This is a genomic window from Collinsella aerofaciens (genome assembly GCF_040910185.1).
In the GTDB taxonomy this organism is placed as follows: domain Bacteria; phylum Actinomycetota; class Coriobacteriia; order Coriobacteriales; family Coriobacteriaceae; genus Collinsella; species Collinsella aerofaciens_BF.
The window spans coordinates 57,672-115,342 of the sequence record NZ_JBDGBA010000004.1 but is presented as its reverse complement, the minus strand read 5'-3'; the positions used below and the strand labels follow the sequence as shown (position 1 = coordinate 115,342).

Below are 57,671 nucleotides of genomic sequence, written 5' to 3'. Positions count from 1 at the left end.
CAATGCGAATGCCGTGAATGGCGCAGAACGTGGTGAACTGAATGTCCTCGGTCAGCGTGTGGAACTGCCAACCGTGCATGCCCTCGATAACGCTGGCGGAGATGAGGTAGCCCGAACCCGAAACAGCGCAGGACGTCTTGCAGATATTACGCGCGTTGTTGAGGAAGCGCGCCTCGCGTAGATACCACGTGGCATTAGCAGCCGAGATCCACGAGCTGCCGAAGTTCTTGGAATTGCGATAGCTCGTGACCACATGGAAGCCCTGGTCAAAGGCATCATTCATCTTGGAAACGTAATCGCGGGAGATAACGTTATCGGCATCGAAGATAAAGTAGCCCTCAAACGTGTCGGGATACTCGTTGAGAATGCGGTCGAAGCCAAAGTCCATGACCCAGCTCTTGCCCTTGCGGGCCAGGTCATTGCGCTCGTAAACAATGGCACCGGCCTCGCGCGCGAGCTGCGCCGTGTTGTCGGTGCAGGCATCGGCGACCACGAAAACCTCGATGAGCTCGGACGGATAATCCTGGTCCTTGATGGAGCGAACGAGGTTGGCGATCACGGCCTCCTCATTATGCGCCGCGATAAAAAAGGCATAGCGATGGAGTTTTTTGGCCTTGGGAGGCGCGACCTCGCCACGAAGAGCGCCAATGACAAAGAAGACCACCTGGTACAGAAAGCAGACCGTGAGCAGCGTAACCACAATCTGGTTAAAGATCACGATGGGCGTGTTAGTTTGTAAAAAGGCGAGCATGCAGGCTCCCGAGAACGCGTTACGTAAACAACCGTATATCTTACCGCAGGCTTACCGAGTTCAAGAAACCACCTAATACCGGCTAGGCTTCGAGAAGGCCAAGCTGCGGGACGATGTCGTCGCCGGCGGCGGTGCGGCCAAGCGAGCGCGGAGCCAGATCGTCGAGAACCGCAGCGAGATCCCACGGCAACTCGTCGCGGCACTCAATGCGCTCCCCCGTCACGGGATGGTCGAACGCCACGCGCCAGGAATGAAGGAACTGCCTGGTCAGGCCCTGGTCGGCGCGCGCATCGCACTTGCCGTAGAGTGGATCGCCCACGCAGGCGTGGTTGATATGACGCATATGCACGCGAATCTGGTGCGTGCGACCGGTAAACAGATGGCACTCAACGAGCGTATAACCATCGTCAAAGCGCGTGGAATCAAAGCGCTCGAGGACTTTAAAGGTCGTAATGGCCTGACGGGCAAAGGGGTCGCCCGAAACCGCCATCTTGACGCGGTCGCGCGTAGAACGGGCGATACCGGTATTGATGGTGCCCTCGTCCATGGCGATGTGCCCGTGGACAAGCGTGATATAGCGGCGGTCGAGCGTACGCGTGCGAATGAGATTTTGAAGCGCGCGCTGGGTGTCGTCGTCTTTTGCCGCGAGCATAAGGCCCGAGGTATCGCGATCCAGGCGATGCACGATGCCGGGGCGGTCCTCACCCTGCACGGTACCAAGATGATCGATACCGCAGTGGTAGACCAAGGCGTTCGCAAGCGTGCCGCTCTCGTGGCCGCGGGCGGGATGGCACACCAGGCCACGCTGCTTGGAGAGCACAATGAGATAGTCGTCCTCATAGCGAATGTCGAGCGGGATGGCCTCGGGAATCACATCGGTGGGATCGTGCGGCTCGGGCAAATCGACCGAAATACGGTCGCCGGCTCGCACGGCGTGCTTTTTAGACAGGCAGGTCTCGCCATTGACACATACGGCACCGCCCTCAATCAGATGCGCGCAGGCAGAGCGCGTGGGGCAGCCGTCATTGGAGCCCAGATAGGCGTCAAGACGCTGACCAGCGGCATCGTCGGCAACAAGGATATGGATGTCGGCCATTAGCGCTCATTCCTTTCGCGAATCTTGCGGGCACGCTCCCCACGCTGCTGGGCCTTGCGCTTAGCGCGGGCCTCGTCACGGGCGTTAAGCTCGGCGGTCGCATCGACCTCACGGGCAGCGGGGCTCAAGAACATGTAACCGAAGAGGGCGAGCACGACGCCCAAGGTAATGCCGATATCGGCCACATTAAAGACGGGGAAGTCGACGAAGGTGGTGGCAATAAAATCGGTCACGAAGCCAAAGGCCAAACGATCGATAGCGTTGCCGATAGCACCGCCCGCAACCATCGCCATGCCCACAACCTCAAGATGGCCAAGCTGGGGTGCACGAACGAGGTACACGGCAATAGCGATAATGACCGCCAACGCCAGCACGGCAAACGCGATGCCATGCCCCTCGCCCATACTAAAGGCAGCACCGATATTGCGGACAAACATAAAGTCGATGACACCGGGGATGACAGTCACATGCAAAGCTTCGCCCACGGCACGAACCGCAAGCTTGGTCAGCTGGTCAACAAGCAGCACAACGAGCGCCACCCCACCAGCAACACCCAACCGCCAACGCAAAGGCGGCGTCATTTCCCCAGCACGACCCAAACCAATCCCCTACCCTCAAGAACATCGAATTACGTTTAATACAAAGAACTATCTTATATTGCCATACGCAGAACGCACGACATATCCACCAACGCAAGCGAAATAACCAGCTAAAAACGAAAGCGACATTCCGAATAACGGAATGTCGCTTAATAGCTTTCGACTAAAAACGCAAGTCGAAAGAAAGCCTCTAGCTCCAGCAATGGAAACGCCGCGTTATCGTCACCAACAGCGAAAACGTCCCTAAGCGAGCAAGGTGACGTGAAAGAGGAGGGAAGCGTACTTTGGTACGCGACCGACGATTGAACGTCAGATTGCCGCTTAGGGGCGTTTGCAGCGTAGGTAGGTTACGGCGTTCTACGAACGCCGTAACCTACAAAGCATCGGCGCAGCGCTTGCAAATATGAGCGTGGCCGTTGTACTCGCCGACGGTGGTGCGGTAGTTCCAGCAACGGTCGCAGCACTCGCCCTCGGCAGCATCAATGCAGACGGAAAGCTCTTCGCCCTGGGTCAGCTCAACATCGGAGACGATGTAGAACTCGGCCAGGTCGACCGCTTTGTCACCAGTCAGCAGCGCGTACATCTCGGCGGGAACGACCGCCTTGACGCGAACCTGCTGGCTCTTGGTGAAGGTGCCGGCAGAACGGGCATCCTCAAGGGCCTTGGTCACGGCGCTACGGAGCTCAAGAGAAGCCTCGAGCACGCCCTCGAACTCATTGGCCTCGTCGACCGTGATGGGCGACTTGTACCAATCGAGCAGCGCGGCGTACTTCTGGTGATCGACGCAGCCAGCGGGCGCATATGCCATGGCCTCGTCAACCGTGTAGGACAGGATCGGCTGCAGGTCGCGCATGAGCATCGAGAAGAGCTCGGCCAGCACGGTCTGGGCGCTGCGACGCTCGAGCGAGCCGGGCTTGTCGCAGTACAGACGGTCCTTCAGGGCGTCGAGGTACACGTTGGAGAGCTCGGTAACCACGAAGTCATAAAGCGCACGGTAGGCGCGCGGGAACTCGTAGCTGGCGTAGGCGTCGTCGACCTCGGCCTGAACCTGAGTCAGGCGGGCAACCATGAGCTTGTCGAGCGGCAGCAGGTCGGCAAAGGCGACGCCGTCGGTCTCGGGCTCAAACTGACCCTCGAGCTCGGAGAGCAGGAAGCGCAGCGTGTTGCGGAAACGACGGTAGGCATCGGACGTACGAGCAAGGATCTCGTGGTCGATGGACACGTCGGAGCTGGTATCGACGGATGCAACCCACAGACGGATGATGTCAGCGCCCATCTCGTCGCAGACCTTATTGGGGTCGATGACGTTGCCGAGCGACTTGGACATCTTACGGCCCTGGCCGTCGAGGGTGAAGCCCTGCGAGACAACCGCCTTGTACGGAGCGTGGCCGTTGGCGCCCACCGAGGTGAGCAGCGAGCTTTGGAACCAACCGCGGTGCTGGTCGGAGCCCTCGAGGTACACATCAGCCGGATACTCCAGCTCGGGACGGTACTCGCAGACGGCCTTCCAAGAGACGCCGGAATCCCACCACACGTCGAGGATGTCCTTATCGGCCTTGAGGTGATGGCCGCCGCACTTGGGGCAGACGCAGGCCTCGCCCAGGTAGCTCTCGGGAGCGTCGGTGAACCAGGCGTCGGAGCCCTTCTCGTGGAAGAGCTTGATGACGGCGTCGAGCGTGGCGTCGTTCATGACCTTCTCACCGCAGTCGGCGCAAGTGTAGCTGGGGATAGGCACGCCCCAGTTGCGCTGACGGCTGATGCACCAGTCGGGACGCTGCTCGACCATGGCGCGGATGCGGTTGGCCGCGTGGGCCGGATACCACTTAACGTTCTCGCGGACCTCTTTGCCAGCCTGCTCGCGCAAGCCGGTCTTGTCCATCGAGACAAACCACTGGTCGGTAGCACGGAAGAGCACCGGGTGCTTGCAGCGCCAGCAGTGCGGATAGCTGTGCGTGATCTTCTTCTCGAGGACCAGGGTGCCGCGCTCGCGCAGGAACTCGATGATGTGCGGGTTGGCCTCGTCGGTATCCATGCCGCTGAAGGGGCCGCCGGTGCCAAACTCCTCGCCGGTGTAGAACTTGCCGTCGTCATCGACCGGCATGCAAATGTCGGTGATGCCCTCCTTGAGGCAGGCGAAGTAGTCGTCGACGCCGTGACCGGGCGAGTTGTGGACGATACCGGTACCGTCATCGACACCGACGTAATCGGCCAACAGTGCCACGCCCTCAACACCGTCAAAGATCGGCTGCTTATAGTGAATGTGATGGAAGGTCTCGGCGGGAACCACATAGGGCTTGCCGTCGACCACAACCGGGGTGTACTCCCAGCCAAACTCCTCGCAGCACTTGGGAGCCAGGTCCTCGAGCATGACCTCGGCGCGGCCGTCGTGCTCAACGGCGACGTAGGCGGCACCGGGCTTGAGAGAAACTGCCTGGTCGGAGGGGATGGTCCACGGCGTGGTCGTCCAGATGATAAAGTCAACCGGGCCGTCGAAGTTCTCGAGGCCGACGGGCTTGGAGGTCATCTCAAAGCGCACGAAGATGGACGGGCTCGTCTCGTCGGAGTACTCAATCTCGGCCTCAGCAAGTGCGGTATGGCAGTGCTTGCACCAGTGGACGGGCTTGTGACCGCGATAGATCATGCCCTTGTCGAACATGGCCTTGAAAACCTCGATGTCGGCGGCGTCATGCTGGTGATAGAGCGTCAGATAGGGGTTGTCCCAATCGCCGAGCACGCCCAGGCGACGGAAGCCGGCCTTCTGCAGCTCGATGTTCTCGACAGCGAACTTATTGCAAAGCTCACGGATCTTAGCCGTGGAGGTCTGGTTGAACTTCTCGGTGCCGAGCTTCTCCTCGACCTTATGCTCGATCGGCTGGCCATGGCAGTCCCAACCGGGAACATAGGGAACCTCATAGCCCTGCATCATCCAGTAGCGGTTGATCATGTCCTTGGAGATCTTGTTCATGGCGTGGCCGATGTGGATCGGGCCGTTGGCGTACGGAGGGCCGTCGTGCAGCACGAACTTCTTGTGACCCTCGTTCTTCTTCAGAACCTGCTCGTAGACCTTGTTGTCCTGCCAGTCCTTGAGTCGCTTGGGCTCGAACTTGGAAAGACCGGCACGCATGGGAAAACCGGTTTTGGGCAGATTCATCGTCTGCTTGTACTCGTTTGCCACGGTACCCCTTTCATGTCGTGGGCGCGCACGCCCGTTGGGCACCAAAAAAGCGCCCGTCCCTACAAGCTGGGACGAAGCGCCACAAAACGAGCTGTACGCCCGCAAAAGCTCTTCGCTTAACCACCCAGCTTAGATGCCCTCGCCCGCGTAATCGCGCGCTCGCATCCGTTACTCGGCTGGCCTGTATCGACGACCATCTCGGCGATATCTACTAAGATGTGCCTGTGCGGCACATCCGTTGGGACCGCAGCTCCGGGGTGATTTTCATCGGTCGCATGCACGGGTTCTCAGCGCTCCCCGCTCTCTGTGGCATGCGGACGGCCGACTACTCGTCCCCATCAACGCTTATGCGGAGTATGCTAGCACGTTCCGCGCCGGCGAAAAACCCTCAACACTGGTTTCATACGTAAGAAATTTCTCGTGGTCGTTAGCCTTCTCTAGGAGCAAAATACCTGAAAGCACTTTAACTAACGAAAGAAGGCTGCCATGCGCACAATCGGAATGAGCGACTACACCGTCGGCGAGGATTGCTTTACCGAGCTGCCCGCCGCACTGGCGGAGTACGGCGCGAAGAAAGTCGCCATCATTGGTGGCAAGCGAGCCCTAGCTGCGGCGCTGCCGGGCATCGAGGCGGCGCTTGAAGGTACCGACGTCGAGATTCTGGAGACGCGCGTCTACGGCACCAACAGTACGCGCGCCAATATCGCCAAGGTCGTGAACTCCCCCGCTTGCCAGCAGGCAGACGTGCTTATCGCCTGTGGCGGCGGCAAGGCACTCGACACCGTCAAGACAGCGGCAATCGAGCTCAAGAAGATTGTCTTTACGGTGCCGACGATTTGCTCTAACTGTTCCGCCGCGACCGCCATTGCCGTCGTCTACAACGACGATGGATCGCTCGAGGGCTATTCGTACCCCAACCGACCGGCGCACATCTTCATCAATCCCAAGATCATCGCCGAGGCTCCGGCGGAGTACTTCTGGGCCGGCGTGGGCGACGCCCTGTCCAAGCAGCCCGAAGTCGAGTACGCCACGAGCGCCGGCGACCTGGAGCACACCGCCGGCCTTGGCCTGGCTCTTGCCCACACCTGTTCCGAGCCGCTGTTTACCTACGGTGTTCAGGGTCTTGAGGACGTTCGTCAGAATCTGTCGAGCGAGGCCGTCAAGCAGATTGCGCTCGACATCGTGGTCAACACGGGCTATGTCTCGAACCTGACCAACCAGAACGATTACTACTACAACTCGAGCGTGGCGCACGCGTTCTACAACGCCACCTGCAGCATTCCGCGTGAGGGCACCTACCTGCACGGCGAAGTCGTAAGCCTGGGCGTGCTGGTGTTGTTCGCCTACACGGGCGACACCGAGAACCTTAAGCGCTATGCTGACTTCAACAAGCAGATGGGGCTGCCCGTAACGCTTGAGCAGGTCGGGCTTTCCGAGACCGATATCCCTGCCCTGTGCGAGCACGCGCACGCCACCAACGAGTGGAAGCAAGGCAACCCGGAGCCCTTCACCGACGAAAAATTCGCCGCCGCCATCAAGGCCGCCAACGCCTACGGCCACACGCTCTAGACCCAGGCCAAAACCACCACAAGGGAGCAGCACCTTTGTGGTGGTTTTTTATTGCTCCAGCATGCTGGGGTCGAACTCGCTAGCCGGGATCACGCGATAACCGTGGCGGAGCAGTAAATCAACGAAGACGCCGTTGCCCGCCGTGAGGGTGCCACTGAATGTTCCGTCGTAGATGAGGCTCGCGCCGCACGAGGGACTACGGTCCTGCAGGATGCACGCGGCGATCTCTTCCGGCCCACCCGCCTGCTCGCACATGTCGAGCGCACGTTGGGCGCCTAGGCGAAATTCCAGGTCAACGGACACGCCCTCGCAGGTACAGACCTCGCCGTTCACAATCTCGGACGGCTTGCGCGGCGTGGGCAGGCCCCCAAAGACCTCAGGGCACACCAAGAGGACCTCGGTCCCTGTACGCTCGCAGGCCTCGACCAACTCGCGATGATAGTTGTCGAGCCCATTATACTTGCAGCTCTCGCCCATCAAGCAGGCGCTCACCACGATCTTCATTTCCATCCCTCTCAAGCAAAACGCCCCATTTGAGAAAGCTGCTCAAATGGGGCGTCGGCGTTTACTGGCTCGGCCGCGGCTTTACTGCTGCTTGGGCATCAGCGGATTCTCGCGCGTGAGGAGGTTCATGAACTCCTCGCCCGTGATGGTCTCCTTCTTATACAGATAACGAGCCAGCTCGTGGAGCTTAAACTTGTTCTCCTTCAGAATCTGCAAAGCGCGGTCGTGCGCATCCTCGATCAGCTTGGCGACAATCGCGTCCACGCGCTCGGCCGTACCGGGGGCGCAGGTGAGCGACGTGTCCTGATTGAGATACGCGTTCTGCACGGTACCGAGCGCCATCATGCCAAACTCGTCGGACATACCAAAGCGCGTCACCATATTACGGGCGAGCTTGGTGGCCTGCTCGATGTCGTTGGCGGCGCCGGTCGTCATCTCTCCAAAGATGAGCTCCTCGGCTGCGCGGCCACCGCAATAGACAGCGAGCTTGTCCAAGACCTCCTGGCGCGTCGTCAGGAAGCGCTCGTCCTCCTCGACCTGCATGGTATAACCAAGAGCACCGCTCGTGCGCGGCACGATGGTGATCTTCGTGACCGGCGCAGAGCCCTTCTGGCGAGCGGCAACGATGGCATGGCCGATCTCGTGATAAGAAACGACCTGCTTCTCGTGGTCGGACAGCACCGTGGACTTACGCTGTTGGCCGGCAATGACGACCTCCACCGACTCCTCGAAGTCGTCCTGGGTTGCACGCTTGCGACCCTCGCGAACGGCGCGCAGGGCGCCCTCGTTGATGATATTGGCCAGGTCGGCGCCCGAGGCACCGGGCGTGGCGCGGGCAATCGCGGTCAGGTCGATCGGCGGCTCGGTCTTCACGCTCTTAGCATGCAGCTCGAGGATGTTCTTGCGGCCGGTCAGATCGGGCAGCTCGACGGGGATGCGGCGGTCAAAACGACCGGGGCGCAGTAGAGCGGGATCGAGACTGTCGGGGCGGTTGGTTGCGGCAAGGACAACGATACCCTTGTGGTTATCGAAGCCATCCATCTCGGTCAGCAACTGATTGAGCGTCTGCTCGCGCTCGTCGTTGCCGCTAAAGCCGCCGCCATCGCGCTTCTTACCGATGGTATCGATCTCATCGATAAAGACGATACACGGTGCCTTTTCCTTGGCCTGCTTAAACAGGTCACGAACCTTAGCAGCGCCGCGACCGACAAACATCTCAACGAACTCAGAGCCCGAAATGCTAAAGAACGGAACACCGGCCTCGCCGGCAACAGCCTTGGCAAGCAGGGTCTTACCGGTACCCGGAGGGCCAACAAGGAGAGCACCACGCGGCAGCTTGGCGCCGATCTCCTCGTAGCGCTGCGGCTTCTCCAGAAAGTCGACGACCTCCTTGAGAGACTCCTTGGCCTCTTCCTGACCGGCGACGTCCTTAAAGGTCACGCCCACGTCCTTGGAGGCGATCACGCGCGCGCCGGACTTACCCAGTCCGCCGCCGCCAAAACCGCCGCCGCCAAAGTTCATCGACGGGCCGTCATCGCCCATAGCCTTCTTCATGCGGCGGTTGAGCCACCAGCCGATCAGGAAGAAAATCGCCATGGGAAGGATAAGGGTGAGCAGGTAGTAGGTCATCAAACCCGAGTTTTTATCGGGAACGACCGACTCCAGCGAAGCGCCAGACTCAAGCACGCGATCGGTAAAGCCCGCGTCATTCGGCACACCGGTCGTCTTGTAGGCGATGTTCTCGTCCTCGCCCTTCTTGGTGTAATAAATCGAGTAATCGTCCGTGTTGTACTCGACCTTGTCGACGCTCTTCTTATCGAGCGCTTTGACAAACGTCGAGTAATCGGTCTTCGTAATCTGCTGCGTGTGACCGATGTTGGGGAACAGAACGGTCGAGAGCACGAGGTAGACGACGAAGGCGATGAGCACGTAGAGAATCATATTCCGTCTACGTTTGTTGTCATCCATCTCCATCTGCTTGAACTCCATCTACTGGGGTTGATAATGCTTTCTAGAATACCCAACCCGGACGGCGATAAACCGACGCCGGGCACGAAAGGACAGAGATGGCATCACTGGAAGTCGGCAAGGTTCAGATCTATACGGGCGACGGCAAGGGCAAGACGAAGGCTGCTTTGGGGCGCGAGAGGATGTCGAGGAACTGATTGCGATAAAGCCCGCCACCACGGAACTCGTGCTCACCGGCCGCGGGCTGCTGCCGTTGGCCGACCTCGCGGACTTAGTCACCGAAATGCGTCCCATCAAACACTACTTCGACGAAGGCCTCCTAGCCCGCCAAGGCATCGAATACTAATTGATTCGTTTTCCGCCAACACCTACAGCTCATAAGGAAGTTGCGGTGGAATAGTACTTGTTTGACGGTCCGCAAGGGCTTTTCAGGAACTATTTCACCGCAACTTATCAGGGGTATCTGACGGATGAGCTAGGCGGTGGCGCGACCTAGCCAGTTGCCGCTGTGGTGGTAGATGGTGAACATGGTTGCGGTGATGAGCCAGGTTACGGGGTAGACCAGCAGTAGATGCTCGAGCGACGGATCGAAGGGCATGATCGCAAACACCCAGATCACCCTCAAGACAACGGTGCCAAAGATGGTGAGCATCATAGGCTGCAGACTCACGCCGGCGCCGCGGATGAAACCCGAGGCGTTCTCGATAATCGAGAAAATCGCATAGAACGGCGCAATGAAATGGAGGATGGTCGTGGTGTACGCCGAAATCGAAGCATCGTCGACAAACAAACACGACAGCGGGCCCGAGAACACCAGCAGCACGGCAGACAGGCCACCAATGAGCATAAACGACAGCACGAGCGACGTATGGTAGCCCTTGCGCATGCGCTCGTAGTTGCGCGCGCCAAAGTTCTGCGCCGAGAACGTAGTGATCGATACGCCGAGCGCCTCGGTCACCATCCAGATAATGCCATCCAGGCGCCCAGATAGACCCCAAGCAGTCGTGACATCGGCGCCAAACGAATTAACCGACACCTGGATCAGCACGTTCGAGATCGAATAGGCAGCCGATTGAAAACCGAGTGGCAGACCACACGAGATCATACTCTTGCAAATACCGCGATCGATACCGAGCTTAGACAGCGAAAGACGCCATGCACCCAGAGCGCGCATCATGCGCAACACGATCATCGTTGCATTGGAGCAAATGGTCAGCGCCACTGCGATGCCGCAGCCCAGCGCCTCCATATGCAACACAGCGACAAAGATGATATCCAGCACCACGTTAACAAGGCAGCCAGAGGCAATGATCACGGCGGGCCCGCGCGTGTCGCCCACGGCACGCAGCAGTGCGGTTCCCATATTCAGCAGCAGTGCCGCAACCATCGCGGCAAAATAACAGCGAGCATAGGCCACACCCTCGGCCAATAGTTCATGCGGCGTGTTCATAAGTACCAGCATGGGCTCAACGAACACTATGCCAAGAATCGAGAAAACGATACCGCCCACCAGCGCAAGGGTCATGGCCGTATGGACCGATCGACTCAGGCGCTCGTCATCGTGCTGACCAAAATACTGACCGGTAATAACGGCACAGCCAGCACCCACGCCGACACAAAAACCAATGCAGAGCTCCGTAAGCACCATCGTGGCCTGAATGCCACCCAGCGCGAGCTTACCGCCAAACTGACCGACGATATAGGTACCGATAAGCGTGTATGCCTGCTGAAAGAACGAACTAAAGAAGATGGGGACGCACAGCGACAGCAGCTGCTGCCAAATGACACCCTGCGTTACATCGATAGCCGTAGATTTCTTAGCCACACGCCCTCCCCACAAGCGTTCGTCAAACAACAAAACATCAATTGAACGGCAAAGCCACTATCAGCTTAACACCGACCGAAGGCAGCGGAAAACAACCCTGGTGGCAAAGCTCGAGAGCACCCCGCTAGTGATACAGCCCCGGCTGGTAGTGATACTCGTTGCTCACATGCGGGCACAGCTGCCAAAAGGCGACGGCACTTGCCGCGGCAACGTTGAGCGAATCGACCCCGTGCGCCATCGGAATGCGCACGGCGCGGTCACAGCCGGCAATGGTCTTGGCGCCCAAGCCGGCACCCTCGGTGCCCATAAAGATTGCCAGGCGGTCAATCTCCTGCAGCGCGGGATCGTCCAACGACACCGAATCATCCGTCAACGCCATGGCGGCACACGAAAAGCCGGCATCGTGCAGCGCCGCCAGCCCATCATGCGGCCATACGCGCGCCTCGCTGCCAATGCGCGTCCAGGGCACCTGGAACACCGTGCCCATGCTCACACGGGCCGAGCGACGGTACAGCGGGTCACAGCAAGTGGGGCTCACCAAAATGCCATCGACGTTCAGAGCAGCCGCCGAGCGGAAAATCGCGCCGACGTTGGTGTGGTCGACAATACCCTCAAGCACGCACACGCGCACCGGGCGCTCCCCCGCCGCCTCGACGACGCCGTCGAGAAACTCATCGACCGGAATCTGGCGTGGACGACGGAATGCCGCGAGCGCACCGCGCGTCACGTTAAAGCCCGTCAGTTGCTCCATGAGCTCAATCGAGGCCACGAACACGGGAACCGGACCCGCTCCCTCGCGCACAACCAGGCGCTCAAACAGCGGCATCATCTGGTCGAGCCAGCGTTCGCCCAAAAGAAAGCTCACCGGCTCGTATCCGGCGCGAACCGCACGCTCGATAACCTTGGCACTCTCGGCGATAAAAATGCCCTTCTGCGGCTCCAGCACGCAGCGAAGCTCACGCTCGGTCAGTCGCACATAGGCATCGAGTCGCCCGTCCTCGAGCGAATCGATTCGCAGCACCTCAACGGCATCAGTCATAGCAGCCAGCCCGCACCCTTCTTTGCAGCACATCTATACCAAACGAGGCGACGCTAAGCGCCGCCCCATGCATTCAATCAACCCGATGATACCGTTCACGCCAGACGATTTACGCCTCGATGCGACGATACGTCACGAACTCATAATCGACGCCCTCGTCACCCTCACCGGCGGCAATCGTCGCGACCCCGCTACACTGCGCAATCTCCCACGCGGGATCGGCGTCCAAGTCGGGAAAGTACGTGTCCACGGGATGGACGCAGTGGTTATGAGTGACCTCGGCCTCCACGCAGTACGGCAAAAACTGCCGATAGACATCGCCGCCACCGATCACCCAGGCAACGAGCTCATCGGCAACCGCAGAGAGCGCTTCGTCAACGCTATGCACCACGTCGACGCCCTCGTGGGTAAAGCCCATATCGCGCGTAAGCACGATATTGCGGCGGTTCTTGAGAGGACGCCCGCCGGGAAAACTCAGCAGCGTCTTGCGTCCCATGATAACCGGGCAGCCCTTGGTGCAGGCCACAAAATGGCGCATATCGGCGCGATTGGACACCACCATGTCGCCCTCGCACCCAATGCCCCAATCGTCACACACGGCGACGATAGCAGATAGCTTACACGTCATGAGCACCACCTACACCGCAATGGGAATGTTCTTGACCTGCGGGCCGTGCTCATAGCCCTCGACGATCAGGTCATCGGTCGTAAACGCATAGAAGTCATGCACATCGGGGTTGAGCGTTACCTTGGGTGCCGCAAACTGCGGACGCTCGATAAGCTCGCGGACGATATCGACATGACGATCATAGATATGGGCGTCGGCGATCACGTGCAGCAGCTCACCGGGAATCATATCGACCGACTGCGCGACCATCATCAGCAAAATGGCGTACTGGCACACGTTCCAGTTGTTCGCGGCCAAAATGTCCTGGCTGCGCTGGTTGAGAATCATGTTGAGCGTCGGCTTGTCGTCCTGAGGACGCTGCGTCACGTTATAGGTCACGCTATAGGCGCACGGATAAAGGTGCATCTCGGACAGATCGCTAAACACGTACGTATTGGTCATAATGCGGCGACTATACGGCGTGTGCTTAAGGTCGTACAGCACACGGTCCATCTGGTCGAAGTCGCCCTCGGCGTAATGGCTCTTCTGACCAATCTGATAGCCGTAGGCTTTACCGATGGAACCGGTCTCATCGGCCCACTCATCCCAGATATGGCTGTTGAGATCATGCACGTTATTGGACTTCTTTTGATAGATCCACAGAATCTCGTCCATGGCAGACTTAAGCGCCGTACGACGCAGGGTGAGCGCGGGGAACTCCTCGCGCAGATCATAGCGCGCCGTGACACCAAAGTTTTTAATGGTATAGGCAGGGGTGCCGTCCTCCCACACCGGACGGACCTTTTGGCCCTCGGTGGTGGTGCCATGATCCAAGATATCGCGGCACATGGTTACAAACTGCTGATCAGCTTTGCTCATTGACCCTCCTGTCAGTCGCCTATAAGCGAGATTTATTGTAGCCCAGGCGCGCGAGTGTCGAATTGGACACTTAGTCCGGCACACGCAATGCACGGCAGCGCGGCTCCGCAAGCGGCAACGAGGCATCTTAGCCTTTTTCTGACATATGCCAGAAATGCCTTGCGCCCAACGACTAACGCGTTATCCTATTGTTGACATATGTCAGATAAGGAGTGTGCATGGCAGGAAGACGCGAAAAACTGCGCCGCGTCGGGGTCATCCCCGAATACCGCGGCTTCACCCCCGATGGCCTGGCCAGCGGTGATGCCATCGACATGACCGTCGACGAGCTTGAGGTGCTGCGCCTGTGCGACCTGGAAGGTCTCAACCAAGAGGCGGTCGCCCAGCAGATGGGCATCGCCCGTGCAACGGTGGCGGCCATTTGCAGCCGCGCGCATCGCAAGGTGGCCGATGCGCTGGTCAACGGACGAGCGCTCGTCATCGAGGGCGGCAATATCGCGTACTCCCCCATCGCCTCGACGACGGCCGCATGGCCAGCAAAGGAGGTCGGCACCATGAGGGTGGCAACGACGTACGACAACGGCAACATCTTTATGCACTTTGGCCGCAGCGAGCAGTTCAAGATCTACGACATCCAGGATGGCAAGGTGCTCAACGAGCAGGTCGTAGGCACCGGCGGCACCGGCCACGGCGCCTTGGCGGGCCTGCTTGCCAACGGTGGCGTTGACACGCTCATTTGCGGCGGTATCGGCGGCGGCGCTATCAACGCGCTTGCCCAAGCCAGCATCACGGTCTATGCGGGCGCCCAGGGCAGCTGCGATGCCTGCGTCGAGGCCCTCATTGCCGGCACGCTCGCACAGAACGGCGAGGCCACCTGCGACTGCCATGGACATGATCACGAGCACATCCACGAGCATGGCGAGTCCTGCGGCTGCCACGGTCACCACGACCATGACGGGCACGAAGGCTGCGGCTGCCACTAGCGGCAAGCACCTCGTCGAGAACGCGCTTCCACGCGTGCGACAACCAGCGAACAAACGGCGAAGGCCGCCTGGAATACCATCCAGGCGGCCTTCGCCATACACGACTCAACTAGTCGTTACTTCTTGTTGCGCATCTGCGCTTCCATCTGGCGCAGCAGGTCCATATCGGACTTGGGGCCGCCCGTTCCCAGGCCGCCCATGCCGCCCAGCCCCATGGCATCCAGACCGGGAATATTGGGCATGCGCATCTTTTTGCCCTTCTTACCCTTCTTGCCCTTCTTGCCGCCGGCCTGCGCCTGATTGGCCATCGTGCGCATGCGGCCCATCATCTTGTTCATCTCGCCCCACTGCTTCATAAGGCTATTGACCTCGGTGGGGGTCACGCCGGCGCCCTTGGCAATGCGGGCACGGCGCTGACCGTTGATGATGGAGGGGCGAAGGCGCTCCTCCTTGGTCATCGACATGATGATGGCCTCGTTCTTGTCGAAGATGCCCTCGTCCAGGTTGCCGCCCATCTGGTTGAGCGCACGCTGGCCGCCGGGGAGCATGCCCAGGATGCCCTTCATGCCGCCCATCTTCTTGACGGCCTTCATCTGGTCGAGCATGTCATTCATGGTGAAGCCCTCGCGCAGCATGCGCTCGGCAGCCTCGAGCTGCTCGGCGTCGGCCGCCTCCTGGGCCTTCTCAATAATGCCGACAACGTCGCCCATACCCAGAATGCGCTTGGCCATACGATCGGGATAGAACGGCTCCAGCGAATCGGGCTTCTCGCCCATGCTCACGAACTTGATGGGCTTGCCGGTCACCTGGCGCACGGAAAGCGCGCCGCCGCCACGGGCATCGCCGTCGAGCTTGGAGATGATCACTCCGTCAAAGTCGGTGCGCTCGGCAAAGGTCGAGACGACGTTGACGATATCCTGGCCGGTCATGGCATCGACGACCATCAGCACCTGATCGGGCTTGACGGCCTTCTTGATGTCGACGGCCTCCTGCATCATCTGCTCGTCGATCTGAAGACGACCGGCGGTATCGACGATGACCACGTCACGCAGGTGGTCGACGGCCTCTTGGATGGCGCCCTTGGCAATATCGACCGGGTGCGCGCCGTCACCGCGGAAGACCGGCACGCCGATCTCGCCACCGAGCGTGGCCAGCTGGTCGGCAGCGGCGGGACGGTAGACATCGCACGCGGCGAGCAGCGGCGAGCGGCCCTGCTTCTTGAGCAGGTAGGCCAGTTTTACGGCCGCCGTGGTCTTACCGGAGCCCTGCAAGCCCACGAGCATAATGACATTGGGAATGCGGTTGCTAAAGACGAGCTTGCTCTCGGTGGAGCCGAGCATCTCGGTGAGCTCGTCGAGCACGATCTTGACGACGTTTTGCGCCGGCGACAGCGACTCCATGACCTCGGCGGTCATGCAGCGCTCCTTGGTCTTGGCGACGAACTCCTTGACGACCTTAAAGTTGACGTCGGCCTCGAGCAGCGCCATGCGAATATCGCGCATGGCCGAAGTAATATCGGCCTCGGTCAGCTTGCCCTTGCCGCGCAGGCGGTCAAATGTGTCGTTGAGGCGATCGCTCAGGGAATCAAACATTAGTCACTCCTTAATTGGACTCGCCCACCAGGGCGCGGCAGAAATCTTTGGCATTGAACTCCTGCAGATCATCGACCTGCTCGCCCACGCCCACGCGCAGGATCGGGAGCTTGAGTTTCTCGGCCACGGCCATGGCGATACCGCCCTTAGCCGTGCCGTCGAGCTTAGTCATGATAATACCGTCCAGGCCCAGCGCCTCGTTAAACTCGAGCGCCTGGTTCAGACCGTTTTGGCCCGTCGCGGCGTCGATCACAAGCACGACCGAAACCGGCATGGGACCGGCGGCCATATTGGCGGCGCGCTTACGGGTCACATTGACCACCTTGGCAAGCTCGCGCATGAGCTCAGGGCTCGTGTGCAGACGGCCGGCGGTATCGATAAGCACCAGGTCGCTGCCGCGCTTGTCGGCCTCGTCGAGCACGTCGTAGCAAACGCTTGCCGGGTCGGAGCCGCGGTCGCGCTTGATAACCGGTACGCCGGCACGCTGCCCCCACACATCGAGCTGCTCGATGGCGGCGGCGCGGAAGGTGTCGGCCGAACCGATCACCACGTTCTTGCCGCGGGCGGCCATGGCGCTCGCGATCTTACCGACCGTCGTGGTCTTGCCGGCACCGTTGATGCCCACAAACAGCACGCAGCTCGGCGTATCGGAAAACGGATCGCGCTCGATGGGCACAAAGTGCTGCTCGAGCTGCTCGGCCAGGGCACGGCGAAGCTGCGGAGCGGTCTTGAGGTTCTTCTTGGCCGCGGCATCGCGTAGGTCATCGGAGACCTGAATGGCGACCTCGGCACCCATGTCACCCATAACGAGGGTGTCCTCCAAGTCCTCCCAAAAATCCTCGTCGACCTCGCCGCCAAAGTAAAAGACCTCGTTGAGGGCCTCGCGGCTGCGCTCAAGTCCGCGCGAGAGTGCGTCAAAGAATCCCATTATGCATTCACGACCTTTCCGGTTTCGCGATCGAGTTTTTGCGAGACGACGCGACTGACGCCGTCGGCTTGCATCGAGACGCCATAGAGGACGTCAGCGTCCTCCATAGTACGGCGCTGATGCGAGATGACCAAGAGCTGCGTATCGGAACGCAGTACATCAAGGGCGCCGATGAGCTTGGACAAGTTGGCGTCGTCGAGCGCCGCCTCGACCTCGTCCAGCACATAGAACGGCACCGTACGCGTGCGGTACACGGCAAAGAGCAGGGCGAGCGCCGTCAGGCTCTTCTCGCCACCCGACATGAGCATCATCTTGGTGATGCGCTTGCCGCGCGGCTGCGCCACGACCTCGATACCCGTATCAGCCGGGTGCTCGGGGTCGGTCATCTCCAGATGCGCCTGTCCACCCGGGAACAGCATGGCGAAGATCTCGCGGAAGTTCGCGTCGACCTTCTCAAACGTCACCAGGAAGGCCTTCCGCATCTTGCGATCAATGGCCACCGTGATCTTGGTGAGCGCCTTGCGCGCGCTCTCCAGATCGGCCAGCTGCTCCTCGATGTAGTCGGCGCGGCGCTTGAGCTGCTCGTACTCCTCCATGGCAACTTGGTTAACGGGACCAAGGTTGTTGATCTGGCGCACAAGCTGGTTGAGCTCGCGCTCGGCGGCGTCGCGGTCGGTGGGCGCGGGAAGCATGAGCGCTTCCTCGAGTACCGTGGTGCCATCGGCGGTGATGGCCTTGATGGCCGCCTCCACCTGCACCTCGAGCTTGCCGCGTGCGACCTTGAACTCGTTTTGCGTGGCAGAGGCGGTATCGACTCGCTCCTTAGCGCGGGCAACCTCTGCCTTGGCATCCTCGATGGTCTTCTTGAGCGAAGCGGAGTCCGCCTCCTCCAGAGAGGCCTGGTCACGCAGGCGCGCTGCCCAATCCGACGCGCGTTCCAACAGGGCAGAATAGCGTTCGTGCATGGGATCGACGCGCAGGCGCAGCAGCTCGAGCGAGCGCGAGGCCTGGCGTGTTCCGCGGATACGACGGTCGATGCCCTCAAAACGATGCTCCAGGTCGGGCACGCGGCCCTTCAGCGAACGCAGGCGTTCACTCGTCTGGGCTAGGCGAACCTTGGCGTCGGCGAGCTTGCCGGCAGCCTCGGAATCGTCACGGCGAACGCGGTCGAGTTCGTCGTTGGCCTCGGCAATCTGCAAGCCCAGATCGCTTGCCTGCGCACGGGCCTCGTCACGCGAACGGGTGAGCTCGTCCACGCGCGGGCGCGCGGCGCGAACGGCCTCGGCAGCCTGCTCACGGCGCTTGGAGATACGCACGCGCTCGACCTCGGCATTGTTGGCGCTTTGCTCCAGACGGCCGATCTCGGACAACAGGGAGCGGCGCTCGCCCTCAAGGCGGGCAATCTCACCGGCGGCATCGCCCTCAGCGGCACGCGCTTCCTCAACGGCCGCATTGGCCTCGACGACCTGATCCGACACATGCTCAAACACAGCGGCCAAATCGGGCTCAAGCCCCTCCAGCTCGCGAATGCGACGCTTACGCTCCAGAGCACCCGACGCCTCGCCGGCATCGAGGCCCACACGCACCAGGCCGCCGCAGGCGACGCGGGCGCCATCGGGGGTCACGTAAGTCACGCCGTCAACGACCGGCGCCGAAAGCGCGGCAGAAAGATCGTCCACTACGTAATAGCCGCCGAGCAGCGCCTCGACGACGGGTCCGTAGCCTGCGCGCACGGACAGACGATCAACCAGGCGGGTACCGGCAGCGCCCTCAGCGGCGGTAGAGCCGCTCACGCCGCGCGCCACCAGAAGTGCCTCGCCCGAGGCCTTCTTTTGGTCCAGAGCCGCACGACCGGCACGCTCAAGCGTGGCGGCGTCATCAAACAGCAGCGCATCGATATCGCCGGCGAGCAATTGCTCAACCAGGCCCTCAAGCTCGCGCGGGGCTTCGAGCACGTCACCCAGGCGGCCCGAAACATCATCGCCCAGCGCACCCACCAGACGGCTCACGAGCGGCGAGCTGTCGGCCATGCGGGCATCGAGTTTCTTTTGGCTGGCAAGCTCCGAGCGCACCTCGGACAGCTTGTTGCGCGCCTCACTCTCACGATTACGCAAGTCCTTCAGGGCTACACGGGCGACCTCGGTGGCCTCACGCGCATCGGCCTGGGCCTGGCGCGCTTCCTCAAGAGCGCCCTCAAGCTCCTCGGCGCGGTCGCGACGGCTCTCGAGCGAGGCCGTGACCTCCTCGAGCTGTTCATCGATCTGCTCCAGGCGCGAGGCATACATGTTGTCCTCGACCTCGGCATTGCTCAAGGAATCCTTCACCTTGGCGAGCTCGAGCGCGGCGTTATCGGCTACGCGCTGCACATCGCGTTGTTCGCGCGTAAGCTTCGAAATCTGATTGTCGAGCGCCACGCGCCGCTCGTGGAGCTCGGCGGCGGCAGGACCAGCGGCGTCAACGTCCTCCTGGGCCTGCATATGCGCACCGGTCACTTCCTCAAGCTGCGCACGCGCGTCCTCAAGCTCCTCGACCACGCGACGACGCTGATGCTCGGAGCTCGAGATCTGGCCGCGCATGTCGGACAGGCGCGACACCATGTTGTGGCCCTTTTCTTCGAGCAGGCGCATGTCGGAGTTAATGCGGCCGACCACATCTTGCATATGGCGGCGTTGCTCGCCCAGGTCGCCCACAAACAGGCCCTTTTCCTCGAGCATGACCTGGAGCTTCTCGAGCTCGCGCTCCTTTTCGCCCAAGCGGTACTGCGCAAGCTCAAGCTCGGCCGCGCCCTCCTTGGAGCGGCTCTCCAGGTCGTTCCACTGCGACTGCAGCGAACGCAGCTCATCGACGGCCAGCATCTGCGTAAGCTCGTTCGCGCGCGAGGACAACTCTTTGTACTTGCGCGCACGATCGACCTGACGCTCCAGCGGTCGCAGCTGACGGGCGATTTCCTTATTGATGTCGCGGGCACGCGTCAGGTGCTCGTCCATCGACTTAATCTTTTTGAGCGCACGCTCCTTGCGGCGCTTGTGCTTGGAGATGCCGGCGGCCTCCTCGATGAGGGCGCGGCGCTCCTCGGGGCGGCTCTGCAAAATGGCGTCGAGCTTGCCCTGGCTGATGATGGAATGCGTATCCTTGCCCAGGCCCGAATCGTGCAGGATGTCCTGAATGTCCATCAGGCGGCACGGACTCGAGTTGATGAGGTACTCGCTTTCGCCCGAGCGATACATGCGACGGGTGATGGCGACTTCGTCAAAATCGACGGGCAGCATATGGTCCGAGTTATCGAGCACCAGCGTGACCTCGGCGACACCCACCGGCTTGCGCGCTGACGAGCCCGAGAAGATGACGTCCTCCATGGCCTGGCCGCGCAGCTGCTTGGCGCTCTGCTCGCCCAGGGCCCACAGAATTGAGTCGGAGATGTTCGATTTTCCCGAGCCGTTGGGACCGACGATGACGGTCAGGCCCGGCTCAAACGTCATATGGGCGCGGTCGGCAAACGACTTGAACCCTTTGAGCGTGAGGGACTTGAGATACACGGTTCCTCGCTTACACGTGCTTCTTGTTCAGAATCACGCCGTTGGTGGTGTAACCCATGCGGTCGAGCGCTTCGAGTGCGGCGGCTCCCTCGGCTTCCTTCTTAGAGGAACCGGTGCCGCGACCCTGGCGAATGCCATCGATGAGCACCACGGCGGTAAAGGTGGGCGCATGTGCCGGGCCCTCGGAGCCAACGAGCTTATACGCCGGGGGCTCGTGACCGTCGGCTTGCACGCACTCCTGCAAAAACGACTTGGGGTTTGCAGGATACTCGGCACGCTCGGAAGCCAAATGCGGCTTAAGCGTACGATGGATAAACTCCGCTGCGGCATCCCAGCCGGCATCCAGGTACAGTGCGCCCACGAGCGACTCGTAGACGTTCTCGAGGGCCGAATGCAGGCCGCGCGCACCGGTACCGGTCTCGGAGGCACCAAAGATGATGATGTCGTCAATGCCCAGCTCGTGAGAAACCTCGGACAGCGTAGCGCCCGAGACAAGCGACACCTTCAGGCGTGTGAGCTTGCCCTCGTCAAACTCCGGATAGGACTCAAACAGGGAGCTTGCGACCACAGCGCCCAAAATGGAATCGCCCAAGAACTCAAGGCGCTCATAGCTAGCAGAAACCGGCTGGCCCTCGACTGCCGAGGGATGCGTAAGGGCCGCACGCAGCAGCACCTTATTATTGAACTCGTGGCCCAGAATTTCCTGGGCGCGCGTAAGTCGTTCAGACAAAGCCAAGACCTAAGCCTCCCTGGCGTTTTCGATCGCGTCGACGGCGTCGGCGACAGAGTTAAGCGAGAGCAGAGTCTCGTCATCGATCTCGAGGTTGAACTCGTCCTCGATGGCCGTAACCAGCTGCAAACGCTCGAGCGAGTTGGCATCGAGGTCGTCAAAGGTGGTCTCATCGCTAATTTCGGCAACATCGACGCCCAGAACGTCAGCAGCGACCTCGGCGATCTTGTCGAAGATTTCGGAGCGGTCCATAGCGCTTCCTCTCATAGTGCATGAATACCAAAAGAATGGTACCGCCCGGGCGGTACCAAGACACGGTTCTGATTCTACCCCACGACGTGCGCCCCAAGACGCATAACGCCGCTGTTATAAAACGATACCGTCCATAGAGTTGGCGATATTCTCGACCAGCCCGGCGCGCACGGCTTCGGCCGCCGCGAGCGTACCGTTTTTAACAGCCTCGACCGAGGTGGCGCCATGGCCGATCAGGACCACGCCGCGCAGGCCAAGAAGAATCGCGCCGCCCTTGGCGTCGCCAGAGAGCTTGGCCTTAATCTCGCGCATTTGCTTTTTGATGAGCAGCGCGGCAATCTTGGTGCCGAGCGAAGACATAAAGACACCCTTGAGCTCCTGCAGCAAAAACTTGGCAGCGCCCTCGGTGGCCTTGAGCGCAATATTGCCCGACATGCCATCGGCAACGACGACATCGAAGTTACCTGAGGTGATGTCCGTTCCCTCGCAGTTACCAACAAAGCCGGGAACGGCGGCTTTCATGGCCGGGAAGCAGGCCTTGGTAAAGTTGGAGCCCTTCTCGTCCTCGGTGCCGTTGGCAAGCAGGCCCACGCGGGGATGCTCGATTCCCAGGACGACGCGGGCATAGGCGCTACCCATCTGGGCAAAACGCACCATGTCATCGACCTCGACATCGGGGTTGGCGCCCATATCGCACAGCACCGTCAGACCGCCGGCGCGATTGGGCAGCGCATTGGTCAGACAGGGGCGCACCGGCTGCTTTTTGCCTTCGGCCTGATACCTAAACGGCGTCACGTAGGCGGTGGCAGCGGCGGTCATGGCACCGGTCGAACCGGCAGAGAAGAACGCGTCCGCATTTCCCTTCTTGATGGCGCGGCACGACAGCACGATCGAAGACTTGCGTTTGGTCATCACGGCGCGAATGGGATCGTCATCCATGGCGATAACGTCGGGTGCCTCCAGGGCCTCGACGCGCGCATGGGAGGCGGCAAAGGGATTGACGATTTCGGCGGGGCCAGCTGCCAAGACCTCGATATCGGGATCGGCGGCAAGCGCAGCCTCGATACCATCGAGAACAACCTGAGGTTTCTCGTCTCCGCCCACAACGTCTACACAAACGCGAACGTTACTCATATACATGCTCCTTATACAAAAATGGCCGACTCATTGAGCCGGCCATTGTGGTTCCATTTGGAACGGCATCGCATCTAGAGTATACCGTTACTCGGTAACGATAACCTCGCGGTCCTTGTAGAAACCGCAGCTGGGGCACACGTGGTGCGGAAGCTTGACAGCGCCGCAACGGGGGCACGTGGACTGAGCCGCAGCCGAGATCTTCATGTTGGCGGAACGACGGGTGTGAGTGCGGATACGACCCTGCTTTTGTTTAGGTACGGGCATAGTGACCTTCCTTATGAACTATCCAGTGTGGCGATTACGCGCAAGTAGCGATACTACCACAGTTTTACTCATCGAGCTTGAGATTCTTCAATGCTGCAAATGGATTTTCCGTGGCAGCGGCCCATTCTGCCTCTGCCTGGGCGGCGCAATCGCATTGCTCGACGTTGAGATTGCAACCGCAGGTGGGGCACAGACCACGGCAATCGGGCTTGCAGAGCACCACAAACGGCGTGTCCATAACGACCGCGTCATTGATGGGCTCACCCAGATCGACGATGCGGTCCTCACCCAGGAGCTCGTAGCCGTCCTCGTAGGCCTCGGGATCCTCGGGCTCCTCAAAGAGGTAGAACTCCTCGATCTCTCCGGCGATATCAAACGAGGCGGGCTCCAGGCAACGGTCGCACTCACCGGTGGCGTGCGCGCGGACCATGCCCGTGAGCAAGACACCGGTACCGGCATTGGTAAAGACAACGTCGTAGTCGATGCCGTCCTGAAGCTGGTACTCCTTCTCGCCCACCGTGTAGGTGGCGACATCGACCTTACCGGTCAGCGGATACGAATCTCCAGGAAACTCGAGCTGCTCGGAAAGATCGACGGCAACGCTCGGGAACTCAGCCATTACCACTGACCATTCTGTTGGGCGGCACCCTCGTTGAGCTGCTGACGGCAACGGGTAACGGTGCCGGTCAGGCTCTTGAGGTTCTCCTCCAGGTGCGTAAAGACCTGCTCTGCGTAGTCCTCGGCAGCATAACGCGTCTCGCGCTCGTACTGCTGGGCACGATCGCGGATGTCGTCGGCCTGCTGCTGCGCAAGGCGGACGATCTCCTGCTCACCGGCAATGGTGAGGGCCTGCTGCTGAGCGTCAGCGATGATGGAATCGGCCTGGGCGGCGGCGGAAGCCATAAGCTCCTCGCGCTCCTTAAGGATACGGCGGGACTTCTGCCACTCCTCGGGATAGCTCATGCGGATCTCGTCGAGGATGTTGAAGAACACGTCGGCGTCGATGACCTTGAACTGAGCGTTCTTGCCGAAAGGCGGCTTGGCTTCCTCGATCAGCCCTTCGAGCTCATCGACCAAGCTGACGATCCTATCGCCAGGAAAATTCTCGCCCGGCATCCGGTCTCCTTTCATAGGTAACATATCATCGTGCTAGTTTACCACATGCCACCAGGCAATAAGAAACGTCACGAAAAGCGATGTTTGAGCGCTTCGACCACGTTGGACGGGACAAACGTCGATACATCGCTGCCGAGCGAGGCGATCTGGCGAACAACCGAGCTCGAGATATAGCCGTACTGCGGCGCACTCATGACAAAGATGGACTCCAGCTCGCTATCCAGGCGATAGTTAAGGTCGGCCTGCTGCAGCTCATATTCAAAGTCGGTCATGGCGCGCAGGCCCTTGACCACGGCCCCCGCCCCCTGCTCGCGAGCGAAGTCGACCAAGAGGCCGGTAAAGGGCAGGACCTCGACGCCGTCGATATCACCGAGCGCCTCGCGGGCCAGCGCCACGCGCTCATCGAGCATAAACGTAGTGCCCACGCCGTTTTTACCCTGCGACTCGGCAACAGCGACGATCACGCTAGGAAAGATGCGGCGGGCGCGGCGGATCACATCGATATGGCCAAACGTGATGGGATCAAAAGTGCCCGGGACGATCACGCGGTTGATGGTGTCATTCATGGGCGTCCTCCTGAAACGTCGTGGCATCATTGTTGTCAGCATCGGTGCCGGCGCTATCGCCCTCACCATCGTCATCGCCGACCCAACGGAGCAGGTCGACCGAGGTAATGCCGTAGCGCTTCTCACGTACAGTCTCAAAGTCTGCCGGATGCGCGCCCGCATCGGCGGCGGCATGCTCAAACAGGGCAAAAGCGCCAGGTGCAAGCAAACCCTGCTGGGCCAGGTCCTGCAGCAGCTCCTCGACCGGCTCGGCACCAAAAGCATAGGGCGGGTCGAGCAGGACCAAATCAAAGGGACCTCCCGGTACACGACCGCGCGAGGCACTCGCCAGCATGTCGCCCGTGACCACGCGCCAACGCGCACGGTCACGGCAGAGCGACTCGATATTCTTGGTAATGAGCCGCGCGGCGTTGCGATCGATCTCGAACGTCGTGAGCGAGCGAGCCCCACGAGAGAGCATCTCTAACCCTAAGGCACCGGAGCCGCCAAAGGCGTCCAGCACACGGACCTCGTCCAGATCGAAGTCGAATGCCGACATGACCATAGATGCGCACGCCTCGCGTACGCGATCAGTCGTGGGGCGGGTGACATCGCGACCACGGGGCTCCTCGATCTTACGACCGCGCCATTCGCCGCCGATGATTCTCATCCTCCGCTGACCTCCTTAAAAATGTGTCGATATCGCATGGCGACCGCATCGCGCAGGGGGCGCGTCGCCACGGAGTCAAGGGTGCAAGCATACCGCAAGAGCTCGACCGCGTCCAAATGGGCCCACTCGATCAGTTCCTCGTCGGCATCCAGGTCGACAAAGCGCAGGGTCACACCACCATGCTGGCGATAACCCAGGATTTCGCCCTCATGGCGCAGGCGCAGGTCCATCTGGGCGAGCGTAAAGCCATCCGAGGTTTTTTCGAGCGATTGCAGACGATCTTGCGCCGCCGATGCGCCGCCGTTGCCCTTGGAGTGCGTCATGACCAGGCACGTGCCCGACACGCCGCCACGGCCCACGCGGCCGCGCAGCTGGTGCAGGGCAGCCAAACCAAAGCGTTCGCCGTTCTCGATGACCATGACGGTGGCGTTAGGCACATCGACGCCCACCTCGACCACCGTAGTCGAGACGAGCACGTCAATCTCGCCACGCTTGAAGGCATCGATAACCTGGTCCTTCTCCCCCGCCGGCATGCGGCCGTGAAGGCGCTCGACGGTAAGCCCCGGCAACGCCAGACGCAGGCGATCGAGCTCGGTCGCCGTATCGTGCAGCGGCACGGGTACGGTTACGCGGCCCTCATCGTCGCGGGCAATACCGGGCACGTCTTCCAGCTCATCGGCCGAGTCACTCGGCTCCACGAGTGGGCAAATCACGTAGGCCTGCTGACCCTTTTCATGCGCCTCGCGGATGGCGCCATAGGCGAGGTCGCGGCTCGACTCGGTGAACACGCGTGTCGACACGCCAGCGCCTGGGACGGGCCGATGGCGGATGATGCTCGTATCCAGATCGCCGTAGACCGAAAGCGCCAGCGTACGCGGGATGGGCGTTGCCGTCATAACGAGCAGATCGGCACCGGGGCCCTTCGCGCGTAGGGCGTTGCGCTGGCCAACGCCAAAGCGGTGCTGCTCGTCGATGACAACAAGCGACAGATGCTTGAACGCAACGTTATCCGAAAGCACCGCATGGGTGCCAAAGAGCACGTCAAGCTCGCCCGATTCCAGCTGGGCATGGATGCGCTCGCGCTCTGCGGCCGGCGTGGCGCCCGTCAGAAGCGCCCAGGACATGCCGGCCTGCGAGAGCAGAGGGCCGGTCTTATCGGCATATTGGCGCGCCAGCACGCCCGTGGGCGCCATAACGCAGGCCTGTGTGCCGCTATCGGCAGCCACAGCCAACGCGCAGGCGGCAACGGCGGTCTTACCGGTACCGACATCGCCCAGCAGCAGACGGTTCATCACGCGCCCGCCATCGCACATGTCATGCAGGATGTCTTGGAATGCGGCCTCCTGCTCGTCGCTCAGCGAAAACGGAAGGGCCTGTTTAAGCGCGCCCAGATGCTCGCCCGCAGTGTGGGCATAGGGCACCACATCGACCAGGCCGCCGTCGTTGCGCAGACGCAGCGCCAGCTGCAGGTAGAGGCACTCCTCGTAGGCAAGACGCCGGCGTGCGATGTCGCGCTCAGCCATGCTCGAGGGAAAGTGGATCGAACGCAACGCGCGGGCATTGCTCATGAGCTTCCGCTTTGCGCGCAGCGGCGCGGGAATCGGATCGAACGGATTGCCGACGACCTCGAGCGCGCCGCTTACGATGCGGCGCATCCACGCCTGGCTCACGCCATCGCTCACGTAATGGACCGGCAGGATGGTGCCCGCAGCACGCCCGTCATCGAGCTTTTCAAAGTGCGGCGAGGCCATCTGCTTAAAACCGTAGGCAAACTCGACCTTGCCCATCACGGCCAGGCGGTCGCCCTGTTTAAGCTGCTGGGCAATCCAGGGCTGGCGGAAAAAGGCGACCTGCAACACGCCCGTCTCGTCCACCAGCGATACCTCGGTCACCTGCATGCGCGGACGCGGCTGCTTTTGGACGATGCGGTCGACCGTGGCGATGATGGTGCACACGGTACCGATGGGCGCCATCTCGATGGACCACGAACGGGTAAAGTCGAGGTATCGATGAGGGATATGGAGAAGGAGGTCCCCCACCGTCCTAATTCCCAGACGGCGAAGGGCCTCCTCACGTTTACCCGAAACATATTTGAGTCGCGCGATATCCTCGTCGAGCGCATTGCTCTGGGCAAAGCGCTCCGAGACGCGCGGCACGGAGCAGAGCTCGGACATGGGCAGATGCCTACTCGATCGAGAAGATCACGGGATAGAGCGGCTGCTCGCCACGATGGGCGTCAATCTCCAAGTCGGGCTGAGCTTCCTCGATGGCGTCGACGATCTCCTGGAAGGCCTCATCGGACAGCTCCTCGCCGGCCAGAATCGTCAGCGCGTCGCCCTCCTCTTCCTCCTGCATGCGGTTGATGCAGTCGAGCGTGACCTGTTTCACGTCGGAGCCGACCACGTCGATGGAGCCGGCGATGATACCCATGACGTCACCGGAGTGAATCGGCGAGCCATCAGATGCGCTGGAGTCGCGCACGGCGCGGGTGACCTCGCCATCGCGAACCTCGCTGATGGCGTCGACCATGGCGGCGACGGCGTCCTCGAGCTCGGAATCGGGCAGGACCGCGAACAGCGCGGAGAAGGCCTGCGGGACGGTCTTGGTGGGAACGACGGCGACCTTCTTGTCGGTGCAGGCAGAAGCGGCAGCCTCGGCAGCCATGCGGATGTTGCCGTTGTTGGGCAAGATGATGACCGAGGTCGCGTTGACCTGGTCCACCGCGCCCAGCAGGTCGGCGGTCGAGGGATTCATAGTCTGGCCACCGGAGACGACCACGTCGACGCCAAGGGACTTGAGGATGTCGGCCTCGCCGGAACCGGCGGCAACGGCGACAAAGCCCAGCGCCTTGGCGGGCTCGGCGGCCTTTTCCTGATCCTCGTGGATCTTAGCGGTACGGTCGTGGGCCTCCATCTCCATGTTGTGGATAAAGACCTCATAGATCTGACCGAGCTGCAGCATGTGCTCGAGCACCAGGTTGGGGGTATTGGAGTGCACATGGATCTTGTAGTCGGGATAGGCGCCCACGAGCAGCTCACAGTCGCCCATGGAGCCTAGGAACTTAAGGCATTCGTCCTCGTCAAACGGGGCGTCGGCCTTAAAGAGAAACTCGTTGCAGTAGCGGAACTCCGAGCCCTCCCAGTCGTCGTTAGCCTCGATCTCAACGCGGCCAAGAGCGGCATCGCGGGCAGAGCCGGCGGAGTCAAACGTAGCGGAGAAATCCTCGACAACGGTGCTGCGACCAAGAGCGGCGGCAACAAAGTTCTCCAGGAAGATGGCAAAGCCGAAGGCGCCTGAGTCGACCACGCCGTTCTCTTTGAGGACGGGCAGCAAGTCGGGCGTGCGGGCGACGGACTGGTACGCCTCGACGACGATAGCATCGAGCGCATCCTCGGCCGAGAACTTCTTCTTCTCGCACTCATCGGCCTTGGTCGAGACATCGCGCAGGACCGTGAGGATCGTGCCCTCGATGGGCTTGCGGACAGCCTGGAAGGCGACCTTGACGGCACGACGGAAGGCGAAGGCAATGTTGGCGGACGTAATAGGCTCGTCGGCAGAGACAAGGCCCTCGGCCACGCCGCGAAGAATCTGCGAGGTAATAACGCCGGAGTTACCGCGAGCGCCCATGAGAGAGCCGTGGGTGATGGCACCGGCGATGGCCTCCATGTCGGCGTCGGCAGGAAGGGCAGAGAGCTCCTTGGTCACCGAGGCGAGCGTGAGCGACATGTTGGTGCCGGTATCGCCATCGGGTACGGGGAAGACGTTGAGCTTGTTGATCTCCTCGGCCTTGTCGGAAACGGCAGCCGCAGCGATCGGAAAACAGGTGCGAATGGTCTTTGCAATCATGGGTATTTGAATCTCCGTTTTCGGATGCTAGTTCAGACGGCTCTTGAGCGCGTCGATATGGATGCCGATCTTAAGGCTGGCGGGATCGATCTGGGCGATCTCCTGCAGAGTGAAGGCAACGGAGCTCGAAAGATTGTGGCAGACGGACTTCATGTTGACGCCGTTCTCGAGCACGACGTGAAGATCGACCGTAAGGCCGTTCTCGTCGGCGGAGACAAGCACGCCCTTGCGGAGGCGCTGACCGGCAAGCAGGCGCACGCTCTCGGCGCCCTGGAGCTGCTCAGCCATACCGACAACGCCATAGCACGTCATCGCGGCATAACCGGCAATATCGGCAATAACGTCGTTCGAGACGCTCAGGCTGCCGTTAATGGTCTCAGACACAAGAATCTCCTTTTCTTGGTGCTCGCGGCACCATGTCGTGGGAGCAATCATTGCAATATTCTACAACGACCGCGGCATGTTGAGGTGGCGGGCCTCGGGATTACATCCTCGACACGAAATGTTGATATGGTAACGTTCGCGAACGGCGATCGCGGCATGAAAAAACCCGCCGCATAAGCGACGGGTTTTACAACCTGGCTCCCCGGGTAGGACTCGAACCTACAACAGCGCGGTTAACAGCCGCGTGCTCTACCATTGAGCTACCGAGGAATAGGTGCGTGCTCTCAAGCAACGAAGTTTATTATACGGACGAATCAGCTCAGGGCAAGAACTTTTTTAAGAAATTTTCCGACCCAGTCATTGGGGACGTTCTTAAACGACCAGTCATTCAAGAACGACCCCAATGACTACGTGAAAGCGCCCCCAAGCGGATGTGCTTGAGGGCGCCTCTTGCTTGACTAGCTTTCGATATAGTCCTTCAGCTTGCTGCTGCGGCTGGGATGACGGAGCTTGGCCAGGGTCTTGGACTCGATCTGGCGGATGCGCTCGCGCGTGACGCCAAACTCGCGGCCGACTTCCTCGAGCGTACGGGGATGTCCGTCGACAAGGCCAAAGCGCAGCTCGATAACCTTGCGCTCACGATCGGCAAGCGAGTCGAGCACCTGGGTGAGCTGCTCCTGCAGCATGGAGAAGCTGGCCGCATCGGGCGGAACGATAGCCTGGGAGTCCTCGATAAAGTCGCCCAGTTGGGAATCCTCTTCCTCGCCGATGGGGGTCTCGAGCGAAACGGGCTCCTGCGAAATCTTCTGGATCTCGCGGACGCGGTCGGCACTCATGTCCATCTCGGCACCGATCTCCTCGGGGGTCGGGTCGCGACCCAGGTCCTGAAGGAGCTGGCGCTGCACGCGGACGAGCTTGTTGATGGTCTCGACCATGTGCACGGGAATACGGATGGTACGGGCCTGGTCGGCGATAGCGCGCGTGATGGCCTGACGGATCCACCACGTGGCATACGTGGAGAACTTAAAGCCCTTCTGGTAGTCGAACTTCTCGACGGCGCGAATCAGACCGAGGTTGCCCTCCTGGATCAGGTCCAGGAACAGCATGCCGCGGCCGACATAGCGCTTGGCGATGGAGACGACCAGACGCAGGTTTGCGCTGATGAGCGCCTGCTTGGCTTCGAGGCCCACGCTCTCAATGCGCGTAAGACGACGCATCTCGGCACGCGTGAGTTCGAGCTCACCAGCATCGGCAGCCTCGAGCTTCTCGGTGGCCTCAAGACCGGCCTCGATCTTCATGGCCAGATCGACCTCTTCGGAGGCGGTCAGCAGGTCGACCTTGCCGATCTCCTTGAGGTACATACGGACCGGGTCGCCGGTCAGCATCACCGTGGAGGCATCGATGCCGCGCACGCGCGAACGCGAACGGGACGTGCGCACGGTGCGCTTCTTCTTGCTCTTGGAAGAACCCATCTCGGCGTCGGCCTGACGGGCCATCTTGAGCTCGTGATCGTCGAGCGAGCCGGAATCGTGCTCGTCGTCGTCATCGAAATCGTCGGTATCGGTATCGGTATCGGTATCGTCATCGTCGACACCCATGGGGGCGTCGTCGTTACCGCTCGCGGAGATAATCTGGATGCCGCTGTTGCGCAGCGCGGAATACACCGCGGTGAGCTGCTCGTCAGAAACATCGATATCCTTCAGGGCGACCTGAATCTCGTCCTCGGTTACCGAAGTCCTGTTTGAGCCGTTGCCCATGAGCTTTGCAACGTAGGATTCCAGCCCAGTACCCGTGCTCTCAGTCTTTTTTGGCACAGATTCTCCCTTCATAGTCCACAGGACTCAATACTTTAGCACACACATTGACGTCTATACCCAAAAAGAAGACTGGATATAGGCGAGAATACGCTGGTTGACCACAACATCTAGGCTTGTTCGGTGCCCGCGGCCTCCAGGCCGATCAAACGGAACGGGTCCGCCACGCCGCCGATCGACTTTTGCAGTTCGCGTTGACGTTGCGAATCCTGCGCGGCCTGCACGGTCAGCGCGCGACGGGCCTCATCATCGAGTGAACGGTCCTGGCGCAGCTTGGCCTGTGCGGCACGCATGCGACGCTTGATGGTGTAGAGCTCGAGCGTATCAAGCATAAACACGATGTTCGTCTCGGTGGGGTGCTTGCTCGTCGCGGAGATGCGCCCGGCACTCACAAGCGTTGCCGCATCGGGACACACTGAGCGCGCCGCATCCATGCAGGCTGCAGGATCGGTTCCCGGCGGCGTTGCCAGAACGGCCCATGCAATGGACTCGTGACGCGGGTCAACCCACTCGATGGAGCAGATGCGGTCGGCATACGTGCGGAACAGGTCGGGGTAGCTCGTGAGCATCGTCAACAGCTCGCGCTCCCCTGCCAAGGACTTGCGTTCAAGATCGGTAAGAACCATCGGCGCCGCCGCAGCCGGTGCGCCCGAACCGTCAGCCACAGGCACAGCGCCCATACCATCAGGCACATCGATCGGCGGCAGGTCGTCGACGACCTCCACGGGCGCGGCGCCGTAGGCATCGAGCGGGACGTAGTCGTACGGCTCTTCTTCGACCGGCGCGGACACCGGCGGCGTCGCGCCCGATGCCCAAGCACCGCGACCGGCATCGCGAGAACCCGACGCCCGACCGCCCGCGCTACCGGACCGCTCAGTCTGTGCCCGCTGGCGCTCATAGTTCTGCTCACGACGTCGTTCCGCATCCTCGCGCTTGGCGACATCGCGAAACACACGACCCGAGCTCGCGCGCACCGTCTCCAGATCCAAACCCAGCAGATCGGCAATCTGGATAAAGTACGTGTCGATCATATAGCTGTTGCGCAACGGATAGATAAGCGTCAGCGCATCTTCCAGCGCCTTAGCGCGACCGCCCGGCGTGGTGATGTCACTCGACTCCTGCAGCGAACGGTAGACAAAGTCCATAAGCGGCTCGGCAGCGTCGATGCGCGTCTGCAGTGCCTCGCCACCATGTGCGGTGATGAACTCCATGGGGTCGTTGCCGTCGGGGAGCACCACGCAGCGCAGGTCCATGGAATCCTGCTCGATAAACTGAATCGCGCGACGGGCGGCCTTCTGGCCCGCTGCATCGCCGTCGAACATATACACGATGCGCTTGGCAAAGCGAGTGAGCGTCTTGACGTGATGCTCCGTGAGCGCGGTGCCCAGCGTGGCGACAACGTTTTTAATCCCCGCCTCCCAGCAGGCGATGCAATCGGTATAGCCCTCTACCACGATGGCGGTATCCTGCGCGACGATAAACTCCTTGGCCCAATTAAAGCCGTAGAGGTTTCGCTTTTTATGAAACACGCTCGTCTCGGCGGTGTTGAGATACTTAGGCTGGCCGTCGCCCATAATGCGACCGCCAAAGGCAATGTTGTGACCCTGCTCGTCAAAGATGGGGAACATCACGCGGTCGTAAAAGCGGTCGGCAAGCTGCCCGCGCCCGCGACTCACGGCAACGTTGGCGTCGATCATCTCCTGCGGGGTAAAACCCGCCTGGGACAGGTGCGACACCAGCGCGTTACGGCCCGGTGCAAAGCCCAGGCAGTAGCGGCGGCAGACGTCGCCGCCCATGCCGCGGCTGGCAAAGTACTCGCGCGGACGGCCGTCCTTACCGCGCATGAGCATGGTGTGGTAGAACTGGGCGGTCTCGGCGCACAGATCGTAGATGCGGGCACGTTTGGTACCGCGCTCGCGGCGATCTCCGGTGTCGTGCAGCTCAATACCTGCGCGATCGGCCAAATAACGGATTGACTCGGGAAAGCTCAGGTTCTCGCGCTTCATAATATAGGTGAAGACATCGCCGCCTTCGCCGCAGCCAAAGCAGTGCCAGACCTGCGTGGCGGGGATAATGTGGAAAGACGGCGTCTTTTCGCCATGGAAGGGGCAGCAACCCCAAAATTCATGGCCGCGGGGCTTGAGTTCAACCGTTTCCTGCACGATGGCGACTAGGTCGGACGCAGCGCGTACCTGGTCTTTTTCCTCATCGCTAATCACGGATGCTCACCCCCTGCTCGCCCAAGTTGTGACGAATATCTTCGATATTACCCTCGACGGTCGCGATCAACTCATCCAGCGAATCGAACACGCGCGACGGACGCAGCCAGCGCGTAAACGCCAGCGAAACGGAAGCGCCGTACAGGTCGCCCGTATAACCAATTAAATTAGCCTCGAGATGCGCCGAAGCGGCATCGTCGGCATACGTCGGCGGCAGTCCGACGTTCACGGCAGCGGGCCACGCGGTGTCATCGACCAGCACCAGACCCTCATACACGCCATCGGCAGGCACCTGAATACCGTCGGGAACCTGCAGGTTTGCCGTGGGAAAGCCCATGCCAGAACCCTTGTGACGGCCGCGAATAACACCGCCACGCACCATATACGGACGGCCGAGTAACTCAGCAGCCAGCTCCACATGGCCCTGTCCGAGCTCATGACGGATACGGGTGGCGCAAATGGCCTCACCGCCCTCGCAAAGCAAGTCGTGACCATACACGTCAACGCCGTGTTCGGCACCCCAGGCGCGCATCTCGGCAACACCAGATGCACCACCGCGACCCAGCCTAAAGTCGCTACCAACGCGAATCGAGCGAATGTCAACCAGACGCGACACCAGCGAGAGAAAATCAACATGGTCAAGCGCCGCAACCTCAGGCGTAAAGGGAACGGCCACCACCGCATCGACCCCGGTCTGAGCCAGGGCATGCAGACGGTCGGCCGTCGTCATCAATTTTTGAGCGGGCGAAGGGCTCACCACAACGTCCGGGTCGGGATCGAAGGTAACCACGACCGCCTTACAGCCATGGGCACGGGCATCACGGACAAGCGCTTCGATGAGTTCCTGGTGTCCACGGTGAACGCCGTCGAACACGCCAATGGCGATTGAAGCGGCACCCAAGTGCTCACACTCATCAAACGTATCGGCAGCAACGATGCGAGCCTCGTCCGACTCGCCCGCGAAAAAGACACGCGCGAGCTCGCGAGCGGACAACATCATCGAACACCGCCGATTGCCTGCGGAAACACGTGCTCCCTGACAAAGCGGCCGCCCTCAATGCGGGCGAGCGCCTTGAGTCCCCCATCGAGCACCAACGCAAACGGCGCCTTCGAGGAATCGAAATCGGCAAGCGCACGCTCAACGGGAATGCGTCGGCCGCAGAGCAGGTCGTCGGCAAGATTGCCAGGCAAGTCAACACGTGTGGCGCCCAGGGCCGCAATGGGATCCAGGGCAAAGCCAGCCGCGGACTCGGGAGAAAGCTCCTCGACCGCATGACAAGCGCCAATGGAAACAACACCGGAAGCCGTGCGGCGCAGCGCGGAAATATGCGCGGCGCTATCGCAAGCGCGGCCCAGGTCGCGAGCGAGCGCACGGATATAGGTGCCCTTGCTCACCGAGAACGCCACGGTCCACACACACGTATCACCTTCGCCGCCCACGGCGATCAGGTCGGCGGCATAGACCTCGACGGGGCGCGGAGGTAGGTCCACCGCATTGCCCTCGCGAGCAGACTTGTAGGCGCGAACGCCATTGACCGAGATAGCAGAAAACGCCGGCGGCACCTGCATCTGCGGGCCCAGCATGGCGGCCAAGCGCTCACGAGCATAGGCAGGATCGCGGAGCTCGTTGGCAACAGCCACCGTGCGGACCGCCTCGCCCTCCGCATCATCGGTATTGGTCTCGGCGCCAAACGAAATATCGGCGACGTAGCTTTTGGTATCGAGCGTGAGCATGCCCAGCAGACGGGTGGCCTGGCCCACACCCACCACCATGACGCCAGATGCCATGGGGTCGAGCGTGCCGGCATGGCCGACGCGCCGCTCATGGAGGGCGCGTCGGCATTGCGAGACCACATCGTGGGACGTGCAGCCCACCGGCTTATCGACGGCGAGCAGCATATTCAATTGAGAAGGCGTTCGACGAGCCATGTACCATCCAATAAGTTAGAGCTCGACGGTCACCGAAGCGGGATCCTCCCCCACCAGCTCGGCCAGCATGGGAAGTGCCACGGCGAGCGTCTCGCGAATTGTTCCGTTGTTGGAAAAGCCGGCGGCGGCATGATGCCCGCCACCGCCAAAGTTGGCAGCAATCTCGGACACATCGAGGTCGCCCTTGGAGCGCAGGTTGCCACGCACCTTGGTATCGCCCTCAATGCCCTTTAAGAACATGCAGACCTCGACGCCCATCACCGAACGCACCACATCGACCAGGCCGTCGCACTCGTCCGAGGTGACACCGCAGGCCTCAAGGTCGCTCTGGTAGGCATAGCTATACGCCACGCGCCCGTGGGCCACCGTCTTGATGCGGCCCATAACGATGGACTTGAGATGCAAAAACTCTACGCGCATGCTCTGGTAGACCTCGAGCGCAACGCGCGCCGGATCGGCACCGTGGGCAACCAGACGCGAGGCCGCATGGAACGCAGCAGCATCGGCGTTCTGGTACTGAAAACGGCCGGTATCGGTAACCAAGCCACACAGCAGGCAGGTCGCAACGCCATCACGGGCGACAATGCCACAATTGTCCAAGAAACGGTCAATGATCATGGCGCAGGCTGCAGCTTCAACGCGCCTCAGGCTGAGCTCGGCAAACTCCTCACGCGCCGGATGGTGGTCGAAACACACCACATGCTTGGAGCGACGAAGCACCTCGGCGGAATTATTGAGACGCTCGACGACCGGTACGTCCACCGAGATGAACAGGTCCGGATTGCCGGTGTACGTAGATGCCGGCACCAGACGATCGGCACCCTCCATAAAGCGGTAGATGCGCGGAACTGGGTCATCGTCTGCCAGCAGCAGGGCAATGTCCTTGTTGGGGAAAAACTTCATGAGCGAAAGGCCCAGACCCAATACGGAGCCCAAGGCATCGCCATCGGGAGAAGTATGTCCCGAAATCGCAATGGAGGACGCACCCTCGATGAGCTCGAGGATGCGTCGCTGAATATCTGCAGACTCGCACGAGGCGAGGTCGGCGGAATTAGTCATCTAAAGCTGCCTCCTGGGCGGCATCCGCTATCGGATAGCCGTCCTCGTCCTTTTCGATCGCAAGCGTGGCGGGAACGTTTTCCAGCGCACGCGTGATGCGCTCGGCCTCATCGGTCGAGCGATCGATGCGAAAATCGAGCTCGGGCGTAACACGCCAATCGAGCGAGCGAGCCAACAGGCTGCGAATACGGCCCTTAGCGCTTGCGAGCGCCTCCATGACCTCGTCGTAGCGGCTCGCATCGCACGACACGTACACGCGCGCGAACGAGCGGTCCACCGCGACCTCGACCGCAGTCAAAGTAACCAGGTCGAGACGCGGATCGGAAACCTCAAAGAGCAGGATATAACCGAGCTTCTCGCGAAGCTGCTCGCCCAGACGGCGGGTTGCCTGCGTTTGCTTCATAGCGCTACCCCCTACTCGGTACGGGCAACCTGGTCGATGCGGTAACCCTCGATCTGGTCGCCGGGCTTGATGTCCTGGAAGTTCTCCAGGCCAATGCCGCCCTCGGAACCGCTCTTAAGGCTCTTGGCCTCGTCCTTGTAGTGGCGCATCGAGGCGATCTTGCCGTTGAAGACCACGATACCGTCGCGCACCAGGCGCACGGAATCGGTCGCGGCGATCTCACCCTCTTCGACGCGGACACCGGCGGCGATACCGACTTTGGGCACCTTGAAGGTGTCCAGGACGGTCGCGGTACCCGTGGCGACCTCGACCTCGGTGGGCTTGAGCATGCCGATACGGGCGGCGTCGAGCTCCTCGAGGCACTTGTAGATGACGTCGTAGCAACGGATCTCGACGCCCTCGCGCTCGGCGGCGGAGCGGGCCTTACCGTCGGGACGGACGCCGAAGCCGATGATGATGGCGTTAGAGGCGTCGGCCAGGACGACGTCGGTCTCGTTGATGGCGCCGACCGCGGAGTGGATCGTGTTGATGCGCACCTCGGACTGATCCATCTTGTCGAGCGAGTCCTGAAGGGCCTCGATGGAGCCCTGGACGTCGGCCTTGATGATCAGGTTGAGCTCCTTGACCTCGGCGTCGGCAATGGTCTCGAAGAGGTTCTCAAGCGTGACGTGCTTGACGCGGCTCTGCTCCTCGATACGGGCCTTGAGCGAACGCTCGTCGGCAAGGGCGCGAGCCTCGCGCTCGTCCTCGAACACGCGGAACTCGTCACCGGCGTTGGGCACGGACTGCAGGCCCAAAATCTCGACGGCGTCGGAGGGACCGGCCTCGGTGACGGCGCGGCCCTTGGGGTCGAGCATGGCGCGGACGCGGCCGTAGGTAAGGCCGGCGACCAGCGTATCGCCCACGTGCAGGGTACCGCGGGTCACGAGCACGGTAGCGACCGATCCGCGGCCCTTGTCGAGCTTGGCCTCGAGGACGTTGCCCGAGGCAAAGGTGTCCGGGTTGGCCTTGAGCTCGAGTACGTCGGCCTGGAGCAGCACGGTCTCCAGAAGTTCGTCGATACCGATCTTCTGCTTGGCCGAGATGTTGACGAACATGTTCTGTCCGCCCCACTCCTCGGGGATGACTCCGTACTCGGTGAGCTCCTGACGCACACGGTCGGGGTTGGCGCCCGGCTTATCGATCTTGTTGACGGCGACGACGATGGGTACGCCGGCGGCCTTAGCGTGGTTGATCGACTCGACCGTCTGGGGCATGACGCCGTCGTCAGCGGCGACGATCAGGATGACGATGTCGGTCACCTTGGCGCCACGGGCACGCATAGCCGTAAAGGTGGCGTGACCCGGGGTATCGATAAAGGTGATCTTGCGGTCGTTGATCATGACCTGCGAAGCGCCGATGGCCTGCGTAATGCCGCCCGCCTCGCCGGCAGCAACGCCGGTGTGACGGATGGCGTCAAGCAGCGACGTCTTGCCGTGGTCGACGTGGCCCATGACGGTGACGACCGGGGCACGCGGCTTAAGGTCGGCGGGATCGTCGTAGAACGAGAAGGTGTTCTCCTCCTCGGGGGTGATGATCTTGATCTGACGGCCCAGGTCGTCGGCAACGAGCTCAACGAGGTCGTCGGACATGGACTGCGTCATGGTGAGCGGCGTACCCAGCAGGAACAGGCGCTTGATGATGTCGTTGGCCGGAACGTCGAGCGCCTCGGCAAGCTCCTGGACGGTAACGCCCTGGGAGACCTTGATGGCGTCGAGGTCCTCGGGGTTCACGCCCTGGGCCAGCGCCTCCTCTATCTTGCGCTCCTCCTGAGCCTTGGCAGCCTCGCGCTCGCGCTTCTCCTTGCGCTTCTTGCGGCGACCGGTGGACTCGCGAGAGGCCTCCTCGACGGCAGCACGAGCCTCCTCGAGCACCTTCTCGCGGCTGTACTCCTCGGCCTCGCGAGCCATGCGGCTGTAGTGGTCCTCTTCGTTGTTGTGACCGCCCTTGCGCTTCTTGCCCTTGCCCTGCTTATCGGGGTTGGGGAAGTCCATGCCGGCAGCGACGTTGTTGCTGGCGTTGGTGCGATGGCTGTGCGGACGGCTCTCGGAGGCGTTGCGCTCGGAATTGTTGTCGGAGGCGTTGCGATCGTTACGACGGCCACCGCGGCGGTCGTTGTTGCCGCCACGACGGTTACCGCGCTCGGCGGCGCGCTCGGCCTTGGCCTTGTCCTCGGCGTCCTTCTTCTCCTTGAGCACGGTCTCCTGTGCGGCAATCTGGTCGAGAAGCGAACGGAAGCGCGAACCGGAGTCGGAAGCGGGAACGGCGCGGCGCTGGGCCTCGCGGGCAGCCTCCTCCTTCTCGCGGGCAAGGCGCTCCTGCTCGGCCTTCTTCTTGGCCTCGGCCTCGGCGCGGGCAGCCTCCTCGGCTGCCTGGGCTGCGGCAAACTGGCGGCGCTCCTCCTCGCGTGCCTTCTCGGCGGCGATGCGCTCGCGCTCGGCCTCGGCGGCGCGTGCGGCCTCCTCGGCGGCAGCTGCCTGCTCCTCGGCCTGCTTGGCGGCCTCGACTTCCTGAGCGCGGGCCTCGATCACCGAGGCGAGCTGCTTGCGGACCATAGCGACATAGGCGTCCTCCAAGGTGGAGGAAGCGGACTTAGCGGGAATCTTCATATCGGCGAGATGACCCATCAGTTCCTTGGAGGTCATGCCGAACTCTTTGGCCAGGGTGGACACACGGACTTTTGCCATATGACTTCACCTACCCTTTCTGGCACCTTGGGTGCCTAGAGACTGAACGAGCGTGTGAGACGCGCCGGGACCCGCCCGGCGCGACCGCGCGCTAGATCAGGTCCTCCGCATCATCGAAGGCGTCGGTGTCGTGGACACCGCAGAAACGGGAGCCGGGACGAGCCTGGTTGCGGCACTGGATGCCGTCCTCGGACACATACTCACAGCGGCGGACGTCCTCGTCCTCCTCGTCACCGATCAGGTCGGCGGCGGGCTCCTCGTGAACGGGAACGTTCTTGAGAATGTCGGCGGCAAGCGTCTCGGACTTGATGTCGATGTGCCAGCCGGTCAGGCGCGCGGCGAGACGGGCGTTCTGGCCCTCCTTGCCGATGGCGAGGGACAGCTGGTCGTCGGGCACGATGACACCGGCGTAAGCCTTCTCCTCGTCGATGAGGACGCGGGTGACCTTGGCGGGCGACAGGGCGTTGGCGACGTAGACGGCAGGATCGGCATCCCAAAGGATGACGTCGACGCGCTCGCCACGGAGCTCGCCCACGACAGCGCGAACACGGCTGCCCTTGGGGCCGACGCAGGCGCCCACGGGATCCAGACGGTCATCGAGCGAGTGGACGGCGACCTTAGAGCGCTGGCCAGGCTCGCGGGCGATCGACTTAATCTGGACGGTGCCCTCATAGATCTCGGGCACCTCCTGCTCAAACAGACGACGCATGAGCTCGGGGTGGGTACGGGAGATGACAATCGGCGGACGGCTGTGCTCGCCACGAACCGGCTGCAGGTTGGAGTTGGGGTCGCGAACGTCGATGATCACGGCCTTGATGTGCTGGTTGTGCAGGTAGCGCTCGCCCATCGGACGCTCGTTGCGCTCGTTCTCGTAACGGCGCTGGTCGAAGTGCGGAAGCTCGGCCTCGACGCCCTCGCGGATCTTGACGATCGTGAAGTCGGGCGTGGACTGCAGCACGGTACCGCTGATGAGGTCACCGATGCGGCCGGAGAACTCCTCGTAGATCTGCTCGCGGGCGGAGTTGCGCACGATGGCGTTGATCTCGGCCTTGGCGTGCTGGGCAGCGATGCGGCTCGTGTTCTTGGGGGTGACGTCGATCTCCTCGAACTCGGTGAAGTTGCCCTCCTCGTCCATGGAATCGTCAATCGGCTCCAGACGGTAGACGTAGATCTTGCCAGTGGTGCGGTCGATGGTCACCTTGGCGCCCCACTCAAGATGCAGGATCTCGGCATAGCTCTTGGCAAGCGACTGCTCCAGGCGGTCGATCAGGTAGAGCTGGTCGATGTGCTTCTCCTGGCAAAGCTCCATCAGGGCGGACATCATGTCGGATGCTGCCATCTTACTTTCCTTCCTTCGCGGGCTTGAAGTCGTAGGTGGGCTTCAACTTGCACTTTTTAACATCAGAGAAATCGAGGGTGACGGACTCGCCGCCCTCGAGCTCGAGGGTCACGTTCGTCTCGGTGGCGGCGGCAATCTTGCCGGCGTACTTGCGACGGCCCTCGGTGGCGGTGGAGGTAAGCTCACAGTTCTCGCCCACAAAGCGGGCAAAGTCGCACGGGCGGCGCAGCGGGCGCGCCATACCCGGGCTCGACACCTCGAGCGTATAGCTCGAAGAGATAGGGTCAAGCTCCTCGATCACATCGCCGACCCACTTGGTGTTGGCCGTGACGTCGTTGAGCGACAGGCTCTGACCCTCGGCACCCTCGATACGCACGCGCACGCAGGGGGCCTTGGTGGCACCCACGAGCTCGACGTCGACGATGTCGACATCGTGCTGGGGAGCGACGGCCTCGAGCGCGTCGATGATCGCTTGCTCGGTCTTGGTCTTGACCATTGCGGCACCTCCATCCATACAAAAAAGAAGCGGGGCCGAAACCCCACTTCTTTCAATTACAACTTCATTTGCAAGCAAACTATACCAATAGCTGTGGAAACGTGCAAGCACAGTACGAACCTGCAGGTCAGCGTGCGCACAGCTTCTCCACAAGAAATAGATAATTGGGCGAGAACCACCACATGGCACTCCCCTAAAAGCCCCAAAACGGGCCATGCGTCCCAGCCCGTCAGGCAAATCGGGCCCCATGGGCATTCCGTAACTGAGTGTATATCGGACAGACTAGCGCTAAGGGACATTCTGTAGCAAGAAAATCGACCCCTCATATTGCCCGCACGCCCTTCCAGAACCTCTACGGCAAGGAGGCACCCATGAAACGTCTCGGCACCCTCTGCACAACCGCGTTCGCCATTGCAGCCTGTTCGTTCGCCCTTGCGGGCTGCAGCAACATCGATGGCAAAACCGGGCCACGTGAGCCCGACCCCAGCGGCACCGAAGCCGCCGAGAAAACGACGCCATCGGAAAGCTTCGACAAAATAGACGAAGACGAAATCGATCCCCAGGGTTTGGGCCCCGACCCCCAAGAACAGTTCCCCATCGACCTAGAGGCGGACGAAAACGTCCACGTCACCTGCGTTGGTAAGGACACCGACGGCTACGGCGACGCCGCGCTCGTCTTTACGGTGTCCAACAACACCGGTGTCGACATGATGTTTGGCGATGTGGACTCCTATGCCTACGTCAACGGTAAGGTCCGCGACGTGCGCATGCGCCAACCGGTCGCCGCTGGAGAAGAAACGCGCGCCATGCTTACCTTTGTGGGCACCTTCGACGATCCGGACTTTAATGTGAACAAAGACCTCAACGACATCTACCTCAACATTTGGATGTTCGAAGAGGCAACGGGCAACGTTTACTTTAGGGACCTGGTACACATCCCATAGAAGACGGTACGACGCAATGACAAAGCAGGGCATACAACACAAAACGAGGGACGACCCAACCGGATCGCCCCTCGTCTTTTATGCGTCAGCTAAGCGCGCAGCGCTTACTTGACCACCAAGTTGACCAGCTTGCCGGGCACGCAGATGGCCTTGACGACCGTCTTGCCCTCGAGCCACTTGGCGACGGCGGCCTCGGCGGCAGCCTGCATCTCCTCGTTGGAGGCATCGCGGGCAACGTCGACGCGGCCGCGGACCTTACCGAGCACCTGGACCACGATCTGCACCGTGTCCTCAACGGACTCGGCCAGGTCGAACTCGGGCCAGGCGGCGGTGTAGGCGTTGCCCTCGCAGCCGAGCGCCTCGTGCCACAGCTCATCGGCCCAGAACGGGCAAATGGGGGCAAGGACGCTCACGATATCCTTAGCCACGCCGTAACACAGCGCCTTGTCGCGGGCGGTACCCTCGGTGTCGTTGAGGTAGGCGCTCGCCGCGTTGACGAGCTCCATGACGGCCGAGATCGCGGTGTTGAACTGGCCGCGATCGAAGTCCTCGGTGCACTTGGCGATGGTGCGGTGACGCTCGCGATAGAGCTTCATCGCAAACTCGTCGAGCGCGGACTTGTCGAAGGCCACGTTGGCGTCGCCAGACTGGACGAGCTGCCAAACGATACGCCAGGCGCGCTTGATAAAGCGGTTGGCGCCCTCGACGGCCTTGGGATCCCAGTCGAAGTCCTTCTCGGGCGGGGCGATAAACAGGATCGCCAAACGCATGGTGTCGGCACCGTAGGGCTCGATGACCGAGCTCGGGGGCACGACATTGCCCTTGGACTTGGACATGGTGTCGCCGTTCTCGTCCTTGACCATGCCCTGGCACAGCAGGTTGGTGAAGGGCTCGTCCACGCTCAGCAGGCCCAGGTCGCGCAGGGCCTTGGTAAAGAAGCGGCTGTAGAGCAGGTGCAGAATAGCGTGCTCGATGCCGCCGATGTAGTTATCGACGGGCATCCAACGGTCTGCCGCCTCGCGGGAGAAGGGCAGCTCGGTGTTGTGCGGGTCGGTATAGCGCAGGTAATACCAGCTGGAGCAGGTAAAGGTATCCATGGTATCGGTCTCGCGCTTGGCCGGGCGGCCGCAGACCGGGCAGGTGGTCTCGTAGAAGTCCTTGCACTCGGCAAGGGTTTCGCCGGCGCCCAGGTCCAGGTTCTCGGGCAGCGTCACCGGCAGCTGATCCTCGGGCACGGGCACGATACCGCAGTGCTCGCAGTGGATGGCCGGGATGGGGTTGCCCCAATAGCGCTGACGGGAAATGAGCCAGTCGCGCAGACGGAACTCGACCTTGCGACGACCGCAGCCCATGGCCTCGAGGTCGGCCACGATCGCAGCCTCGCCCTCGGAGTGCTTACCGCCGCGCATGCCGGTGTACTTGCCGGACTGGACGAGCGTGCCCTCGGCAGCGTGGGCGCAATCCCAGTCGACGGTCTCGGCATGGAAGGTATCGATGGTCTCGCCGCTGGCCTCGACGGCAGCGCGATCGTCATCGTCCAGGATGATCGGTACGATCGGCAGGTCGTACTTGCGGGCGAACTCAAAATCGCGCTGGTCGCCGCAGGGAACGGCCATGACGGCACCGGTGCCGTAGTCGGCAACGACATAATCGGCAACCCACACGGGGACCTTCTCGCCGTTGACGGGATTTACCACATAGCGGCCCGTGAAGGCACCGTGCTTCTCGAGGGTGCCTTGGGCACGCTCGACGGCAGAGATATGCTTGGAGTCCTCGACGATCTTGGTGACGGCCTCCTCGTACTCCGTACCCTCGACGAGCTCGTGCAGGCCGGCGTACTCGGGAGCCAGGACAAAGAAGGAGACGCCAAAAAGGGTATCGGCACGCGTGGTGAAGACGGTGATCTTGCCCTCATCGCCCTCGATGGGCTCGCCATCCTGGTCGCAAAGGGTAAAGTCGACCTCGGCGCCCTCGGAGCGACCGATCCAGTTGGCCTGCATCTGCTTGACGCGCTCGGGCCAGCCGGGGAGCTTCTCCAGGTCGTCGAGCAGCTCCTGGGAGTACTCGGTGATCTTGAAGTACCACTGCTCCAGGTCGCGCTTCTCGGGCTCGGTGCCGCAGCGCCAGCACTTACCCTCGGTGACCTGCTCGTTGGCCAGAACGGTCTTGCAGTTAGGACACCAGTTGACCGGGTTCTTCTTGCGGTAGACCAGGCCCTTTTCCCACAGCTTCTCAAAGATCCACTGACCCCAGCGGTAGTAGTCGGGGCTGCAGGTCTTGACCATGCGATCCAGATCGTAGGAGAAGCCCATGCGCTTCATCGTAGCGAGCGCCTGGTCCATGTTCTTATACGTCCAGGCAGCAGCCTGCGTGTTGTGCTTGATAGCGGCGTTCTCGGCAGGCAGGCCAAAGGCGTCAAAGCCGATGGGGTGCAGCACGTCGTAACCGCGCATGCGGGCCTGACGGGCCATGGCATCGCCGATGGTATAGTTGCGCGCGTGGCCCATATGCAGGTCGCCCGACGGATACGGGAACATCTCGAGCACGTACTTCTTGGGCTTGCTGTCGTCGGTGTCGACGGCAAAGAGGTTGGAATCCTCCCAGGCCTTCATCCACTTGGACTCAATGGCCTGCGCGTCGTAGGCAGGGATCTCGTCCTTATGATCTGTGCAATCGCACATATCAGCTCCTTTAATCTTAGCTGGGGTCGGGTGGCTTGGCTTTATTTGCTACTGCGGACAGTCCTGCGCAAGACGAAGAGCACATTAAGTGCTCTTCTTTGCGTGCGGAACTTGTAGCGAACAAAGCCAAGCCACCCGACCCTAAGGTTAACTTGACTGATGATAGCAAATACGACAAGCGAGATGCCTGCGACTTGCGGGCATCTCGCTTTATCTAAATAACGTGGTTTTGAATCAACCACTAATTGTCACCCGCCCAAGCATGGTCGGGTTTTCCAAGTACCGCAGATTGCCGTGAAAGAGGAGCGACGCGTACTTTGGTACGCGAGCGACGGTTTGAACGGCAAGGTGCGGTGCTTGGGAAAGCCGCTTAGCGGTAGGAAACGCTCTGCTGAGAGTCCTTGACGACTACGTCGTGGGCGCCGCCTTCGACGATCGAGGTCGAGCTCACCAGGGTCAGGCGTGCCTTTTCCTGAAGCTCGGGGATCGAGAGGGCACCGCAGTTGCACATCGTGGACTTGACCTTGTAGAGCGTGCCGCCCACGCCGTCCTTGAGGGAGCCGGCATAGGGAACATAGGAGTCGACGCCCTCGACGAAGCTGAGCTTCGCGGCGCCGCCCAGGTCGTAGCGCTGCCAGTTGCGGGCACGCGCAGAACCCTCGCCCCAGTACTCCTTCATGTACTGACCGTTCACGTTGACGCGCTCAGTCGGGCTCTCATCAAAGCGGGCGAAGTAGCGGCCCAGCATCATAAAGTCGGCGCCCATGGCAAGGGCGAGCGTCATGTGGTAGTCGTAGACGATGCCGCCGTCGGAGCACACGGGCACGTAGACGCCGGTCTCCTCGTAGTACTCGTCGCGAGCGCGACAGACGTCGATCAGCGCGGTGGCCTGGCCACGACCGATACCCTTGGTCTCACGGGTGATGCAGATGGAACCGCCGCCGATACCGACCTTGATGAAGTCGGCACCGCAGTCTGCCAGGAAGCGGAAGCCCTCGGCGTCGACGACGTTACCGGCACCGACCTTAACGTCCTCACCGTAGTTGGCGCGAATCCACTCGATGGTGCGCTTCTGCCACTCGCTGAAGCCCTCGGAGGAGTCGATGCACAGGACATCGGCGCCGGCCTCGATGAGCAGCGGCACGCGCTCGGCATAGTCGCGGGTGTTGATACCGGCGCCGACCATGTAGCGCTTGTCGCCGTCGAGCAGCTCGTTGGGGTTGGTCTTGTGGCTGTCATAGTCCTTGCGGAAGACGATTCCCATCAGGTGATCGTTGTCGTCGACGATGGGCAGGGCGTTGAGCTTGTTGTCCCAGATGACGTCGTTGGCAACCTTGAGGCTGATGTTCTTGTCGCCCACGATGAGCTGCTCACGCGGGGTCATGAACTCGGAGACCTTCGTCTGGTGGTCATCGCGACTGGGGCGATAGTCACGGCTGGTGACGATGCCCAGGAGCTTGCCCTTGGGAGTGCCGTCGTCGGTAACCGGCATGGTGGAGTGGCCGGTCTTCTCCTTGAGCTCAATGACCTGCTCCATGGTCATGTCGGGGGTCAGTGTGGAATCGGACTGAACGAAGCCCGCCTTGTGATCCTTGACGGCCTTGACCATAGCAGCCTCGGACTCGGCGCTTTGGGAACCGTAAATGAAGGACAGGCCACCCTCGGTAGCGAGCGCGACACCCATGTCGACGCCCGAGACGGACTGCATGATGGCGGAAACCATGGGGATGTTCAGGGTGATTGCCGGTTTCTCACCGCGCTTAAAGCGGGTCAGCGGCGTCTTAAGAGAGACGTTGTTGGGGATGCACTGCGAGGACGAGTAACCAGGGACCAGCAGATACTCCGAAAACGTGTGGGACTCACCGGGAAAGAACGTAGCCATGTTTCTCCTTTTTCCATGCGACCGGTCGGCTGCAGGCCTCGTAGGACCCAGCCCAACCTTGGGCGCCCAATACTGGGGAAGTATCTTAACGCACTTTGACTGCTACAATGCATGATTTAAGAAGAGCACACGAGGGTTTGACGCAGGCTTTGCGTTTGCCCAGCAAACACTTTAGCGGGGAGACGTGGAGCATATGAAGTACAAGACGACGGCAAAGTTGGTCATTCAAGCGTGCGACAAGGATCTGCCGGGCGTCTTCGGCCACGGCTGCGTCTTGCTGCTGCAGGGGATTGCCCGCGAGCACTCGCTCAACCGTGCCGCCAAGAGCATGGGCATGGCATATTCCAAGGCCTGGCGCATTGTGAACGAAGCCGAAGGCCAGCTGGGCTGCAAGCTCATCGAGCGCGACGGCGCCCGCGGATCCACGCTCACCCCCGCCGGAGAGCGAGCCATCGAAGTCTACGAAACCCTGCAGGCAGAAATCAACGACATCATCGCCTCCAAAGCCGACGCCCTCATCGCCAGCATCAAAGAGTAGCCATTTGGGACGTGTCTCTATAGTTTTGTCAACCGCGTGCTTCGCGCCATTTCGGCATGACGCATCCGGGCATCTGGCGCCCCCGCTTGGTTTCCTCTTCGGTTGATCCCGCCGCCCGCTAGGCCGCGTACGGGACGGCGTCGCGCATGATCGCGTAGATGACCTTGAGCCTCTTCCTCGCGACCGCCTTCAGCGCCTTGCTGTGCCTCATCCCCCTCGCCCTGCACTCCCCGTAGTACCTCCCGAACCTGTTGTCCGTGCCGATGAGGGAGTTGCAGCTGAATATGAGCAGGTTCTTGAGCCGCCTGTTCCCGCCGTGCTGAGGCGACGTCGACCTGATGCTGCTCCCGGAGCGCCTGTCTGACGGCGCCACGCCGCAATAGCTCGCGAGCTCGTCGTGCCCCCTGAACGCGGATATGTCGATCGACGTCACCAGCGCCGCGGCGGTCTTGGGGCCGATCCCGGGCACCGTGAGGAGGCACTCGTAGACCTCGTCGCCCGCCAGCGAGTCGGCCACGAGCGAGTCGAGTTCCTCGATGTCGGCGTCGAGGGAGGCTATCTCCCGGGCGAGTATCCGGACCGCGACGTCCTCGCCGGCCGGGAGCCGCCTTCCCGAGCGCGACGAGGCCAGCAGCGCCTCCCAGAGCCTCCTGGCCCCCGCCGCGGGGGCGCCCGCGCGCCTGGCGGCGTTCGAGAACCTGCGCCAGCCGGCGGCCGAGCACCCGGCGGCCCCGCCGAACTCGGCCAGCATCGACACCTGCCAGCGGCTCGACGGGTCGACCGCGCCCTCGAGCGCGGGGTCGGCCTCGAGCAGGGTCGCGCGCAGCCTGTTCTTCGCGCGGGTCCTGGCGGACGACGCAAACTCGCGCTGCGACGACAGGATCCGCAGCGAGGCGGTCCCCTCGGGCTCCTCGGGCGCCGGCCTGAGGGCGCGGGGCACGCCGAGCGCGGTGCGCGCGATCACCTCGGCGTCGATGGCGTCGGTCTTCGCGATGCCGGGGAACATCCCGCGGGCCTGCTTCTCGGCATATCCGGGCAGGTAGGCGCAGGGGTTCCCGTGCGCATGGGCGCGCGCGAGGACCAGTGCGCCGATGTTTCGCTTCTGGTCGACGACGACCAGCGCGCCGGAGCCGGCCCGCTCGAGCAGCCGGTCGATGTCGTCGGGCCTGTTTGCCAGCTCGGCCCTGAAGGCGACGCCCCCTCCCGCATCGAGCGCGCACGCGCTGTGCGAGCTCTTCCCGACGTCGATCCCCAGGTAGGCCACGGGCGTCTCTGCTGCAGGCATGGTGTATCCTCTCCCTTGAGCCGGCCGTTAGCCGCGGAAGCGACACCCACATTACCCCGCCGTGGCCCGGTCCGGGCCCGGCACATCTCTATCAGTCGTTCCCCGCGGCCCCTCCCGCCCCGGCGGCAACACGTCCCGGGCCCTCTACGGGGCAGGGGCTGACGGCCGTCCGGGGCGGTCGGCCAGCGACCACCGGTACGGCTCAATCGTATAACCGTGCAACGGAAAAGAGCCGCCCTTTCGGACGGCTCAAACTGTAATGGGGCCTTATAGCCACACAACCCCTTCTCATAAGTTGCGGTGAAATAGGGACTGTTTATGCGGTTAAAGCCGTAAATCAATCCCTATTTCACCGCAACTTATGGAGTCGAGGATGATTTAGCTAGTTGCGAAGGGCATTATCTAGGGTGGACGCTACAACCAGAGGGTCGTCGGCGCCGGCGAAGAGGCGGATGGTGTTCCCCTGCTTGCCGCATGGGGCCGAAAGGCGCGTCGTTGCGCCGCCGGCCGGCGATGTGCGGAACTCCCCCGGCAAAGCGTCGAAAAGATCACCTGCGCTACGCTCGATAAGGTCAAATTCAACTGCTGGGCCAAAGCCGTGCTCGAGGATTCCCGTTGCAGCCGCATGGTCGGGATGCGAACTCAGCCCGGGATAGCGAACGTTGCGCACCATCTCGTTGGCGGCCAGATACTCGGCCAGCGCACGGGCGCGGTCGAAATGCGCCTGCATGCGGACGTTAAGCGAGGAAAGCCCACGCTCCAGCACGTCGGTCTCCTCGGCAGAAAGGTCGAGCGCCGACGCACCGCAGCCTGCAAACAATACGTGCGCGCACTCAGCCGCGGCATCCACGCGATGGCGTTTGAGCTGCGAGCGCGCCACCGAAGCGGCAACGAGCTTGCGCGGAGCCTTGCCGGCGCTCACGCGATCGAGCGCCTCAAGCGACAGCACAGCACCCAGCCGCAGCGGATTGCAGCCAAAAGCCGACGCCACGGTGTTGTCCACAACAAGCAGCGCGCGGACCTCACGAGCCGCGCGGCCAAGAGCGCGAAGGTCGGGCACACGCAGACCAAACCCGCCGATGGAGTTGACGAACCACCACAGATGCGGCCCTTCGGCATCAAATGAAGCATCAAAGCCCTTGGATGCGGCAGCAAGCGCATCGGCGGACGGTGAGCCCACCATAGCCACGTCGCAGGCATCAAAGCCGCGCGCAAAGACTTCGGCAAAGTCATCCGCAAAGGCCACCAGGCGGTCACCGGGGCGCACAATCCCCAATTGCGACAACGCTGCTGGCACATGCGAGGCCGCGAACAACCGCGCTTCACGCGCGCCGGTCCTCAAAGCCCAGGCCTCTTCTAGCTGCTGTACGCCCATGCGGTACCGTCCCTTCAAAGCAAAAACCCACGATGCGGGTGTTCCCCTCATCGTGGGCAACGGCTGCAGTATAGCGCCGATATGCGACGAAACGCCTAGATGTTGAGCGTGTGATAGTTCACGCTCGCACCCGGAGCGTCAACGGTCACGCCATAGGCCTCGGGATAGATGCGCGTCGAAAACACGAGCGCGCCATCATTCACAAACACCTCGACCGACGAGACATCACCAACAATGCGCACATTACGGACCTCGTCGATGGACTCCCAGCGCATGGTACGACCGCAGCCGGCAGAAGCGCGACCCCCATCGGTAAATCGCATCTCAAAGCGCGAGGGCAGTTCGTCCCCAGCGGGCACAAGCGCCAGCTTTAGCTCGCCATCAACGGTCGCGGTAAACGCGCCGTCGACACCGTCAACAACAACGTCAAAGCAGGTATCGCCGGCAACCCCCAACGAGCCCTCCCCCACACGAACCGAGGCATAATGGAGCTCAATCTCGCGCGCCGGCTGCTGCAGCACTACGCCGCCGGCACCGGCTGTAAGCTCACGCGGCACCGTCATGCAGTGCTGCCAGCCGCACGCCACGGTAGGCGCGTTGCCATAGGTCGGCTCATCGGGCATGCCCATCCAGCCGATTAGAATATGGCGACCGTCCTCGGCCGTGAACTCCTGCGGAGCATAGAAGTCAAAACCAGCGTCCCACAGGCGGAACTCGCCCAGTTCATAGGCACCGTCACCACCGGTGATGTCACCCGTTACAGGCATGTAGCCAGCGGCGTATACGTTGCCGCGGTTCCAACGACCGCCCTCGAGCCCCTGGGGAGAGAAAGACAGAAACCTTGCCGGCACACCGCCATCCACCTCAAGCTCAAGGTATCCCGGGCATTCCCACATAAAGCCAAAGCGCTCGGGCGTAGACACGCGATTCTCGAGCTCCCAGCTCAGCATATCGGGCGAGCCATACACCAGGATCTCGCCCACATCGCGCCCGGCACCCTCGCCGTGCATCGCACAAAAACGGCTCTCGATATGCGGCCCATCCACGCGACGACGCGCGCCCAGCACCATGTGATAGCGCCCGTCCGCGTCACGCCACACCTTGGGATCGCGCACATGGCAGGTCAAATCCTCGGGATAATCCTCGGACGCCAGCACCACACGCTTTTGGCTGAACTCCCGACCGGCAAGGCCATCAACGCTCTCCACATAGACGGTATCAGCGCGGCGGCCGGTATTGACGTAGTCGTACGTCCCGTCCGAATCGGAAAGCTTAACGTTGCCCGTATAAAGTACGCGAATGCGACCGTCCTCGGCAAGCGCGGAGCCCGAATACACGCCGTGGCAATCGAACGGCTCGTCGGGCAGCAGCGGGGCGCCAACGTAGTCCCACGTCATAAGATCGCGACTCGTCGCATGGCCCCAGGCCTTTACACCGCCCTCGACATCAAACGGCGCATACTGAAAATAGGCATGGAACACGCCACCCGCCTGGCAGAGACCGTTGGGGTCGTTGAGCCAGCCCGCCGGCGGCATAATATGGAAGCGTTGGCCATACGCGCCATGACCGCACTCAGTGGCGGCGGCGTCAACAGCGGCGACCAGCTTTGCAAGGTCGCGGCCAAGTGCATTAGACATATCAAAGTCCTAACGGATCGAAAGTAACAAGGCGCCAGAGATCGACACCAGATACGGGAAACGCCCGCGAGCATACAACCCGCGGGCGCCCCTCAATCAAAAGCTCTTAGGCCTGCTCGGAAGCCTTGGGCTCGTCCCTGTACAGGACAAACGAGACGGCAAAGGAAACCAGCGCGGCGACCGCAAACATGATCGTGTACTGCACGGGCTGGGCCAGGCACAGCAGGATACCGAAGATGCCAGTAACGCCGGTGCCGGAAGCAGCAAGCGAGGTGAGTGCGCAGGCCAGGGCACCGCAACCGCCGCCGATGCAGCCGGCGATGAAGGGCTTAAAGAAGCGCAGGTTCACACCAAAGATGGCAGGCTCGGTAATACCCATGAAGGCGGACAGGGCCGAAGGAAGCGCCAGGCCCTTGATCTTGGCATCGCGGGTCTTAAAGGCAACGGCGAGCGCGGCGCCACCCTGGGCGATGTTGGCGGCACTGGCGATGGGCAGCCAATAGGTCACACCGTACTGGGCAAGCTGGCCCAGGTCGATGGCGGTGTACATCTGGTGGATACCGGTAACGACCGTGGGAGCATAGAACAGGCCGACGATAAAGGAACCGATGCCGAAGGGCAGGGTCAGCAGGGCCTGGATCAGACCGAGGATGGCGTTCTCGGCCCAGACAAAGATGGGGCCGACGGCAACGAGCGTCACGAGCACGGTCACGAACACCGAGACGAGCGGAGTCACAAAGAGGTCGAACATCTCGGGAACGATCTTGTGCAGGCGCTTCTCGAGGAAGGCCAGAATGGCGCAGGCGATAACGATGGGGATCACATGGCCCTGATAGCCGACCCACTCAAAGCTGTACACACCGGGAATAACGGTGACCATGGTCTGCACGCCCTCGGAGGCAACCGTGTAGGCGCTCTGCAGCGAGGAGTTGATAAACGCACCACCGACGACGGCGCCCAGATACGGGTTGGCGCCAAAGGCCTTAGCCGCGGAGTAGCCGATTAGGATCTGCAGAATGCCAAAGGACGTTCCCGAGACCAGATCGGCAATCTTATAAATAAAGTTATTGGTGTCGAGCGCGATAAAGCCGTTGGAGGCCATAAAGTTGAGGGCGCTCATAATGCCCAGCAGCAGGCCCGAAGCCACGATAGCGGGGATGATGGGGACAAAGACGTCGCCGAGCACCTTAATGGCACGCATAAAGATGTTCTGCTGCTGTGCCGCGGCCTCCTTGACCTCGGCCTTAGAGGCGGCATTGATACCGCCGAGGGCGATGAACTCGTCGTACACCTTATTGACGGTGCCGGTGCCAAAGATAATCTGCAGCTGGCCCTGGGCCTCAAAGACGCCCTTGGCGCCGTCGATATTCTCGAGGGCCTCCTTGTCGACCTTGGCGTTATCGGCAATCACCAGGCGCAGACGCGTGGCGCAGTGTGCGGCCGAAATAACGTTGTCGGCGCCACCGATGTTGTCGAGCACCTCTTGGGCTGATTTGCGGTAGTCCATGACTTCCCTTTCCTCCAACGGGAGCATCTGCACCCGGCCATCTTTGACACTTACACTGTAATCGTTTTCAGTTTCATATGTCTGTAATCGTTTTCATAGTAGGGTGAACGGTAGGAAAAAGCCGGCGAATGGTAGTTTTGGGACAAAAAACGGGGGACTCAAAGGCGGGCAGGCACGATCAAGACCTAGACATTCATCAACTGATGGCCGAGCTTGAGCGTCTTTAGGCCGTTCTCCCCTTCCGCGCCATCGAGCGTGTTGAGCAACATATTGGTCGCCTCGACACCGCTGGTCAGGTAGCCGTAATGCACGGTGGGAATGCCGCCCGTCAGCGCGCGCAAAAACGCGTTGTCGCCGAAACCGCTCACGCGGTGCATGCCCTCGCCCATGCCGCGAACCTCATCGATGGCACGAAGCGCGCCCGCAGCCATGGTGTCGGTCGCGCAGGCGATAAACGAAATATCGGGAGCGACGGAAAGCAGTTCACGTGCCGCACCATAGCCCGAGTCGAGCGTAAACGAGCCCAGGCGAATCAAAGCGGCATCGAGCGGGTTGTCCGCGGCGCGCAAGCCGGCCTCAAAACCGCGACGGCGGTCATAACCGGCCGCGCGGTCCTCTTCGGTAACTCCAATATAGGCAATCTTGCCGTCCACGCGACCCGCAAGCGCATGGCCCAGCTCAAAGGCGGCCTCGTAATCGTCGTGATAGACGCACGCCACGCCCTCGACATGTTGGCCGATCAGCACGATGGGCACGCGGCACGACTCAATCGCCCGACGGTGCTCGTCGGTAATCATGGTTGCCACCAACACAATGCCATCGACCGGATGGTTTTGGAATAAATCGAGGTATTCGAGCTCACGATCGGCCGCGTTGTCGGTGTTGGCAAGCAGCATCTGGTAGCCACGACGACCGAGCACCTGGCCAATGCCGGCAGTAATGCGGCTCACGGATTCCGAGTTGATCTTGGGGACGATGACGCCGATGAGCTTGGTGGAACCGGTGCGCAGCGCGCGAGCCTGGCTGGACCGCACGTATCCTGTCAGCTCAATCGCTTTCTTAATGCGCTCGGCCTTATCGACCGAGATATACCCACCGTTGAGGTAGCGCGAGACGGCGGCGCTCGAAACGCCGGCCAGCTCGGCCACATCCTTCATCTTTACCACGAGCACCCCTGTCGTTGAAATCGCTTTCACCATAATACCCAACCCATGCCAGCAAATTGAGCAAATGAGACGGGCCCATGGATCATTTCAACCGCCCAGGTCGAGCAAGCGCCAGCGAGCGGGCAGCTGCCGTGGCGAGGTGCCGCGAAAGAGGAGCGAAGCGTACTTTATGTACGCGAGCGACGGTTTGAGCGGCAGATCGCCCGGCAGATGCCCGCGCAGCGTCGACCGGTCCGGCGTTCGTCAGAACGCCGGAACTAAAAGCTACCCGTGGTACTCGCCGTTATATTGAATGAGCGTGAGGTCCTCCACGCCGTCGAGAGCGCGAATGGCGTCAGCATAGGGCATATCCACACCATCCGAGAACACCTCGGCGGCCATTTCGACCTTGTCGCCGCGCATAGTCTTGGACTTAACGGTGAACTTGGTGCGCCCAAATGCGCGCACGATATCATCGCCGGTGGTCTGGCCCGTGTAGTGGATGACCATCATGTACACGCGAGCCTTGTCTTGGTGGCTCGCAAAGCCGGCAATCATCACCACGATCACCACCGCCGTGAGCCCCACGAGCGCATACATGCCGGCGCCGGCCGTAATGCCCGTGGTAATGGCCCAAAACAGATACAGCAGGTCGAGCGGGTCCTTGACCGCCGTACGGTAGCGGACGATTGACAGAGCACCGACCATACCGAGCGAGATGACCACGTTCGTCGAGATCGCGAGCGTAACCATGCAAGTAAGCACGCACATACCCACGAGCGTCACGGCAAAACTGCGCGAATACACCACGCCGGTAAAAAAGCGCTTGTACACGTAATAGATCAGGATGCCCATGGCGAGCGCCACAAGCAGCGAAAGGCCAATCTTGGCAGGGTCGACCTGGCCAAACGCCTCCAAGACGGAGTTCTTAAAAAAGTCCCTGGTGCTCATGGTCTAAATATCCCCTCGGTTCTCAAAATCCGATTCCCAATAGTTAAAACCGCGCAGGTAGGCGGTCTTTTCGTAACAGAGGCAGTACTTGGAGACCGCCGTAAGCTCGGTCGCGCCCGGCGGCACCATATCGCGCACCAGCTGCGGACAAAACTCCGTAAACTTGACCTCCATCACCAGCTTGCCGGGCTCCAGCACAGGCAATGCGGGCAAGGTCGCGTCAAAGATGTCAAAGCTACCCACCGCCGCGCGCACGTTCATGTCAAACGTAATGCGCACGGTGCCCTCATCCATCACCCACGGCTCGCGCTCGTAGTCCACGATGGTCCGCGGGCGCATCATGTTGCAGATACACTCGATGTAGAACTCGCGGCAGAGCGGATAGGGACTCCTTAGCAAAAAACCGTAGTCGCCAGCCAGAATCTGCTCAAACTCGCCACGCGTGAGCGGCGCATCCTCCTTGTAGATCCAGCTGCCGTACTTCTTTTTGCGCTCGAGCTTAATCACCTTGTCCCTGCCGTTATAGATGCGTACGCGATACTTTTTGCGCATGAGAATGCCGGCGTCTTTTTCCTCGTAGGCCGAGTTGCAGTAGTCGTCAAAGTACAGGCTGCGAATGGTGTAACCGCCCGCCCGCGCATGCTTGTCCAGCTTAAACACCGGCGCCATGCGACAGGTAAGCGCGGCGTGCTCGCCCTCGTTAATGAGATATTTGAGCTCGTGGCGGTAACGCTCCTGCGTGGCACGCACAGGCGGTGCCGCCAGGCGCTCAAGCAGCGCGCTAGCCCTCCTCATACGTATCCTCTACGACCTTACAGCCGTCTTTCACGTAAAAACACTTCATGCCGTAGTGCTTGCCGTCGTCGGTCACATAGTAGTCAAACGCATCTTGCGTATAGCCGTCGGAGTTGGTGGCACGCACGCGCACAAAATACTGACCGGTATCGGGCGCATCGCAGGTCACCTCGGGAAGCAGCACGTCCTCGGCCTTAAAGACCACGTCGCTTATGGCATAGTCGCTCGCAAGCTCTACGGTGTAGCGAATGTCGCGCGCCTCAAAGTCGTAGGACGCATCCCAGTTAATGCGCAGCTTACCGTTATCGATCTGCGGCACGCCGATGTAAGACGGCATAGGCTTTTTAAAACTCTCGCGAAAGCTCTTGTAGTTCTCCTCGATCTCGGAGGGAATCGCCGCGGCGATCTGCTCGTATTGGTCCTTGGTGACAGGCAGATTGTTGATATCGGGCGAAGCAAAGACCAGGGATTCAGTCACCTCGCGGTAGTGCTTGATCATCTTGGTCAGGCGAGTCTCGGTCAAATACGAGCGCAAGTCCTTGACGGCACGGTCGAGTTCGCTGCGGAACGACTTGCTGCGCAACGCACGATTGAATAGCACGTTGCCCCAGTAGTTGCTTACGCCGCGCTCCCAGCTCGCATAATCCGAGAACCCCGTCAGGCTCAGCTCAAGCTTACGCAGCATGCCGTCGTTATCCCAATCCAAAAAGTACCAGGTATTTGAGTTGAGCGGGCTGTACAGATAGCAATTACGGTTCTGCGTATCGCAGTTGCCCGTCAGGATCTGAAACGCCAGCCAATAGACCAGATTTTCGGTATCAAAGTATGTGTCGAGCACGTCATCGATCTTTTGCGATTCGTCGTTGAGCGCATCGAGCATCCCGATGAGCTTGGTGTGGTCCGAATCGCCCTTGATCTCGAGCATGCCCTCAAAGTTCACCTGGTTGTAGT

The 57,671-nt window shown here is 61.3% G+C and carries 49 protein-coding genes and 1 tRNA gene (2 of these 50 cut by a window edge); 6 read left to right on the top strand and 44 right to left on the bottom strand.

The annotated features are described in order from the left end of the window. From AB5Z54_RS02980 to ileS, 4 genes are all read right to left on the bottom strand, one after another. Positions 1-751, bottom strand: the 5' portion of a protein-coding gene (locus tag AB5Z54_RS02980; RefSeq protein WP_195503175.1) for a glycosyltransferase family 2 protein. 545 nt of this gene lie to the left of the window's left edge; the window shows 751 of its 1,296 coding nt (coding positions 1-751); the start codon lies at positions 749-751; the stop codon falls past the left edge of the window. A gap of 82 nt (positions 752-833) precedes the next feature. Further along, the gene (locus tag AB5Z54_RS02975; RefSeq protein WP_368135093.1) at positions 834-1,847 is read right to left on the bottom strand and encodes an RluA family pseudouridine synthase; all 1,014 of its coding nucleotides are present in this window, start codon (positions 1,845-1,847) and stop codon (positions 834-836) included. Beyond that, a complete protein-coding gene (gene lspA / locus AB5Z54_RS02970; protein WP_368135094.1) occupies positions 1,847-2,374 on the bottom strand; it encodes a signal peptidase II in 528 nt (175 codons plus the stop codon). The genes AB5Z54_RS02975 and lspA overlap by 1 nt, the downstream gene beginning before the upstream one ends. A 445-nt stretch (positions 2,375-2,819) precedes the next feature. Further along, on the bottom strand, positions 2,820-5,597 hold the full coding sequence (gene ileS / locus AB5Z54_RS02965; protein WP_438265563.1) for an isoleucine--tRNA ligase: 2,778 nt from the start codon (positions 5,595-5,597) through the stop codon (positions 2,820-2,822). A 510-nt stretch (positions 5,598-6,107) separates the two neighbouring features. Here ileS and AB5Z54_RS02960 point away from each other — a divergent pair. Beyond that, positions 6,108-7,190: an iron-containing alcohol dehydrogenase family protein gene (locus tag AB5Z54_RS02960; protein WP_138112403.1), complete on the top strand. Its 1,083-nt coding sequence runs from the start codon at positions 6,108-6,110 to the stop codon at positions 7,188-7,190. Between the two features lie 48 nt (positions 7,191-7,238). Here the strand turns inward: AB5Z54_RS02960 and AB5Z54_RS02955 are convergent, their stop codons facing one another. Both AB5Z54_RS02955 and ftsH read right to left on the bottom strand, forming a co-directional pair. After that, a complete protein-coding gene (locus tag AB5Z54_RS02955) occupies positions 7,239-7,694 on the bottom strand; it encodes a 2-thiouracil desulfurase family protein (protein WP_195625084.1) in 456 nt (151 codons plus the stop codon). 81 nt (positions 7,695-7,775) lie between these two features. Then, complete coding sequence (gene ftsH, locus AB5Z54_RS02950; RefSeq protein ID WP_171021520.1) at positions 7,776-9,668, bottom strand: ATP-dependent zinc metalloprotease FtsH; 1,893 nt, start codon at positions 9,666-9,668, stop codon at positions 7,776-7,778. 92 nt (positions 9,669-9,760) lie between these two features. Between ftsH and AB5Z54_RS02945 the strand changes: the two genes are divergently transcribed. Next, positions 9,761-9,859, top strand: a complete 99-nt coding sequence (locus AB5Z54_RS02945; RefSeq protein ID WP_230308470.1) for a cob(I)yrinic acid a,c-diamide adenosyltransferase — start codon at positions 9,761-9,763, stop codon at positions 9,857-9,859. A 29-nt stretch (positions 9,860-9,888) separates the two neighbouring features. Continuing rightward, the gene (locus AB5Z54_RS02940) at positions 9,889-10,008 is read left to right on the top strand and encodes a cob(I)yrinic acid a,c-diamide adenosyltransferase (protein ID WP_271733428.1); all 120 of its coding nucleotides are present in this window, start codon (positions 9,889-9,891) and stop codon (positions 10,006-10,008) included. Between the two features lie 129 nt (positions 10,009-10,137). On the opposite strand, the gene AB5Z54_RS02935 is transcribed toward AB5Z54_RS02940, so the two are convergent. From AB5Z54_RS02935 to thyA, 4 genes are all read right to left on the bottom strand, one after another. Then, on the bottom strand, positions 10,138-11,487 hold the full coding sequence (locus AB5Z54_RS02935; RefSeq protein WP_368135096.1) for an MATE family efflux transporter: 1,350 nt from the start codon (positions 11,485-11,487) through the stop codon (positions 10,138-10,140). A gap of 124 nt (positions 11,488-11,611) precedes the next feature. After that, positions 11,612-12,526, bottom strand: a complete 915-nt coding sequence (locus AB5Z54_RS02930; protein ID WP_368135097.1) for a TrmH family RNA methyltransferase — start codon at positions 12,524-12,526, stop codon at positions 11,612-11,614. 109 nt (positions 12,527-12,635) lie between these two features. Further along, positions 12,636-13,154 (bottom strand): dihydrofolate reductase, encoded by a 519-nt coding sequence (locus AB5Z54_RS02925; protein ID WP_368135098.1) that lies wholly within the window; start codon positions 13,152-13,154, stop codon positions 12,636-12,638. A 9-nt stretch (positions 13,155-13,163) separates the two neighbouring features. Beyond that, entirely contained in the window at positions 13,164-14,012 is an 849-nt protein-coding gene (thyA, locus tag AB5Z54_RS02920) for a thymidylate synthase (RefSeq protein ID WP_055309513.1), read from the bottom strand. Between the two features lie 218 nt (positions 14,013-14,230). Here thyA and AB5Z54_RS02915 point away from each other — a divergent pair, with 218 nt between their 5' ends. Next, a complete protein-coding gene (locus AB5Z54_RS02915; RefSeq protein ID WP_368135099.1) occupies positions 14,231-14,995 on the top strand; it encodes a DUF134 domain-containing protein in 765 nt (254 codons plus the stop codon). Positions 14,996-15,111: 116 nt separating this feature from the next. Here AB5Z54_RS02915 and ffh read toward each other — a convergent pair whose 3' ends face one another. From ffh to rimP, 24 genes are all read right to left on the bottom strand, one after another. Beyond that, a complete protein-coding gene (ffh, locus tag AB5Z54_RS02910) occupies positions 15,112-16,587 on the bottom strand; it encodes a signal recognition particle protein (RefSeq protein ID WP_035138144.1) in 1,476 nt (491 codons plus the stop codon). A gap of 10 nt (positions 16,588-16,597) precedes the next feature. Further along, positions 16,598-17,515 (bottom strand): signal recognition particle-docking protein FtsY, encoded by a 918-nt coding sequence (ftsY, locus tag AB5Z54_RS02905; RefSeq protein ID WP_271747162.1) that lies wholly within the window; start codon positions 17,513-17,515, stop codon positions 16,598-16,600. Then, positions 17,515-21,051, bottom strand: a complete 3,537-nt coding sequence (gene smc / locus AB5Z54_RS02900) for a chromosome segregation protein SMC (protein ID WP_368160136.1) — start codon at positions 21,049-21,051, stop codon at positions 17,515-17,517. The genes ftsY and smc overlap by 1 nt, the downstream gene beginning before the upstream one ends. Before the next feature lie 10 nt (positions 21,052-21,061). After that, positions 21,062-21,787 carry a ribonuclease III gene (rnc, locus tag AB5Z54_RS02895; RefSeq protein WP_368160135.1) on the bottom strand — a complete coding sequence of 242 codons (726 nt, stop codon included), beginning with the start codon at positions 21,785-21,787 and terminating at the stop codon, positions 21,062-21,064. A gap of 3 nt (positions 21,788-21,790) precedes the next feature. Continuing rightward, on the bottom strand, positions 21,791-22,033 hold the full coding sequence (locus tag AB5Z54_RS02890; RefSeq protein ID WP_055309519.1) for an acyl carrier protein: 243 nt from the start codon (positions 22,031-22,033) through the stop codon (positions 21,791-21,793). A 114-nt stretch (positions 22,034-22,147) separates the two neighbouring features. Continuing rightward, positions 22,148-23,167, bottom strand: coding sequence for a phosphate acyltransferase PlsX (plsX, locus tag AB5Z54_RS02885; RefSeq protein ID WP_368160132.1), 1,020 nt, complete (start codon positions 23,165-23,167; stop codon positions 22,148-22,150). 87 nt (positions 23,168-23,254) lie between these two features. Then, positions 23,255-23,434: a 50S ribosomal protein L32 gene (rpmF, locus tag AB5Z54_RS02880; RefSeq protein WP_022094017.1), complete on the bottom strand. Its 180-nt coding sequence runs from the start codon at positions 23,432-23,434 to the stop codon at positions 23,255-23,257. A 64-nt stretch (positions 23,435-23,498) separates the two neighbouring features. Beyond that, the gene (locus tag AB5Z54_RS02875; protein ID WP_195645051.1) at positions 23,499-24,053 is read right to left on the bottom strand and encodes a YceD family protein; all 555 of its coding nucleotides are present in this window, start codon (positions 24,051-24,053) and stop codon (positions 23,499-23,501) included. Beyond that, on the bottom strand, positions 24,053-24,550 hold the full coding sequence (locus AB5Z54_RS02870; protein ID WP_040358176.1) for an ATP synthase subunit B family protein: 498 nt from the start codon (positions 24,548-24,550) through the stop codon (positions 24,053-24,055). Before AB5Z54_RS02870 ends, AB5Z54_RS02875 begins: the two co-directional genes overlap by 1 nt. Before the next feature lie 68 nt (positions 24,551-24,618). Continuing rightward, a complete protein-coding gene (coaD, locus tag AB5Z54_RS02865; RefSeq protein WP_055286393.1) occupies positions 24,619-25,116 on the bottom strand; it encodes a pantetheine-phosphate adenylyltransferase in 498 nt (165 codons plus the stop codon). Beyond that, entirely contained in the window at positions 25,109-25,765 is a 657-nt protein-coding gene (rsmD, locus tag AB5Z54_RS02860; protein ID WP_368160128.1) for a 16S rRNA (guanine(966)-N(2))-methyltransferase RsmD, read from the bottom strand. Before rsmD ends, coaD begins: the two co-directional genes overlap by 8 nt. Beyond that, positions 25,762-27,939, bottom strand: a complete 2,178-nt coding sequence (recG, locus tag AB5Z54_RS02855; protein WP_368160125.1) for an ATP-dependent DNA helicase RecG — start codon at positions 27,937-27,939, stop codon at positions 25,762-25,764. The genes rsmD and recG overlap by 4 nt, the downstream gene beginning before the upstream one ends. Positions 27,940-27,949: 10 nt before the next feature. Beyond that, complete coding sequence (locus AB5Z54_RS02850; RefSeq protein WP_055309525.1) at positions 27,950-29,611, bottom strand: DAK2 domain-containing protein; 1,662 nt, start codon at positions 29,609-29,611, stop codon at positions 27,950-27,952. Between the two features lie 27 nt (positions 29,612-29,638). Then, positions 29,639-29,995: an Asp23/Gls24 family envelope stress response protein gene (locus AB5Z54_RS02845; protein WP_022093773.1), complete on the bottom strand. Its 357-nt coding sequence runs from the start codon at positions 29,993-29,995 to the stop codon at positions 29,639-29,641. Positions 29,996-30,190: 195 nt separating this feature from the next. Further along, positions 30,191-30,265 (bottom strand) — tRNA-Asn (locus AB5Z54_RS02840). 188 nt (positions 30,266-30,453) lie between these two features. Next, a complete protein-coding gene (gene rpoD / locus AB5Z54_RS02835) occupies positions 30,454-31,809 on the bottom strand; it encodes an RNA polymerase sigma factor RpoD (RefSeq protein WP_368160122.1) in 1,356 nt (451 codons plus the stop codon). Between the two features lie 110 nt (positions 31,810-31,919). After that, a complete protein-coding gene (dnaG, locus tag AB5Z54_RS02830) occupies positions 31,920-34,028 on the bottom strand; it encodes a DNA primase (protein ID WP_148332830.1) in 2,109 nt (702 codons plus the stop codon). Beyond that, positions 34,021-35,028 carry a riboflavin biosynthesis protein RibF gene (gene ribF, locus AB5Z54_RS02825; RefSeq protein WP_368160119.1) on the bottom strand — a complete coding sequence of 336 codons (1,008 nt, stop codon included), beginning with the start codon at positions 35,026-35,028 and terminating at the stop codon, positions 34,021-34,023. Before ribF ends, dnaG begins: the two co-directional genes overlap by 8 nt. After that, entirely contained in the window at positions 35,025-35,957 is a 933-nt protein-coding gene (truB, locus tag AB5Z54_RS02820) for a tRNA pseudouridine(55) synthase TruB (RefSeq protein WP_368160117.1), read from the bottom strand. Before truB ends, ribF begins: the two co-directional genes overlap by 4 nt. Positions 35,958-35,972: 15 nt before the next feature. Further along, positions 35,973-37,016, bottom strand: coding sequence for a DHH family phosphoesterase (locus AB5Z54_RS02815; protein WP_368160115.1), 1,044 nt, complete (start codon positions 37,014-37,016; stop codon positions 35,973-35,975). After that, positions 37,009-37,419 carry a 30S ribosome-binding factor RbfA gene (gene rbfA, locus AB5Z54_RS02810; RefSeq protein ID WP_006234038.1) on the bottom strand — a complete coding sequence of 137 codons (411 nt, stop codon included), beginning with the start codon at positions 37,417-37,419 and terminating at the stop codon, positions 37,009-37,011. Before rbfA ends, AB5Z54_RS02815 begins: the two co-directional genes overlap by 8 nt. An 11-nt stretch (positions 37,420-37,430) precedes the next feature. Next, positions 37,431-40,145 (bottom strand): translation initiation factor IF-2, encoded by a 2,715-nt coding sequence (gene infB, locus AB5Z54_RS02805; RefSeq protein ID WP_035138110.1) that lies wholly within the window; start codon positions 40,143-40,145, stop codon positions 37,431-37,433. Between the two features lie 91 nt (positions 40,146-40,236). After that, positions 40,237-41,484: a transcription termination factor NusA gene (gene nusA, locus AB5Z54_RS02800; RefSeq protein WP_006234042.1), complete on the bottom strand. Its 1,248-nt coding sequence runs from the start codon at positions 41,482-41,484 to the stop codon at positions 40,237-40,239. A 1-nt stretch (position 41,485) separates the two neighbouring features. After that, complete coding sequence (rimP, locus tag AB5Z54_RS02795) at positions 41,486-41,980, bottom strand: ribosome maturation factor RimP (RefSeq protein WP_227790729.1); 495 nt, start codon at positions 41,978-41,980, stop codon at positions 41,486-41,488. A gap of 371 nt (positions 41,981-42,351) precedes the next feature. Between rimP and AB5Z54_RS02790 the strand changes: the two genes are divergently transcribed. Then, positions 42,352-42,924, top strand: a complete 573-nt coding sequence (locus tag AB5Z54_RS02790; protein ID WP_368160112.1) for a hypothetical protein — start codon at positions 42,352-42,354, stop codon at positions 42,922-42,924. 104 nt (positions 42,925-43,028) lie between these two features. On the opposite strand, the gene leuS is transcribed toward AB5Z54_RS02790, so the two are convergent. Together leuS and AB5Z54_RS02780 are read right to left on the bottom strand one after the other, a co-directional pair. Further along, a complete protein-coding gene (leuS, locus tag AB5Z54_RS02785) occupies positions 43,029-45,605 on the bottom strand; it encodes a leucine--tRNA ligase (protein ID WP_368160110.1) in 2,577 nt (858 codons plus the stop codon). Positions 45,606-45,975: 370 nt separating this feature from the next. Continuing rightward, positions 45,976-47,487 (bottom strand): IMP dehydrogenase, encoded by a 1,512-nt coding sequence (locus AB5Z54_RS02780; protein WP_055251158.1) that lies wholly within the window; start codon positions 47,485-47,487, stop codon positions 45,976-45,978. Between the two features lie 193 nt (positions 47,488-47,680). Between AB5Z54_RS02780 and AB5Z54_RS02775 the strand changes: the two genes are divergently transcribed. Then, positions 47,681-48,025: a winged helix-turn-helix domain-containing protein gene (locus tag AB5Z54_RS02775; protein WP_368160107.1), complete on the top strand. Its 345-nt coding sequence runs from the start codon at positions 47,681-47,683 to the stop codon at positions 48,023-48,025. A gap of 118 nt (positions 48,026-48,143) precedes the next feature. On the opposite strand, the gene AB5Z54_RS02770 is transcribed toward AB5Z54_RS02775, so the two are convergent. The 8 genes from AB5Z54_RS02770 to AB5Z54_RS02735 all read right to left on the bottom strand — a co-directional run. Next, positions 48,144-49,310 (bottom strand): IS110 family RNA-guided transposase, encoded by a 1,167-nt coding sequence (locus tag AB5Z54_RS02770; RefSeq protein ID WP_225093809.1) that lies wholly within the window; start codon positions 49,308-49,310, stop codon positions 48,144-48,146. Positions 49,311-49,692: 382 nt separating this feature from the next. Continuing rightward, a complete protein-coding gene (locus AB5Z54_RS02765) occupies positions 49,693-50,685 on the bottom strand; it encodes a PLP-dependent transferase (RefSeq protein ID WP_368160106.1) in 993 nt (330 codons plus the stop codon). Between the two features lie 95 nt (positions 50,686-50,780). After that, positions 50,781-52,322 carry a GH32 C-terminal domain-containing protein gene (locus AB5Z54_RS02760; protein WP_368160103.1) on the bottom strand — a complete coding sequence of 514 codons (1,542 nt, stop codon included), beginning with the start codon at positions 52,320-52,322 and terminating at the stop codon, positions 50,781-50,783. Between the two features lie 106 nt (positions 52,323-52,428). Continuing rightward, positions 52,429-53,829, bottom strand: coding sequence for a PTS transporter subunit EIIC (locus AB5Z54_RS02755; protein ID WP_368160102.1), 1,401 nt, complete (start codon positions 53,827-53,829; stop codon positions 52,429-52,431). Positions 53,830-54,014: 185 nt separating this feature from the next. Further along, positions 54,015-54,986 (bottom strand): LacI family DNA-binding transcriptional regulator, encoded by a 972-nt coding sequence (locus tag AB5Z54_RS02750; RefSeq protein WP_368160142.1) that lies wholly within the window; start codon positions 54,984-54,986, stop codon positions 54,015-54,017. A gap of 273 nt (positions 54,987-55,259) precedes the next feature. Next, a complete protein-coding gene (locus AB5Z54_RS02745; protein WP_349116729.1) occupies positions 55,260-55,925 on the bottom strand; it encodes a DUF4956 domain-containing protein in 666 nt (221 codons plus the stop codon). 3 nt (positions 55,926-55,928) lie between these two features. Then, positions 55,929-56,720, bottom strand: coding sequence for a polyphosphate polymerase domain-containing protein (locus tag AB5Z54_RS02740; RefSeq protein WP_368160100.1), 792 nt, complete (start codon positions 56,718-56,720; stop codon positions 55,929-55,931). Next, positions 56,707-57,671, bottom strand: partial view of a CotH kinase family protein gene (locus AB5Z54_RS02735; RefSeq protein ID WP_368160097.1) — the 3' portion only. The gene runs 805 nt beyond the window's last position; only the last 965 of its 1,770 coding nucleotides appear in the window; its start codon lies beyond the right edge, outside the window; it ends in the stop codon at positions 56,707-56,709. Before AB5Z54_RS02735 ends, AB5Z54_RS02740 begins: the two co-directional genes overlap by 14 nt.

Coding starts and splice junctions, on each gene's coding strand:
- AB5Z54_RS02975 (WP_368135093.1), bottom strand. CDS start 1,847: ATGGCCGACATCCATATCCTTGTTGCCGACGATGCCGCTGGTCAGCGT.
- ileS (WP_438265563.1), bottom strand. CDS start 5,597: ATGAATCTGCCCAAAACCGGTTTTCCCATGCGTGCCGGTCTTTCCAAG.
- AB5Z54_RS02960 (WP_138112403.1), top strand. CDS start 6,108: ATGCGCACAATCGGAATGAGCGACTACACCGTCGGCGAGGATTGCTTT.
- AB5Z54_RS02955 (WP_195625084.1), bottom strand. CDS start 7,694: ATGAAGATCGTGGTGAGCGCCTGCTTGATGGGCGAGAGCTGCAAGTAT.
- ftsH (WP_171021520.1), bottom strand. CDS start 9,668: ATGGAGATGGATGACAACAAACGTAGACGGAATATGATTCTCTACGTG.
- AB5Z54_RS02945 (WP_230308470.1), top strand. CDS start 9,761: ATGGCATCACTGGAAGTCGGCAAGGTTCAGATCTATACGGGCGACGGC.
- AB5Z54_RS02930 (WP_368135097.1), bottom strand. CDS start 12,526: ATGACTGATGCCGTTGAGGTGCTGCGAATCGATTCGCTCGAGGACGGG.
- AB5Z54_RS02925 (WP_368135098.1), bottom strand. CDS start 13,154: ATGACGTGTAAGCTATCTGCTATCGTCGCCGTGTGTGACGATTGGGGC.
- thyA (WP_055309513.1), bottom strand. CDS start 14,012: ATGAGCAAAGCTGATCAGCAGTTTGTAACCATGTGCCGCGATATCTTG.
- AB5Z54_RS02915 (WP_368135099.1), top strand. CDS start 14,231: ATGGCAGGAAGACGCGAAAAACTGCGCCGCGTCGGGGTCATCCCCGAA.
- ffh (WP_035138144.1), bottom strand. CDS start 16,587: ATGTTTGATTCCCTGAGCGATCGCCTCAACGACACATTTGACCGCCTG.
- ftsY (WP_271747162.1), bottom strand. CDS start 17,515: ATGGGATTCTTTGACGCACTCTCGCGCGGACTTGAGCGCAGCCGCGAG.
- AB5Z54_RS02890 (WP_055309519.1), bottom strand. CDS start 22,033: ATGGACCGCTCCGAAATCTTCGACAAGATCGCCGAGGTCGCTGCTGAC.
- plsX (WP_368160132.1), bottom strand. CDS start 23,167: ATGAGTAACGTTCGCGTTTGTGTAGACGTTGTGGGCGGAGACGAGAAA.
- rpmF (WP_022094017.1), bottom strand. CDS start 23,434: ATGCCCGTACCTAAACAAAAGCAGGGTCGTATCCGCACTCACACCCGT.
- AB5Z54_RS02875 (WP_195645051.1), bottom strand. CDS start 24,053: ATGGCTGAGTTCCCGAGCGTTGCCGTCGATCTTTCCGAGCAGCTCGAG.
- AB5Z54_RS02870 (WP_040358176.1), bottom strand. CDS start 24,550: ATGCCGGGCGAGAATTTTCCTGGCGATAGGATCGTCAGCTTGGTCGAT.
- coaD (WP_055286393.1), bottom strand. CDS start 25,116: ATGAATGACACCATCAACCGCGTGATCGTCCCGGGCACTTTTGATCCC.
- rsmD (WP_368160128.1), bottom strand. CDS start 25,765: ATGAGAATCATCGGCGGCGAATGGCGCGGTCGTAAGATCGAGGAGCCC.
- recG (WP_368160125.1), bottom strand. CDS start 27,939: ATGTCCGAGCTCTGCTCCGTGCCGCGCGTCTCGGAGCGCTTTGCCCAG.
- AB5Z54_RS02850 (WP_055309525.1), bottom strand. CDS start 29,611: ATGATTGCAAAGACCATTCGCACCTGTTTTCCGATCGCTGCGGCTGCC.
- ribF (WP_368160119.1), bottom strand. CDS start 35,028: ATGATGTTGTCCGCTCGCGAGCTCGCGCGTGTCTTTTTCGCGGGCGAG.
- truB (WP_368160117.1), bottom strand. CDS start 35,957: ATGGCTCGTCGAACGCCTTCTCAATTGAATATGCTGCTCGCCGTCGAT.
- AB5Z54_RS02815 (WP_368160115.1), bottom strand. CDS start 37,016: ATGACTAATTCCGCCGACCTCGCCTCGTGCGAGTCTGCAGATATTCAG.
- rbfA (WP_006234038.1), bottom strand. CDS start 37,419: ATGAAGCAAACGCAGGCAACCCGCCGTCTGGGCGAGCAGCTTCGCGAG.
- infB (WP_035138110.1), bottom strand. CDS start 40,145: ATGGCAAAAGTCCGTGTGTCCACCCTGGCCAAAGAGTTCGGCATGACC.
- nusA (WP_006234042.1), bottom strand. CDS start 41,484: ATGGCAGCATCCGACATGATGTCCGCCCTGATGGAGCTTTGCCAGGAG.
- rimP (WP_227790729.1), bottom strand. CDS start 41,980: ATGGTCAAGACCAAGACCGAGCAAGCGATCATCGACGCGCTCGAGGCC.
- AB5Z54_RS02790 (WP_368160112.1), top strand. CDS start 42,352: ATGAAACGTCTCGGCACCCTCTGCACAACCGCGTTCGCCATTGCAGCC.
- leuS (WP_368160110.1), bottom strand. CDS start 45,605: ATGTGCGATTGCACAGATCATAAGGACGAGATCCCTGCCTACGACGCG.
- AB5Z54_RS02780 (WP_055251158.1), bottom strand. CDS start 47,487: ATGGCTACGTTCTTTCCCGGTGAGTCCCACACGTTTTCGGAGTATCTG.
- AB5Z54_RS02775 (WP_368160107.1), top strand. CDS start 47,681: ATGAAGTACAAGACGACGGCAAAGTTGGTCATTCAAGCGTGCGACAAG.
- AB5Z54_RS02770 (WP_225093809.1), bottom strand. CDS start 49,310: ATGCCTGCAGCAGAGACGCCCGTGGCCTACCTGGGGATCGACGTCGGG.
- AB5Z54_RS02765 (WP_368160106.1), bottom strand. CDS start 50,685: ATGGGCGTACAGCAGCTAGAAGAGGCCTGGGCTTTGAGGACCGGCGCG.
- AB5Z54_RS02760 (WP_368160103.1), bottom strand. CDS start 52,322: ATGTCTAATGCACTTGGCCGCGACCTTGCAAAGCTGGTCGCCGCTGTT.
- AB5Z54_RS02755 (WP_368160102.1), bottom strand. CDS start 53,829: ATGGACTACCGCAAATCAGCCCAAGAGGTGCTCGACAACATCGGTGGC.
- AB5Z54_RS02750 (WP_368160142.1), bottom strand. CDS start 54,986: ATGAAGGATGTGGCCGAGCTGGCCGGCGTTTCGAGCGCCGCCGTCTCG.
- AB5Z54_RS02745 (WP_349116729.1), bottom strand. CDS start 55,925: ATGAGCACCAGGGACTTTTTTAAGAACTCCGTCTTGGAGGCGTTTGGC.
- AB5Z54_RS02740 (WP_368160100.1), bottom strand. CDS start 56,720: ATGAGGAGGGCTAGCGCGCTGCTTGAGCGCCTGGCGGCACCGCCTGTG.